Origin of the sequence: Kitasatospora sp. NPDC088779, assembly GCF_040685395.1 — a bacterium.
Classification (GTDB): domain Bacteria; phylum Actinomycetota; class Actinomycetes; order Streptomycetales; family Streptomycetaceae; genus Kitasatospora.
Window position 1 is genome coordinate 1 of the sequence record NZ_JBFBHW010000061.1, and the last position, 49830, is coordinate 49830.

The 49830-nt window shown below is 74.7% G+C and carries 45 protein-coding genes and 1 pseudogene; 29 read left to right on the forward strand and 17 right to left on the reverse strand.

All coding sequences use genetic code 11. The features are described 5' to 3' along the window. Window positions 1–122: 122 nt before the first annotated feature. Window positions 123–767, reverse strand: a complete 645-nt coding sequence (locus AB0P03_RS35405) for a transglycosylase family protein (protein ID WP_363579886.1) — start codon at window positions 765–767, stop codon at window positions 123–125. Between the two features lie 243 nt (window positions 768–1010). Between AB0P03_RS35405 and AB0P03_RS35410 the strand changes: the two genes are divergently transcribed. Beyond that, window positions 1011–1862 carry an S-methyl-5'-thioadenosine phosphorylase gene (locus tag AB0P03_RS35410; RefSeq protein WP_363632689.1) on the forward strand — a complete coding sequence of 284 codons (852 nt, stop codon included), beginning with the start codon at window positions 1011–1013 and terminating at the stop codon, window positions 1860–1862. Here AB0P03_RS35410 and AB0P03_RS35415 read toward each other — a convergent pair. Together AB0P03_RS35415 and AB0P03_RS35420 are read right to left on the reverse strand one after the other, a co-directional pair. After that, on the reverse strand, window positions 1837–2259 hold the full coding sequence (locus AB0P03_RS35415) for a hypothetical protein (RefSeq protein ID WP_363579888.1): 423 nt from the start codon (window positions 2257–2259) through the stop codon (window positions 1837–1839). The two genes, AB0P03_RS35410 and AB0P03_RS35415, sit on opposite strands and share 26 nt — an antisense overlap. Continuing rightward, on the reverse strand, window positions 2259–3362 hold the full coding sequence (locus AB0P03_RS35420) for a molybdopterin-dependent oxidoreductase (RefSeq protein ID WP_363579889.1): 1104 nt from the start codon (window positions 3360–3362) through the stop codon (window positions 2259–2261). The genes AB0P03_RS35415 and AB0P03_RS35420 overlap by 1 nt, the downstream gene beginning before the upstream one ends. A gap of 113 nt (window positions 3363–3475) precedes the next feature. On the opposite strand from AB0P03_RS35420, the gene AB0P03_RS35425 reads away from it, so the two are divergent. Beyond that, a complete protein-coding gene (locus tag AB0P03_RS35425) occupies window positions 3476–4891 on the forward strand; it encodes a glycosyltransferase 87 family protein (protein WP_363632691.1) in 1416 nt (471 codons plus the stop codon). Here AB0P03_RS35425 and AB0P03_RS35430 read toward each other — a convergent pair. The 3 genes from AB0P03_RS35430 to AB0P03_RS35440 all read right to left on the reverse strand — a co-directional run bounded on the left by AB0P03_RS35430 (window position 4812) and on the right by AB0P03_RS35440 (window position 9298). Continuing rightward, on the reverse strand, window positions 4812–7208 hold the full coding sequence (locus AB0P03_RS35430) for an ATP-binding domain-containing protein (protein ID WP_363632692.1): 2397 nt from the start codon (window positions 7206–7208) through the stop codon (window positions 4812–4814). The two genes, AB0P03_RS35425 and AB0P03_RS35430, sit on opposite strands and share 80 nt — an antisense overlap. Before the next feature lie 90 nt (window positions 7209–7298). Beyond that, window positions 7299–8513, reverse strand: coding sequence for a glycosyltransferase (locus AB0P03_RS35435; protein ID WP_363632694.1), 1215 nt, complete (start codon window positions 8511–8513; stop codon window positions 7299–7301). A gap of 311 nt (window positions 8514–8824) precedes the next feature. Beyond that, complete coding sequence (locus AB0P03_RS35440) at window positions 8825–9298, reverse strand: hypothetical protein (RefSeq protein WP_363579893.1); 474 nt, start codon at window positions 9296–9298, stop codon at window positions 8825–8827. Between the two features lie 290 nt (window positions 9299–9588). Between AB0P03_RS35440 and AB0P03_RS35445 the strand changes: the two genes are divergently transcribed. The 4 genes from AB0P03_RS35445 to AB0P03_RS35460 all read left to right on the forward strand — a co-directional run bounded on the left by AB0P03_RS35445 (window position 9589) and on the right by AB0P03_RS35460 (window position 12632). Next, window positions 9589–10302, forward strand: coding sequence for a molybdopterin-dependent oxidoreductase (locus AB0P03_RS35445; protein WP_363632695.1), 714 nt, complete (start codon window positions 9589–9591; stop codon window positions 10300–10302). Continuing rightward, a complete protein-coding gene (locus tag AB0P03_RS35450) occupies window positions 10286–10894 on the forward strand; it encodes a cytochrome b/b6 domain-containing protein (protein ID WP_363579895.1) in 609 nt (202 codons plus the stop codon). Before AB0P03_RS35445 ends, AB0P03_RS35450 begins: the two co-directional genes overlap by 17 nt. A 323-nt stretch (window positions 10895–11217) precedes the next feature. Then, window positions 11218–11379, forward strand: coding sequence for a hypothetical protein (locus tag AB0P03_RS35455; RefSeq protein WP_363579896.1), 162 nt, complete (start codon window positions 11218–11220; stop codon window positions 11377–11379). Beyond that, window positions 11376–12632: an MFS transporter gene (locus AB0P03_RS35460; protein WP_363632697.1), complete on the forward strand. Its 1257-nt coding sequence runs from the start codon at window positions 11376–11378 to the stop codon at window positions 12630–12632. Before AB0P03_RS35455 ends, AB0P03_RS35460 begins: the two co-directional genes overlap by 4 nt. 116 nt (window positions 12633–12748) lie before the next feature. Here AB0P03_RS35460 and AB0P03_RS35465 read toward each other — a convergent pair whose 3' ends face one another. The 3 genes and pseudogenes from AB0P03_RS35465 to AB0P03_RS35475 all read right to left on the reverse strand — a co-directional run. Then, entirely contained in the window at window positions 12749–13405 is a 657-nt protein-coding gene (locus tag AB0P03_RS35465; protein WP_363579898.1) for a class I SAM-dependent methyltransferase, read from the reverse strand. Then, window positions 13402–14091, reverse strand: a complete 690-nt coding sequence (locus tag AB0P03_RS35470; RefSeq protein ID WP_363632732.1) for a DUF2064 domain-containing protein — start codon at window positions 14089–14091, stop codon at window positions 13402–13404. The genes AB0P03_RS35465 and AB0P03_RS35470 overlap by 4 nt, the downstream gene beginning before the upstream one ends. Beyond that, window positions 14065–14742 (reverse strand): annotated as a pseudogene (locus tag AB0P03_RS35475) (glycosyltransferase family 2 protein); the annotation flags it as partial. The gene AB0P03_RS35470 and the pseudogene AB0P03_RS35475, both read right to left, overlap by 27 nt. A 260-nt stretch (window positions 14743–15002) precedes the next feature. Here AB0P03_RS35475 and AB0P03_RS35480 point away from each other — a divergent pair. After that, window positions 15003–15785 (forward strand): response regulator transcription factor, encoded by a 783-nt coding sequence (locus AB0P03_RS35480; RefSeq protein ID WP_363632734.1) that lies wholly within the window; start codon window positions 15003–15005, stop codon window positions 15783–15785. Then, window positions 15782–16954, forward strand: coding sequence for a HAMP domain-containing sensor histidine kinase (locus AB0P03_RS35485; RefSeq protein WP_363618462.1), 1173 nt, complete (start codon window positions 15782–15784; stop codon window positions 16952–16954). Before AB0P03_RS35480 ends, AB0P03_RS35485 begins: the two co-directional genes overlap by 4 nt. A 57-nt stretch (window positions 16955–17011) precedes the next feature. On the opposite strand, the gene AB0P03_RS35490 is transcribed toward AB0P03_RS35485, so the two are convergent. Both AB0P03_RS35490 and AB0P03_RS35495 read right to left on the reverse strand, forming a co-directional pair. Further along, a complete protein-coding gene (locus tag AB0P03_RS35490; RefSeq protein ID WP_363632699.1) occupies window positions 17012–18553 on the reverse strand; it encodes an AMP-binding protein in 1542 nt (513 codons plus the stop codon). A 39-nt stretch (window positions 18554–18592) separates the two neighbouring features. Further along, window positions 18593–19711 (reverse strand): NAD-dependent epimerase/dehydratase family protein, encoded by a 1119-nt coding sequence (locus tag AB0P03_RS35495; RefSeq protein WP_363632701.1) that lies wholly within the window; start codon window positions 19709–19711, stop codon window positions 18593–18595. Window positions 19712–19964: 253 nt separating this feature from the next. Here AB0P03_RS35495 and AB0P03_RS35500 point away from each other — a divergent pair, with 253 nt between their 5' ends. The 4 genes from AB0P03_RS35500 (at window position 19965) to AB0P03_RS35515 (ending at window position 23624) form a co-directional block, all read left to right on the forward strand. Further along, window positions 19965–21587, forward strand: coding sequence for a metallophosphoesterase family protein (locus AB0P03_RS35500; RefSeq protein ID WP_363632703.1), 1623 nt, complete (start codon window positions 19965–19967; stop codon window positions 21585–21587). A 335-nt stretch (window positions 21588–21922) separates the two neighbouring features. Continuing rightward, on the forward strand, window positions 21923–22408 hold the full coding sequence (locus AB0P03_RS35505; protein WP_363632705.1) for a hypothetical protein: 486 nt from the start codon (window positions 21923–21925) through the stop codon (window positions 22406–22408). Window positions 22409–22428: 20 nt separating this feature from the next. Then, complete coding sequence (locus tag AB0P03_RS35510) at window positions 22429–22860, forward strand: cupredoxin domain-containing protein (RefSeq protein ID WP_363632707.1); 432 nt, start codon at window positions 22429–22431, stop codon at window positions 22858–22860. Between the two features lie 134 nt (window positions 22861–22994). Then, the gene (locus tag AB0P03_RS35515) at window positions 22995–23624 is read left to right on the forward strand and encodes a hypothetical protein (RefSeq protein WP_363618474.1); all 630 of its coding nucleotides are present in this window, start codon (window positions 22995–22997) and stop codon (window positions 23622–23624) included. Between the two features lie 10 nt (window positions 23625–23634). On the opposite strand, the gene AB0P03_RS35520 is transcribed toward AB0P03_RS35515, so the two are convergent. Then, the gene (locus AB0P03_RS35520) at window positions 23635–24087 is read right to left on the reverse strand and encodes a hypothetical protein (RefSeq protein WP_363579906.1); all 453 of its coding nucleotides are present in this window, start codon (window positions 24085–24087) and stop codon (window positions 23635–23637) included. Between the two features lie 599 nt (window positions 24088–24686). Between AB0P03_RS35520 and AB0P03_RS35525 the strand changes: the two genes are divergently transcribed. Together AB0P03_RS35525 and AB0P03_RS35530 are read left to right on the forward strand one after the other, a co-directional pair. Continuing rightward, window positions 24687–25874: an alpha/beta hydrolase-fold protein gene (locus AB0P03_RS35525; RefSeq protein ID WP_363632708.1), complete on the forward strand. Its 1188-nt coding sequence runs from the start codon at window positions 24687–24689 to the stop codon at window positions 25872–25874. Between the two features lie 178 nt (window positions 25875–26052). Next, window positions 26053–27564, forward strand: a complete 1512-nt coding sequence (locus AB0P03_RS35530) for an ATP-binding cassette domain-containing protein (protein WP_363632710.1) — start codon at window positions 26053–26055, stop codon at window positions 27562–27564. A gap of 74 nt (window positions 27565–27638) precedes the next feature. On the opposite strand, the gene AB0P03_RS35535 is transcribed toward AB0P03_RS35530, so the two are convergent. Both AB0P03_RS35535 and kdpB read right to left on the reverse strand, forming a co-directional pair. Further along, window positions 27639–28127 (reverse strand): universal stress protein, encoded by a 489-nt coding sequence (locus tag AB0P03_RS35535; protein ID WP_063346559.1) that lies wholly within the window; start codon window positions 28125–28127, stop codon window positions 27639–27641. A gap of 169 nt (window positions 28128–28296) precedes the next feature. Beyond that, on the reverse strand, window positions 28297–30519 hold the full coding sequence (gene kdpB, locus AB0P03_RS35540) for a potassium-transporting ATPase subunit KdpB (protein ID WP_363632712.1): 2223 nt from the start codon (window positions 30517–30519) through the stop codon (window positions 28297–28299). A gap of 379 nt (window positions 30520–30898) precedes the next feature. On the opposite strand from kdpB, the gene AB0P03_RS35545 reads away from it, so the two are divergent. Continuing rightward, complete coding sequence (locus tag AB0P03_RS35545) at window positions 30899–31111, forward strand: hypothetical protein (RefSeq protein ID WP_363632714.1); 213 nt, start codon at window positions 30899–30901, stop codon at window positions 31109–31111. 51 nt (window positions 31112–31162) lie between these two features. Beyond that, window positions 31163–32554, forward strand: coding sequence for a diaminopimelate decarboxylase (gene lysA / locus AB0P03_RS35550; RefSeq protein WP_363579911.1), 1392 nt, complete (start codon window positions 31163–31165; stop codon window positions 32552–32554). Window positions 32555–32610: 56 nt separating this feature from the next. On the opposite strand, the gene AB0P03_RS35555 is transcribed toward lysA, so the two are convergent. Next, entirely contained in the window at window positions 32611–33372 is a 762-nt protein-coding gene (locus AB0P03_RS35555) for a maleylpyruvate isomerase family mycothiol-dependent enzyme (protein WP_363579912.1), read from the reverse strand. Between the two features lie 63 nt (window positions 33373–33435). Between AB0P03_RS35555 and AB0P03_RS35560 the strand changes: the two genes are divergently transcribed. The 9 genes from AB0P03_RS35560 (at window position 33436) to AB0P03_RS35600 (ending at window position 43552) form a co-directional block, all read left to right on the forward strand. Then, window positions 33436–34374 carry a MerR family transcriptional regulator gene (locus AB0P03_RS35560; protein WP_363632716.1) on the forward strand — a complete coding sequence of 313 codons (939 nt, stop codon included), beginning with the start codon at window positions 33436–33438 and terminating at the stop codon, window positions 34372–34374. A gap of 110 nt (window positions 34375–34484) precedes the next feature. Next, window positions 34485–35081 (forward strand): isochorismatase family protein, encoded by a 597-nt coding sequence (locus AB0P03_RS35565; protein WP_363626198.1) that lies wholly within the window; start codon window positions 34485–34487, stop codon window positions 35079–35081. Window positions 35082–35362: 281 nt separating this feature from the next. Continuing rightward, window positions 35363–36097 (forward strand): hypothetical protein, encoded by a 735-nt coding sequence (locus AB0P03_RS35570; protein ID WP_363632717.1) that lies wholly within the window; start codon window positions 35363–35365, stop codon window positions 36095–36097. Between the two features lie 20 nt (window positions 36098–36117). After that, window positions 36118–37344, forward strand: coding sequence for a radical SAM protein (locus tag AB0P03_RS35575; RefSeq protein ID WP_363579916.1), 1227 nt, complete (start codon window positions 36118–36120; stop codon window positions 37342–37344). 205 nt (window positions 37345–37549) lie between these two features. Continuing rightward, window positions 37550–38893 carry an extracellular solute-binding protein gene (locus AB0P03_RS35580; protein WP_363632719.1) on the forward strand — a complete coding sequence of 448 codons (1344 nt, stop codon included), beginning with the start codon at window positions 37550–37552 and terminating at the stop codon, window positions 38891–38893. Next, window positions 38890–39810, forward strand: a complete 921-nt coding sequence (locus tag AB0P03_RS35585; protein ID WP_363579918.1) for a sugar ABC transporter permease — start codon at window positions 38890–38892, stop codon at window positions 39808–39810. Before AB0P03_RS35580 ends, AB0P03_RS35585 begins: the two co-directional genes overlap by 4 nt. Before the next feature lie 86 nt (window positions 39811–39896). Further along, the gene (locus AB0P03_RS35590; protein WP_363579919.1) at window positions 39897–40727 is read left to right on the forward strand and encodes a carbohydrate ABC transporter permease; all 831 of its coding nucleotides are present in this window, start codon (window positions 39897–39899) and stop codon (window positions 40725–40727) included. Between the two features lie 2 nt (window positions 40728–40729). After that, complete coding sequence (locus AB0P03_RS35595) at window positions 40730–42442, forward strand: glycoside hydrolase family 36 protein (protein WP_363632721.1); 1713 nt, start codon at window positions 40730–40732, stop codon at window positions 42440–42442. A 57-nt stretch (window positions 42443–42499) separates the two neighbouring features. Continuing rightward, on the forward strand, window positions 42500–43552 hold the full coding sequence (locus AB0P03_RS35600; RefSeq protein WP_363632722.1) for a LacI family DNA-binding transcriptional regulator: 1053 nt from the start codon (window positions 42500–42502) through the stop codon (window positions 43550–43552). An 8-nt stretch (window positions 43553–43560) separates the two neighbouring features. Here the strand turns inward: AB0P03_RS35600 and AB0P03_RS35605 are convergent, their stop codons facing one another. Next, entirely contained in the window at window positions 43561–44385 is an 825-nt protein-coding gene (locus tag AB0P03_RS35605; RefSeq protein WP_363632724.1) for a DeoR/GlpR family DNA-binding transcription regulator, read from the reverse strand. Window positions 44386–44576: 191 nt separating this feature from the next. On the opposite strand from AB0P03_RS35605, the gene galT reads away from it, so the two are divergent. Together galT and galK are read left to right on the forward strand one after the other, a co-directional pair. Next, a complete protein-coding gene (gene galT / locus AB0P03_RS35610; protein ID WP_363632726.1) occupies window positions 44577–45677 on the forward strand; it encodes a galactose-1-phosphate uridylyltransferase in 1101 nt (366 codons plus the stop codon). A 56-nt stretch (window positions 45678–45733) separates the two neighbouring features. Next, window positions 45734–46876 carry a galactokinase gene (galK, locus tag AB0P03_RS35615; RefSeq protein ID WP_363632728.1) on the forward strand — a complete coding sequence of 381 codons (1143 nt, stop codon included), beginning with the start codon at window positions 45734–45736 and terminating at the stop codon, window positions 46874–46876. A gap of 43 nt (window positions 46877–46919) precedes the next feature. Here galK and AB0P03_RS35620 read toward each other — a convergent pair whose 3' ends face one another. Further along, window positions 46920–47633 (reverse strand): NAD(P)-binding domain-containing protein, encoded by a 714-nt coding sequence (locus AB0P03_RS35620; RefSeq protein ID WP_363579925.1) that lies wholly within the window; start codon window positions 47631–47633, stop codon window positions 46920–46922. A gap of 99 nt (window positions 47634–47732) precedes the next feature. Between AB0P03_RS35620 and AB0P03_RS35625 the strand changes: the two genes are divergently transcribed. Then, window positions 47733–48551, forward strand: a complete 819-nt coding sequence (locus tag AB0P03_RS35625) for a glucose 1-dehydrogenase (protein WP_363632729.1) — start codon at window positions 47733–47735, stop codon at window positions 48549–48551. 159 nt (window positions 48552–48710) lie between these two features. Continuing rightward, a complete protein-coding gene (locus tag AB0P03_RS35630; protein WP_363632730.1) occupies window positions 48711–49556 on the forward strand; it encodes a helix-turn-helix transcriptional regulator in 846 nt (281 codons plus the stop codon). Window positions 49557–49830 lie beyond the last annotated feature (274 nt).

The window sequence follows — 49830 nt, forward strand, 5'->3', positions numbered from 1 at the left end:
GGCCCACCCCCCCCCCGCCCGCCCCCCGGGGGCCCCGGCGGGCGCCGGCCCCGGCGCCCGCGGCCGCCGGCCCGCCCGGTCCTGTGCGACCGGGCGGGCCGACTGCTGTGCGGGAGCCGGGTTCAGGACGGCAGGCGCAGCGCGGTGCCCGGCTGGATGAGGTCGGGGTCGTCGCCGATGGCGGCGCGGTTGAGCGCGTAGAGGGCCGGCCAGCCGCCGGGCACGCGCAGGGTTTCGGCGATGTCGCCCAGGGTGTCGCCCTCGCGGACCGTCCACCCGCCGTCGCCGGCCTCGGCGCCGGCGCCGGCGCCGTCAGCGGCAGGCGCGGGCGCGGGTGCGGGTGCGGGCGGCGGGGGAAGGGCGGCGTCGCGCTCGCGGTCGTGGCCGCGGGTGGCGCGGGCGCCGCAGGCGGGCCAGGGGGAGAGGCCGCGCCGCCCGGCGAGGTGCTGGGCCACCGCGATCTGCTCCTCGCGGCTGGCGAGGTCGGCGCGCGGTGCGTAGGCGAGGCCGCCGTTGTCGCGCCAGGTGGGGGTGTCGAACTGGAGGCCGCCGAAGTAGCCGTTGCCGCTGTTGACGTGCCAGTTGCCGCTGCTCTCGCAGGCCGCCACGCTCTCCCAGTCGTACCTCCCTCCGTCGTACCCCCGGCCGGGGTCGGTGCCCGGGCCGCGGCCCGGGGGAGCGGCCTGGGCCGCGGGAGCGGTGAGGGCCACGGCGAGCACGCACAGGGCGGCGGGGACGAGGCGGCGAAGACGAACGGTGGGAGGCATCGGCGGCTCTCAGCTTCGGGAACAGGGCGTGCACCGCCCGGAGGCGGCGCACACCCACCGACGCACGCCGGGTGGGGCGCGTCGCCGCCGACACGTCCGGCAGGTCACCCGCTCGGCCGCCCCGGACCACCCCGTCGGCCCGCGGCCATCCGGCCCCGCCCGCCGTCCCGGAACCGTAAGGACCCGTGCCGCCGCGTGGACCCTAGAGTGGCCGGGACGCCTCCCCGAGGAAGGGTACGAACGATGACGATCGATCAGGGAACCGGTGCTCCGCGCGCCGAACTGGGCGTGATCGGCGGCTCAGGGCTCTACGCGCTGCTCGACGACGTGACCGAACTGCGCGTCGACACGCCGTACGGGCCGCCCAGCGACGCGCTGTTCCTGGGCGAGGTGGCCGGCCGCCGGGTCGCCTTCCTCCCCCGGCACGGGCGCGGCCACGGCCTGCCGCCGCACCGGATCGACTACCGGGCCAACCTGTGGGCGCTGCACTCCCTGGGCGTGCGCCAGGTGCTCGCACCGTGCGCCGTCGGCGGGCTGCGCCCGGAGTACGGGCCCGGCACGCTGCTGGTGCCCGACCAGTTCGTCGACCGCACCTCCGGCCGGGTGCAGACCTACTACGACGGCCTGCCGCTGCCCGGCGGGGCGGTGCCCGAGGTGGTGCACGTCTCGATGGCCGACCCGTACTGCCCGGACGGGCGGTGCGCCGCCCTGGACGCCGCCCGGGACGCGGCCTGGGAGCCGGTGGACGGCGGCACCCTGGTGGTGATCGAGGGCCCGCGCTTCTCCACCCGCGCCGAGTCCCGCTGGTTCACCGCGAACGGCTGGTCGGTGGTCGGCATGACCGGTCACCCGGAGGCCGTCCTCGCTCGCGAACTCGGCCTCTGCTACACCTCGTTGGCGCTGGTCACCGACCTCGACGCGGGCGTGGAGAGCGGCGAGGGCGTCACCCATGCCGAGGTGCTGGAGGTCTTCGCCGGAAACGTCGACCGGCTGCGCACGGTGCTGTTCAAGGCGCTGGAGAGCCTGCCCGCCGTCCGGGACTGCGTCTGCTCGCACGCGCTGGACGGGCTCACGACGGGTCTGCCGGGCGTCTGACCCGCGGGCGACGCCGCCACCACCGGACGAGTGCGAACAGCAGCACCGGCCCGGCGGTGGCGGCCAGCACCAGCAGCCAGTTGCGCAGGTACGGCAGCGGCAGGAGGGAGGAGTTGCCGTGGTTCTCGCCGTCCCGCAGCACCGCCGGCAGCCCGATCGCGCTCACCGCCGCCGCGACGACCAGCCAGCCGCGCAACGCCCAGTCGCGCGCCAGTCGCGCGCCGACCAGGCAGAGCAGCGGCACCCACAGCCCGTCGTGCAGCAGCACCCCGCCCACCGCCCAGACCAGCACGTCGAGCGGGGCGGTGATGTAGGAGTCGGTGAGCAGGCCCGACAGGCCGAAGCCGATCAGGGCGAGGCCGCCGAGCAGCAGTACCGCGCGCAGCCACCGGGGCATCAGATCACCTCCAGGCGCGCGACCCACTTGGTCTGCAGCACCCCCGGCCGGTTGGGCGCGATGATCCGCGCCGGGAATCCGTGGTCCGCCGTCAGCACCTCGCCGTTGATCCGCAGGGCGAGCAGGGTGAGCGGGTCGACGGCGTACTCGGCGGGCATCCGCATCTCGCGGTACGGGCCGTCCGCCTCCAGCGAGGTGATCAGCAGGCCCGAGCCGGCCGGGGCCCCCGCCCGGACCAGCAGATCGGCCACCCGCACCCCGGTCCAGCGCGCCGAGAAGCTCCACCCCTCCACGCAGGAGATCGGCAAGTGCACGTCGTACTGGGGGAGTTGGTTCAGCTCGGCGAGGGAGAGCCGGTACGGCTGCGGGCCGTCCACCCGGAGCCGCCAGTCGGCCGGCACGGTGACCGTCCCGGCCTGCGCGGCGGTCCGGTTGACCGGCAGCCCCTGCGGGCCCAGGTCGGGGCGGCGCGGGGCCAGCAGGACCAGCCGGCGCAGGAAGGGGACGGTCTGCCCGGCCGTGGTGAGCGTGACCACACCCACCGCGGCCGTCACGGCGGCGAGGAACGCCCGCCGCTGCGGCAGCCCGGCCGCCGGGCGGCGCCAGTGCCGCGCGATCACCGGGCCCTTGGCCGCGAGGTGGACGAACAGGCCGCCGGTGGCCAGCCAGGCCAGCCAGAAGTGCGTCTGGCGGAACGGGAACGGCCACGGATACCACTGCAGGGTGTCGAACAGCCCGGTGAACAGCTCCAGCAGCATCGCCGCGACCAGCACGAAGATCCCCAGCCGCTCCAGCGCGTGCGCCGCGCCGCGCACCGGCGGCCACGCGAACAACTGCGGGTAGACCGTCCACAGCTTCGCCCCCAGCAACGGGACGGCCGCCAGGCCGCTGATCACGTGCAGCCCCTGGGTCACCCGGTAGCCGTTCACCGGGCGGCTCAACAGATACGGCGTCAGCCAGCCGGGCGGGTCCTGGAGGGCGTGGCTGACCAGCCCGGTCAGGAAGCACACCAGCAGCGCGGAGCCCAGCCAGCGGCCGAGCACCACGGCGGTGCGCGGCTCGTGCAGCGCCGAGCGGAATCGCGGAAGGAGGTTCGGAGTCACCCGTCCATAGAACCGCCGGGCCCCGGTTTCGCGGCGGTACGACGTGCTTACGGAATCCGAACGGCGCCACGCCGCTGCGGTCGCGCGCCGCCGCCCGGTGGCAGGGTGGGCGGGTGCCCACCCGCCTCCCGCTCACCCGCCTCCGGCCCGCCCGCGTGCTGCCCTGCCTGCTCGCGCTGGCCGCCCTGACCGCCGCGCTCGCCCTCACCGTCACCGGCGGCGGCACGCTCGGCCACCGCGCACCGCTGTACGCCTGGTACGCCGTCGACGCCGCCCTGTACGCGCTCGCCCTGCTGGCGCTGCGCCGGGTGGGCGGCCGTCAGATCGTGCCCCTGGTCCTGGCCGGGAGCGTCGCCGTCGCCGCCGTCGGCCTGCTCGCCCCGCCGCGCACCAGCGACGACGCCTACCGCTACGTCTGGGACGGCCGCGTCCAGGCCGCCGGCACCTCCCCGTACGCGCACACCCCGGACGACCCGGCGCTGGCCCGGCTGCGCACCTCCGACCTGTGGCCGGCCGGCGGCGCCTGCGACGGCTGGGACGAGCGGCGCACCGCCGCCGGTGACTGCACCCGCATCAACCGGCCCGCCGTGCACACCATCTACCCGCCGGTCGCGGAGGCCTGGTTCCTCGCCCTGCACCCCTTCGGGGGAGGGGTGCGCGGGATGCAGGCCGCCGGCGCCCTGCTCGCGGTGGCGACCACGGGGGCGCTGCTCGTGATCGGACGGGGCAGCCGGCGGGCCGCGCTGTGGGGGTGGTGCCCCGGCGTGGCGGTGTGGTCGGTCAACGACGCGCACGTGGACACCCTCGGGGCGCTGCTGCTGGTCGTGGGCCTCGGGTACGCGGCCCGGCGGAAGGCGACGCGGGCCGGCGCGCTGCTCGGCGCGGCCGTGGCGGTCAAGCTGATCCCCGCACTGGCCCTGCCGGGCGCACTGGCCCGCCGACGCCCGCGCGAGAGCGCCCTGCTCCTGGGCGCCTCGCTCGGCGCGTTCGCCCTGGCCTACCTGCCCTACCTCGCCGCCTCCGGCACCGGCGTGCTCGGCTACCTGCCCGGTTACCTGAAGGAGGAGGGGTACGAGCAGGGGCACCTCGACCGCTTCGGCCTGCTCGCCCTCCTCCTGCCGGACGCCCTGCTGCCGTGGGCCGCCGGGGCGGTCCTGGCCGCCGTCGCCCTGTGGGTGCTCCGGCGCGGCGACCCCGCCCGCCCCTGGGACGGCGCCCTGTTCGTCACCGGCACGGCCCTGCTCCTCGCCGCGCCCGCCTACCCCTGGTACGGCCTGCTGGTGGTGGCCCTGGTCGGCCTCACCGGCCGCTGGGAGTGGCTCGCCGTCCCCGCCGCCGGGCAGTACCTCTATCTGACGGGCGGGGTCGAGGCCCAACAGGCCGCCTACGGCGCCGCGTTGGCGTGCGTCGCGGTCGGCGCCCGGCGGCGCGGGAGAACGGCCGCCGTCCTCAGCGGGGCTCCAGGCCCTGGAGCATCTCCGGCAGGTCCCGGCTGTGCAGCACCCCGAGGGACTTCGTCGCCCGGGTGAGGGCGACGTAGAGGTCGTTCACGCCGTGGGCGTGCGCCGCGAGGATCTCGGCGGGCTCCACGACCAGGACGGCGTCGAACTCAAGACCCTTGGACTGGGCGGCCGTCAGCAGGACGGCCGGCGAATCCAGCGCCGCCGGACCGTCGTTGACGCAAATTCCTTCCAACCCGGCGATCCCGTCGAGCAGTTCGGCCGGGGCGTCCGGGGCGTGGATGACCGCCAGCCGACCGCCGTCCAGTGCCGCGAGCTCCCGCTCGACGGCGCCGCGCAGCGCCGCCGCCCGGCCGTCCGCGGGGATCCGCAGGCTCCACGGGCGGGTTCCGCCGCTGCGCACCGCGGTGGGGGCGGCGAGCGAGGGGTCGAGCGCCCGCAGGACGCCTTCGGTGACCTGCATGATCTCGGCCGGGGTGCGGTAGTTGATGGTGAGTTCCACCGTGCGCCAGCGCCCCGCCGTGTACGTGTCGAGGGCCTGGCCCCAGGAGCTCAGCCCGGCCGGCGCGCCGGTCTGCGCCAGGTCGCCGACGATCGTCATGGAACGGCCGGGGCAGCGGCGGGCCAGCATCCGCCAGGCCATCGGGGACAGCTCCTGGGCCTCGTCCACGATCACGTGCCCGTAGCCCCAGGTCCGGTCCTCGGCCGCGCGCTCGGCCAGCGGCCGGAGCGACTCCTCGCCGCGGTACTGGCGGGCCAGCATCTTCGCGTCCATCTCGACCAGCCCCACGCCGAAGTCGTCGAGGACGATCTTGGCGAACTCCAGCTCCGCCGCCTCGGCGGCGGCCTCGGCCCGGCGGGCGACGGCGGCGCCCGGCAGCGGGCCGAGCAGTTCGGCGGCCTCGTCGAGCAGCGGTACGTCGTCGGTGGTCCAGGTGGTCGCAGCGGTCGAGGCGGCCTCGGCGGCGGACTCCCGTTCCGGGCCGGGCAGTTCGCGCAGCAGCGCGGCGCGTTCGGCCTCGGTGAAGTCCGGCATCGCGCTCGCCAGCAGCTCCGGGGAGCCGAACAGGCTCGTGAGCACCTGCTCCGGGTTCAGCAGCGGCCACAGCTTCTGGGCCACGGCCTGGAACTCGGGCTCGTCGACGAGCGCGTCGGCGAGGTTCGCCACGGCGTCCAGGTCCATCTCCCCGCCCTGGTCCCGGGCGATCCGCAGGGCCAGCTCCGAGGAGAGCCGCTCCACCAGGTCGGCCCGGGCCGCGTTGTGCGGCCTGCCGCTCCGGTGCGCGGCGGCGTGGGCCCGCTCGCAGAGCGCCCGGCCGATCCGGAGCTGAAGGTTGTAGGGCGAGGTCCGGCCCACGGTGATGGTCCACGACTCCTCGGGCAGCTGCCGCAGGCCCTCCAGCGCGGCGGCGAGGACCTGCGCCATCCGGGCGTCGCCCTTGACGGCGGCCGCCTCGGGCGTCTCGGTGCCGGTCCCCGTCACCCCCGGGTAGAGCGTGCCGATGCTGCTCAGCACGACCTCGCTCTCGCCGAGCGCGGGAAGCACCTCGTCGATGTAGCGCAGGAACGTCGTGTTCGGCCCGATGACCAGCACGCCGTGCTTGGCCAGCCGGTCGCGGTGGGTGTAGAGCAGGTACGCGGCGCGGTGCAGGGCGACGACGGTCTTGCCGGTGCCCGGGCCGCCCTGCACGACCAGGACGCCGCCGAGCGCGTCGCGGATGACGCGGTCCTGCTCGGCCTGGATGGTGGAGACGATGTCGCCCATCCGCCCCGTCCGGGCCGCCGTCAGCGAGGCGAGCAGGGCGCCCTCCCCGCTGAGCTCGGCGTTGTCGCGGCCCGCGTGGGCGCCCACGCCGAAGGCGTCGTCGTCGAAGTCGACGACGGTCCGGCCCTTGGTCCGCAGGTGCCGTCGCGCCACCACACCGCCCGGTGCGGCGGGCGTCGCCCGGTAGAACGGCTCCGCTGCCGCCGCCCGCCAGTCGGTGAGCAGCGGCTCGTGGTCGTCGTCCGACAGGGCGATCCGGCCGATGTACTGCCGCTCGCCGTCGGCGTCGTCGATCCGGCCGAAGCACAGCCCGTACTCGGCGGCGTGCAGCGCAGCCAGCCGGCGGGTGTGGTGGATCTCCATGGTGTCGCGCTCCAGGAGGGCCTGGATCGTCCCGCCCTTGTCTTGGAGGTGGACCTCGCGCAGTCGGCCGGCCGCGAGCGCGCGCTGGGCTTCGAGCCGCTCGTACAGCCTGCCGACGTACGCGTTCTCCGCCCGCAGTTCGCCGGACCGCCAGTCGTCGGCGGGTGAATTCGGTTCGGGCGAGGAGGATTCGGGCGAGCGGGATTCGGGCGAGGAGGATTCGAATGAGGAGGATGAGGAGGACGAGATGGGGGACAAACCTGGCTCCAGGTGTTCTGAGCTTTTCGATTCCGCGGGCGGTCGGCCGAGGAATCGGGGGTGGCGGCGGGTGGAATTATCCGGCACGCCTCAGCGGCCGGCCGCGTCGAGCAGCAGTTGTGCGGCCAGCGCCGCGCCGTCGGTGCGGATCATGGTGGCCACGGCGGTCGCCCACACCCGGGTCTCGGGGGCGAGGGCCGTCCTGAGCGCGGCCGACAGGGACTCGGTGGTCGGGGTCGGCCCGTCGAGTGCCACGCCGATGCCCAGCCGGGCCACCCGGCCGGCCCAGTACGGCTGGTCCGCGGTCTGCGGGACGACGACCTGGGGCGCGCCGGCCCGGGTGGCCGTCGTCGTGGTGCCCGCCCCGCCGTGGTGCACGACGGCGGCCACCCGGCCGAACAGCGCCTGCTGGTTGACCTCGCCGACGACGAAGCAGTCGCCCCGGTCGTCGATCGGGGCCAGACCGGCCCAGCCGCGGGCCACGACCGCGCGGCGGCCCTGCGCGCGGACCGCCTCGACGGCCACCTGGGCGGCGTCCTGGGAGGCGAGCATCGGCATGCTGCCGAAGCCCACGTACACCGGCGGTGCGCCGGCGGCCAGGAAGGCCTTCAACCCGGCCGGCAGCGGGCGCCGGTCCGGCAGGATCCACGCGCCGGTCTGCACGACGTCCAGGTCGGCGGGCTGCTGCCACGGGTCCAGGACCGGGTCGGTCGCCAGCCACGGCCGGTCGCCGATGACGTAGTCGCGGACGTCGTCCACCGGCGGCAGGCCGATCGACGCCCGGTTGGTGTTGAGCGCCGCGCCGAACAGCGCGTTGATGCTCTCGGCGTCCAGGCCCCACAGCACCCGGTTGTCGGTCACCTCCGGCGGGAACGGCCGGCCCGGGTACGCCAGCGGCGGGCGGCCCGGCGAGGGCAGGGTGAGCTGCTGGAAGGTCACCGACACGGAGCGGATGCCCAGCTTCTCGGCCACCGACAGCGCGCCCGCCGCAGCCGGCAGCATGCCGGTGGCCACCAGCACGTCGCAGCCCTCGGCCGCCGCCGTGACCGCCTCCAGCTGCCCGGCGATCACCGCGGCCGCGCGCTCCGGCAGGGACGACGGCGGCGGCGCCGCCACCGTCAGCGCCCGCGCCGACGGGCCGACCGGCACCAGCGGCACGTCGATGTGGTCCAACCGCTGCGCGAAGTCCTCGTCCGGCGGCGCACACACCCGCACCTGCGCGCCGGACTCCCGCAGCCGCGCCGCGAGCCCCACCAGCGGTTCGACATCCCCGCGGGACCCGTACGTCGACAACAGCACACGCATTTTCGCGACCCCAAATTTCCGCGGATTCCGGTTCAGGTCGACGATTGTGCGGCACGACCAGGGCCTTGCCGCAAGGCCCCCCGTACGCTATAAGTTGGAAGTGGCCGGGAGTGGTTTTTCCTCCTGTGCCTTTTTTCTCGTCCGCTGCGGGCGGACTTCTTTTCTGCTGGTGAGACGCTGTGTGCGGCGCGTGTCGCATGTGCTGCGTGTGCGGAGTGTTCGGCGCGCGATGCGGTCTTCGCCCGGAATGACGACGCGACGACGTCGGCGGGGCCCGACCGGAGTTCCGGTCGGGCCCCGCCGGGTGTGGGTCAGGCCTTGATGGTGAGCCAGGCGCCGAGGCCGTTGCAGCCGCGGGCGTCGTAGCTGGTGCTGCGGTAGCCGGCCGGGATCGGCGAGTAGGGGCAGGTCCAGATGCCGTTGCGGACCAGTTCGTGGAACCAGGCGCCGACGCCGCTGCACCCCTGGGGGTTGTAGTTGGTCAGGACGTAGCCGGAGACGATCGGCGAGCCGGAGCAGGTCCACAGGCGGTTCTGGGCGGGTGCCTGGAACCAGGCGCCGTGGTTGTTGCAGCCGCTGGAGTTGAACATGGTGATGACGTAGCCGTCCGGGACGGGCGTTCCGGGGCAGGTCCAGCCGCCCACCGAGGCGGTTGCCGCGGGGGCGGCCGGGGCGGCGGCGGTGGCGGTTCCGGCCGCCGTGCCGGTGAGGGCGGCGGCGAGGAGGGCGACGACGGCCGCCGCTCTTCCCGCGTGGGTCCACAGTCGACGGAGGATTCTGGTCACGGCGCACCGGTCCGATCGGTAGCCCCGGCGGTCGCGGCCGGCCGGGGAGGGGGGAATAGCGGGGATGCGTGGCACCGTAGTGGCGTGGCCGGAGCCGGGGGAATACGGGGTTCGAAAGATCGTCGAACTTGACTGGAAAACGATCTCCCGCCGCTCGGACGCTCGGCGTCGCTCGGTCGCTCGCCCGCTCGCCCGCTCGGCCGTGGAGCCTGCGGGCGAAGATGACGAAAGGCTGACGGACCGGTGCCGGGCCTCGCGCCGGCCGGGCTCGGGCTGGTGCAATCGGGGGCGTGGACAGAACAGGCGAAGAGGGCCGGGGCGCCCCGGTGGGGCGGCGGGTGGTGCTCGGACTGCTCGGGCTCGGGGCCGTCGGGGTGGCGGCGGGGCCGTACCTGCAACGGGCCGAGTCGGGGTTGGCCGAACGGGACCCGAGCGGGCTGAGCGGGCTGCTGCCGGGCAACAACGGATTCCGGTACTACTCGGTGGTGTCGTCCGTCCCGGAGCGGAGCGTGGCGGACTACACGCTCAGCGTCGACGGGATGGTCGAGCGGCCCGTGACGTTCCGCCTGCCGGACCTGCGGGCGATGCCGCAGCGGCGGCTCGTGCGGGACGTGCAGTGCGTGACCGGGTGGCGGGTGCCGGACACCCCGTTCGAGGGGGTGCCGCTCGCGCACCTGCTGGACGCCGCGGGCGTGCGGCCGGGGGCCGGGGCCGTCCGGTTCAGCTGCTTCGACGGCGCGTACACCGAGAGCCTGACGCTGGCGCAGGCCCGACGGGACGACGTACTGGTCGCGCTGCGGATGCAGGACGGCCCGATCTCCCACACGCACGGCGGCCCGGTGCGGCTGTACGTCGCGCCGATGTACTTCTACAAGTCCGCCAAGTGGCTCTCCGGGATCACCGTGACCGGTTCGGTGGAGCCGGGCTACTGGGAGCGCGACGGGTACGACGTCGACGCCTGGGTCGGCCGGTCGAACGGACGTGACGATGCGCCCACCGGCTGAACTCCTGCTGCGCTTCACCCGGGCCGAGCGCTGGGTGCACCGGACGACCGCCGCGCTGACCGGCGTCTGCCTGGCCACGGCGGCCTGCCTCTACCTCGCCCCGCTCGCCGAACTGGTCGGCAACCGGCGGCTGGTGGTGACGGTGCACGTGTGGTGCGGCCTCGCGCTGCCCGTGCCGCTGCTGCTCGGGCTCGCCTCGCGGGCGCTGCGCGCGGACGCCGCCCGGCTGAGCCGCTTCACCCCGGCGGACTGGGACTGGCTGCGCGCCGTCCGGCGCCGCGCCCCGCACCGGCCGGCGGGCAAGTTCAACGCCGGGCAGAAGCTCTACGCGCAGTGGACGCTCGGCTCGATGCTGGTGATCGTCGGCACCGGGCTGCTGATGTGGCTGCCCCGCCTCGCCCCGCCCTCCTGGCGGACCGGGGCGACCTTCGTCCACGACTGGCTGGCCGCCGCCATCGCCGTGGTGGTGGTCGGACACGTCCGGATGGCCTGGCGGGATCCGCAGGCGCGGCTCGGGATGCGGACCGGGCTGGTGGAGCGCCGGTGGGCCGAGCGCGAGCACCCGCAGTGGCGGCCGGTGGGCCGGGAGTAGGCGGCCGGTCGGACGTCTTGTCGTGGCCCGGGGCGTGTGGCAGGCTCGGCCGGGACGCCTCGAAGGGTGCCGCCGGGGCACCCCTGACCGTGGGGCCAAGAGGCGGTTGGGCGACAGCCGCACGCGTGGTGCACGACCGGCATCCTGCAAGGCTCCTTGGACCCCGGCGCCAATCTTCTCCTCGCCGCCCTGTCGATCGCGGGCGGCCCTTCCGGCTTCGTAGGTACCCGGCGTCCAGGTTAGGCATGCCTTGCTTTCGCTCTGACCAGCACTCTAAGGTAACTCCTCAGAGGACCTGAGAACCCGAGGACTTGAGAGTGACCGTGACAGAACTCCATGAACTGACCCTGGCCGAGGTCCGGCCGGCCGCCGCCGAGGACACCTCGCAGCCGGTGCTCGACCGGGACGCCGCGCACCAGGACACCGCACACCGGGACGCCGCGCACCGGGGCCTCGCGTTCCGGGTCGAGGGAGGAACCACGTGAAGCGCGGCCAGCTGGCCTTCCTGACCGGCACCCACGTCGTCAACGACCTCTACCAGGGCGCCGTCCCGGCACTGCTGCCCTTCCTGATGTCCGAGCGGCACTACAGCTACACCGCCGTCTCGGGGATCGCGCTGGCCGCCACCGGCCTGTCCAGCGTGGTCCAGCCGCTCTTCGGCCTGCTCGTCGACCGCCGCCACCGCGGCTGGCTCGTCCCGGCCGGCTTCCTGACCGCCGCCGGGGGCCTCGGCTGCGCCGGACTCGCCGACAGCTACCTGCTCACCTGGCTCTGCGTGGCCCTCGCCGGGATCGGCGTCGCCGCCTACCACCCGCCCGCCACCAACCAGGCCAGAGCGGCGGGCGGCCAGTCCCAGCAGGCGATGAGCCTGTTCTCCGTCGGCGGCACACTCGGTGCCTCGCTGGCGCCGGCCCTGGTGACGCTCGTGGTCGGCTCGCTCGGCCTGGCCGGCAGCTGGCTGCTCGCCGTCCCCGCAGTGGTGATGGGCGCACTGTGGGCGGCCCAGGGCCCGTGGCTGCGCCGCCGGGGCCACACCCCCGCGCCGCCGCTGGTCACGGGCGGCGCGGCCGGGAGCGGACAGCGCGACGACTGGCGGGCCTTCGGCCGGCTGGTGGTCGCCACGGTCTGCTGGTCGGTGCCCTACGTCACGGTGACCTCGATGCTCGCCCTGCACCTCCAGCGCGACCTGCACACCTCGACGGGCGCGGGGGCGGTGGCCCTCACCTCCCTCACCCTGGCCGGTGCGGCGGGCACCCTGCTCGGCGGGCGGCTGGGCGACCGGTACGGGCGGCTCCTCCCGATCCGGCTGGGCTACCTGCTGGCCGCCCCCGCCCTGGCCGGCGTGGCCTTCGCCCCCACCTTCGCGGTGGCCGAACTCGCCACCGTCGCGTTCGGGTTGGCGATGTTCCTGCCGTTCGCCGCCCAGGTGACGCTGGCCCAGGACTACCTGCCCAACCGGCCCGGCACCGCCAGCGGACTGACCCTGGGCCTGGCGATGTCGGTGGGCGGGCTGGCCGCCCCGCTGCTCGGCCGGATCGCCGACGCGTACGGGCTGCGCACCGTACTGGGATCGGTGCTCGGGGTGCTGCTGGTCGCCCTGGTCTGCGGACTGCGGCTGCGTGACCGGGTGCTGCCGACGGATGAGTCCGCCCCGCCGCCGGGCCTGGAGCAGGAGCCGGAGTCGAAGCCGGCGTCGGTGGGCGCGGCGGCGGAACGGGCAGGTGGGCGGGCCCGCTGAGGGGCTGCGGGGCCCGTCCTGATGGCAGCGGGACCGGGATGCCGTCGTTGCCGAGGACCCGCCGACACGTCAGGAGGGTGGGGTCGCGTCCGTCAAGGGCAACGGCCTTGTGCGCCTCAGCGCTTGTGCAGGGCGAGGAAGCGGCGGCCGTGCGAGGTCCAGCGCTCCGCCTCGACCAGTCCGGCGGCGGCGTGGGCCCGCCGTAGGGCGGCGGCCGTGCCGAGCCGGGCCCAGGGGAAGGCCGGCCCGAGCCGGCCGTCCGGGCCCTCGACCTGGACGGTGACCTGCTCGTCCAACTCCACGGGTTCCACCTCGACCAGCAGCAGACCGTCCGGCGCGATGAGTTCGGCGCCCCGGTGGAGCAGGGCGTCTGGGTCGCCGCCGATGCCGAGGTTGCCGTCGGCGAGGAGCGCGGCGCCCCAGCGGCCCTCGGCGGGAAGCCGGTCGAAGACCGAGCGGCAGAGCGCCGGGCCACCCAGTCCGACCGTGCGGGCGACGGCCGCCCTGGTCACGTCGACGCCGAGGGCCGGGACGCCGAGCGCGAGCAGCGCGGCGACCAGCCGCCCGGGCCCGCAGCCGAGGTCGAGGACGGGCGCGGCCCGGCGGGCGCAGCGCCGGAGCAGGCTGTGGTCGGCGCCGGCCGCCGGGGCGCACCAGCGTTCGATGTCCAGCCGGAGGCGGTGGCCGTCCTCCCGGCGCAGCCAGAGCGGGCCGCGCCCGGTGCGGACGGCTTCGGCGAACGGGTCGTCCACCCAGGCGGTGGCGGTCGTCAACTCGCCACCTCCGGCTTCAGGTCGACCGTTCCCAGCTGGGCGGCGAAACGGCTGTCCGGGGCCTCGGCGGCGACGCGGCGGGCGTCCTCGGCGGTGTCCACGTCGGTGAGCAGCGGAAGGTGACGAATCGTCAAGTCGGCTTCGGCGAGGCGTTCCAGGAGTGCCGCGCCGGTCCTCGGGGTGGACATCGGCACTCCGTGCAGCAGGCGCGCGGCCAGTTCGGCGGTCGGCCGGGCCAGGCCCAGCGCCCAGAAGCCGCCGTCGGCCGCCGGGCCGTACCAGGCGTCCGTGCCCGCCCGCCGTGCGGCCGACAGCGGCTCGGCCAGCGCGGCGGCGCTCAGCTGCGGGGTGTCCATCCCGACCAGCAGCGCCGGGGCGTGCGGGGCCACCCGGGCCGCGTGCGCGAAGGCGGCGGCCAGCCGTTCGTCCAGCCCGCCGCCGGTCTGCGCGACGACCTCCCAGCCGGGCGGCAGCCAGTCGCCCGGTTCGCCGTCCAGGACGAGCACGCGCCGCCCGGCCGGCATCGTGCCCAGGGTGTGCAGGGTGTCGGCGAGGGCGGCCGAGGCCAGGGCGGCGGCCTGTTCGGGGGTGTACGGCGGGGTGAGCCGGGTCTTCACCCGGCCGGGGGCGGGCGACTTGGCGATCACCAGCAGGGTCGGCGGGGGCGCGGCCAGCACGGCCCGCATGTCGCGGACGGCCTGGCGGGTGCCGCGCAGGGTGCCGGTGACCTTGGAGCGGCCCGCGCGCGGCAGGTAGTCGACGGGGGTCTCGGCGATCCGCAGCCCGGCGGCCGAGGCGGCGAGCACCATCTCCAGCGGGTAGCCGGACCGGCGGTCGCCGAGCCCCAGGGCCAGCAGCTGTTCCCGGCGGGCGGCCCGCATCGGGCCGAGGTCGTGCAGCGGCGCGCCGGTGCGGGCGCGCAGCCGTCGGGCCAGGACGGTGTTGGCCAGGCGGGCGTGCAGCGGCCACGCCCCGGCCGTGGCCGGGCGGCGGCGGCCCAGCACCAGGTCGGCGGAGCCGGCCAGCACCGGACCGGCGACCAGGGGGAGCTGGGCGGGATCGAGGGAGCCGTCGCAGTCCAGGAAGCAGACCAGGTCGGCGGTGGCGGCGCGCAGCCCGGCGTGGCAGGCGGCGCCGAACCCGCGCCGGGGCTCCTCGACCACCGTCGCGCCGAGCGAGCGGGCGAGGTCGGCGGAGCCGTCCCGGGAGCCATTGTCGACGACGACGGCCCGCCAGCCGTCCGGGATCCGCCCCAGCACCCAGGGCAGCGCGGCGGCCTCGTCGAGGCAGGGCAGCACGACGTCGACGGGGGAGACGAGGGAGGTGGGTGAGGTCACCCGGCCACGCTAAGTGCGGGACGGCGGGGTGCGGCGGCGGCGCAGCCTTACGGAAGTCGGACGCCCCGGCGGCTGACCCGTCCGGCGGATCGGGCCGGGCCGCATCGGGCTGGGCTGGGCTGGGTCGCATCGGGTTGGGCTGGTCCGGGTCGGGCGAGGGTGCGGGCGGCGGATCTTACGGAACGCGAACGCGGGCCCGCTTCCGCCCGCGCCCGCCGCCGAGGCCTCCTATCCTCGGCGAGGTGAACGACACCTCGCACATCCTGGTGATCGACGACGACCCGACCGTGGCCGAGGTCGTCGCCGGCTACCTCACCCGCGCCGGGCACCATGTGGACCGGGCCGCCGACGGTGCGCTGGGCCTGGACCTCGCCGAGCGCACCCGCCCCGACCTGCTGGTGCTGGACCTCATGCTGCCCGGCCTCGACGGGCTGGAGGTGCTGCGCCGGCTGCGGGCCTCCGCCGGGGGCGCCGCGCTGCCGGTGGTGCTGCTCACCGCCAAGGGCGACGAGGCGGACCGCATCCTCGGCCTGGAGCTGGGCGCGGACGACTACGTCACCAAGCCGTTCAGCCCGCGCGAACTGGTGCTGCGGGTGCAGTCGGTGCTGCGCCGCGCCCGGGCGGGGAGCGGGGCCGCCGAGGGGACGGGCGGCGGGCCGGCCGGCGGGCCGGGCGACGGGGTGCTGCGCTCGGGGGACGTCACGCTCGACCCGAAGGCCCGCCGCGCCCACCGGGGTGCGCGTGAACTCGCCCTCACCCTGCGGGAGTTCGACCTGCTGGCGTTCCTGCTCCGGCACCCCGGCACGGTGTTCTCCCGGCAGAGCCTGATGCGGCGGGTGTGGGGCTGGGACTTCGGCGACCTCTCCACCGTCACCGTCCACGTCCGGCGGCTGCGCGAGAAGATCGAGGACGACCCGGCCGCGCCCGCCCTGATCAGCACCGTCTGGGGCGTCGGCTACCGCTACGACCCGGCGCCCCACGGCCCGGCTCCCCATGACCCGGCTCACGACATGCCGCACCACCCGCAGGGCGGTGCGGCGTGAAGGACCTGCTGCTGATCGCCCTGTTCGCCGCCCTCGGCGCGGGCGGGGCCGGCCTGCTCGGCTGGGCGGCGATCCGGCTGCTGCGCCGCCGCTCCGTCGCCCTGTCCCTGTTCTGCGTGGCGGTGGTGACCGTCCTCGCGGTGACGTCCGGGACGTTCGCCGTGGCGCAGGCGATGTTCCTGTCCACCCACGACCTCGGCGTGGTCATCACGGTGCTCGGCATGGCCGCCGTCGTCTCGCTGCTCACCGCCGCGCTGCTCGGCCGTCAGGTGGTGGCCGGTAGCCGGGCGCTGACCGAGGCCGTCCGGACGGTCGGCAGTGACGCCGGGTTCACCGCGCCCGCGCACCCGCTCGGCGCGGAACTCGCCGCGCTGAGCGAGGAGTTGGCTGCCACCAGCGCCCGGCTGGCGGAGTCCCGGGCGCGCGAGCAGGCCTTGGAGCACTCCCGCCGGGAGCTGGTCGCGTGGATCTCGCACGACCTGCGCACCCCGCTGGCCGGCCTGCGGGCGATGGCCGAGGCGCTGGAGGACGGCGTCGCCGAGGACCCCGACCGCTACCTGGTGCGGATCGGCACCGAGGTCGAACGGCTCACCGGCATGGTGGACGACCTGTTCGAGCTCTCCCGGATCCAGGCGGGCGCGCTCGCCCTCTCGCTCACCCGGGTCTCGGTGTACGACCTGGTGGACGACGCGCTCGCCGGGGCGTACCCGCTGGCCCGGCGGCGCGGCGTCCGGCTGGAGGGGCGGCAGGTGGCCGACGAGCCGGCGGCGGCCGAGCCGGTCGAGGTGGACAGCGGGGAGATCACCCGGGTGCTCGGCAACCTGCTGGTCAACGCGATCCGCTCGACCCCCGCGGACGGCGTGGTGGCCGTCGCCGCCCGGCGGGAGGCCGACGAGGTGGTGCTGTCGGTGACCGACGGCTGCGGCGGCATCCCGGAACAGGACCTGCCCCGGGTGTTCGAGACGGGCTGGCGCGGCGGCTCCGCCCGCACGCCCCGCCGCGACGACGGCCGGGCCGCCGGCGAGCCCGGCGAGAGCGGTGCCGGGCTCGGGCTCGCCATCGTGCGCGGCATCGTCGAGGCGCACGCCGGGCGCGCGGAGGTGCGCAACGTCGCCGGGGGCTGCTGCTTCGAGATCGCCCTGCCCGCGCCGCGCGCCCGGCGGGAATGACGAGGCAGGTCCCTGGGGTCCGCCCTTCGGACGCGCGGCGCGCTCGGCCCGCTCGGCCTACTCGGCCACGGCCTCGCGCAGCCGCTTCTTGTCCGGCTTGCCGACCGACGTCAGCGGGATCTCGTCCACGAGGTGCAGGGCCTCCGGCGCGTAGATCCGCCCCTTGCGGGCCGTGACGAACGCCTGGACGTCCGCCAACTCGGGCTGCTGCCCCGGAGCGGGAACGACGGCGACGTGGACGTGCTCCGCCTCCTGCGCGTCGCGCACGCCGAAGACCGCGCAGCGGGCGATCGCCGGGTGGGTGAGGAGGAGGTCCTCCACCTCGGACGGGTAGACGTGCCCGCCGACCACGATAATCAGGTCCTTGACCCGGTCGGCCAGGTAGAGGCAGCCGTCCGCGTCGAAGTAGCCGACGTCGCCGGTGTTCAGCCAGCCGTCGCGCAGCACCTCGGCGGTCAGGTCGGGCCGCTTCCAGTACCCGGCCATGAGTCCGGCCGATCGGACGTGGACCTCGCCCTGCTCCCCCGTGGGCAGCTCGGTGCCGTCGGCGGACCGGATCACCACCTCGACGCCCGGGAGAGGGCGGCCGACCGAGACCTGGCCGCCCTGCGCGATCCGGTCGTGCCCCTCCGGGGTGAGGAAGGAGATCAGCTGCGCCTCGGACATCCCGTAGACGCCCACCAGGACCGGCCCGAACACCTTGAGCGCCTCGCGGATCCGGGTCGGCGAGGCGGCGCAGCCCCCGTACGTGATCTGCCGCAGGCTGGACAGGTCGGTGCGGCCGATCGCCGGGTGGTCGAGCAGCTGGTAGAGCAGCGGCGGCAGCACCCAGAGGCTGGTGATGCGCTCGCGCTCGACGGCGGCCAGTACCTCGCCGGGGTCGAAGGTGCGCTGGAGGACCACCGTGCCGCCGTGGTGGAGCGTCAGGTCGGAGAAGATCCCGGCGAGGTGGGCGAGCGAGGTGGCGGCGAGGAAGCGGGGCGCCTCGCCGGCCGTGCCGGCGGAGCCGAACGAGGTGTCGAAGACGCCGCGGTAGGGGCCGTGCAGGCTGAGGATGCCCTTCGGGACCCCGGTGGTGCCGCCGGTGTGGCGGATGCCGAGGTCGTCGTCCGGGCCGATCCGGACGGCGGGCGGCTCGGCGGGGCGGTTGGCGGAGGCGGCGATCACGTCCTCGCCGATCGCATCCGGTCCGGGGCCGAGGCGGAGGACCGTCGGCACGGCGATCAGGGGCAGCAACTCGGCGGCCTCCGCGTACCGTTCGGCGTCCACGAGGAGGACGGCGGTGTCGACGCTCGCCGCGATCTCGGCCAGGACGGGGGTGCTCATGCCGTCGTACAGGGTGACCACCCGCGCACCTGCGAGGCCCGCGGCGTAGCGGGCGCCGAGCGCCTCGGCGGTGTTGCCGGTGAGCAGGGTGACGGTGTCCCCGCGGGTGACGCCCCGGGCGATGAGCTCGTGGGCGAGGCGGTAGGTGGCGGTGGCGAAGTCGCCGGCGGTGATCTCGACGCCGTCGGCGGTGACGATGGCCCGCCGCTCCGGATCGGCGGAGAGGGACCGGAGGATCAGGGCGGGTGCGCTGACGAATTCCTGGTCGTTCATGGCCACTTCTTCCTTGTAGTTTGCAACCATGTTGCAAGGCTAGCCCCATCCTCCGCTCTTCACCGGTGAGTTCCGGCCGATATCGGACGGACCGTCAGGTGTGGCGCCGGACCGCGGTGCCGCCGCGAACTCGGCCATCCCGGCGGGGAACGGCACCTGCGGGCGCCAGCCGAGTTCGGCGCGCAGCCGGGAGGAGTCGGCGGTGATGTGCCGGACGTCGCCCAGGCGGTACTCGCCGGTCACCAGCGGTGCCGGGCCGCCGTACGCCGCCGCCAGCGCCCCGGCCATCTCGCCGATCGTGCGGACCTCGCCGCTGCCCACGTTGTAGGCGCGGGAGCTACCCGGCGCGCGGGCGGCAAGGGCCTCCAGCGCGGCGAGGTTGGCCGCGGCGACGTCCTCGACGTGGACGAAGTCCCGGCGCTGGCCGCCGTCCTCGAACACCCGGGGGGCCTCGCCCCGGGCCAGCGCCGAGCGGAACAGCGAGGCGACCCCCGCGTACGGGGTGTCGCGCGGCATGCCCGGGCCGTACACGTTGTGGTAGCGGAGCGTCAGGACGGCGCCCTGGCAGGCCCGGGCCCACACGGAGGCCAGGTGCTCCTGGGCGAGCTTGGTGGCCGCGTACACGCTGCGCGGGTCGGCCGGGGCGTCCTCGGCGACCAGGCCGGGGCTCAGGGCGCGGCCGCAGACCGGGCAGGGCGGCTCGAAGCGCCCGGCCTCCAGGTCGGCCGGGCGGCGCGGGCCCGGGGCCACGTCGCCGTGCGCGGGGCAGCGGTAGCGGCCCTCCCCGTACACCACCATCGAGCCGGCCAGGACGAGCCGGCGGACACCGGCGCGGGCCATCGCGGCGAGCAGGACGGCCGTGCCGAGGTCGTTGCAGCCCGCGTAGGCGGGGGCGTCGTCGAGGTCCAGCCCGAGGCCGACCATCGCCGCCTGGTGGCAGACCGCGTCCACCCCGGCCAGCGCCCGCTGCACGGCGGCGGCGTCCCGGACGTCCCCCTGCTCGAAGGCCACGCCCCCGGGCAGTTCGGGGGCCCGCCCCGAGCGGTGGACGGCGGGCAGCAGCGCGTCCAGCACCCGCACCCCGTGCCCGGCCGCGACCAGTGCGCGGACCACGGCCGACCCGATGAACCCGGCTCCGCCGGTGACCAGAATCTCCATGCCGCCGACGCTAGCCGCGCGGTGCGGCGGATCGGGCGTGGACGGACCGGCCGTCAGGGATCGGTAATCCTCCCGGCGTAACCGGCGTAACCGGCGTAACCGGCGTGACCGGCGTGACCGGTGTCACGGTCGATCGCCGCCCGATCCGATCCGGCGTTCAACTGGCGTTCGCCGGAAGAACCTTCCCCGGTGGCCCGGGCGCCCGGTTCGGCTGGGACTCTCCAGGGCGTTTCCCGGAGCCTTGGAGGCGGCAGTGTCACATCCCTCGCGCAGAACGGTCCTTCGGACGGGTACCGCGGCCGGTGCGCTGGCTGCGCTGCCCGCGTCCGCCCTCCTCTGGACGCAGCCGGCCCTGGCGGGCACCCCCGGACCGGAGCAGATCCACCTCCAGTGGGGCAACGAGCCGTCCCGCGAGATGACCGTCTCCTGGGCGACGGCCGCCAGCGTGCGCCGCCCCCGGGTGCGGATCGGCACCCCCCGCGGCGGCGCCGGCCACACCGTGGACGCCGAGACCCGCACCTACGTCGACGGGCTCAACAAGGTCGAGACGTACACCCACCACGTCCGCCTGGACGGCCTGCGGCCCGACACCACGTACGTCTACGAGGTGCTGCACGACGGCTCCGGCCCGGTGCGCGGCACCTTCCGCACGGCGCCCGCGCGTGGCCGGGCCGCGTTCCGCTTCACCAGCTTCGGCGATCTCGGCACCGGCGACGACGTGTTCAGCAAGTCCTCGATCCACGGCGCCGCCGCCGTCCGCCAGGTCGAGCAGTTCGCGCCGCTGTTCCACCTGCTCAACGGCGACCTCGCGTACGCCAACAACAACCCGCAGCGCCAGCCGCAGTGCTGGAACGCGTTCATGAACAACCTCGCCAAGTCGGCCGCCAGTCGGCCCTGGATGCCCGCGCCCGGCAACCACGAGGTCGAGGCCGGCGGCGGGGACCTCGGCTACGCCTCCTACCTGACGCGCTTCGAACTGCCCGACAACGGCACCCGCGACTACTGCGGCAACTGGTACAGCTTCCAGGTCGGTTCGGTGCTGTTCGTCAGCCTCGACGGCAACGAGATCGCCGTCGAGGACGACGCCAGCCTCGACCCGTCCACCGGCCTGTCCATCTACATCAGCGACTACAGCGAGGGCGCCCAACTCCGCTGGCTGGAACGCACCCTGGCGCGCGCCCGGCGCGGCCGCGCGGTGGACTGGGTCGTCGTCAACCTGCACCAGTTCGCGATGTCCTCCTCGGCCGCCAGCCACGGCGGTGACATGGGCATCCGCGAGAAGCTGCTGCCGCTGCTCGACCGCTACGGCGTCGACCTCGTCCTGGCCGGGCACGACCACGACTACGAGCGCACCCACCCCGTCCGCGGCACCGAGCCGGGCGGCCTGCTCACCCCGGCCGTCGCCGACGACGACCTGCGCCGGATCGACACCTCGCAGGGCACCGTCCACCTGATCCTCGGTGGCGGCGGCACCGCCGGCCACGACGACGTCTACCTGCCCGCCGACGCGGACGGCGTCCGCCAGGCCTCCGTGCGCACCCAGCGGCTCACCTTCAAGGCCGACCCGGACGCCAAGGAGAAGGCCCACTGGTCCGCGGTCACCGACCCGGACACCGCCTTCCCCTACGGCGTCGCGGTCTTCGACGTCGACCCCGGGCCGCTGCCGGGCGGCCGCACCACCATCACCGTCAGCTACTACCACTCCCCGTCCGCCACCGCGGCCAACCCGTTCCCGACGCCGGTGCTCTTCGACCGCTTCACCCTGTACCGCGACCGCAGCGACGGCTGGGGCGACCGGGACCGGAGCGACGACCGGAACGACGAGCAGGGCGAGGACGAGAACACCGGCTCCGAGGTCGGCGCCGGGCGCCGGTAACGCCTCGCGTCCCTGAGGGGCCCGTCGCGCGTACCGCGCGGCGGGCCCCTCGTCCGTTCAGACGGTTCCGGGGACGGCGGCCGAGCGGGCGCCGGTCCATGCGGGGTGAGTGGTGACGGAGGGTCGTCGCGGCGGCCCGGCCCGGTGGTGACGGTCGGTCGGCGGCGGGTTGGGCCGGTGGTGATGCCGGGTCACCGCCGCGCTGGGCCGTTGGTGACGGCGGGTCGCCGCCGTGGCTGGGCTGTCCGTGCGACGGGTCCCCGCCTCGGCGCGCGGGCCACTGGCGGGGCGGTTAGCGTCGGCCGCAACACGGTTTCAGTTATGGGAGGTTGGCAGTGCAGCGGTGGATCATTGTGACGGCCCTCACCACGGCCCTCGGCGGGCTCACGGCACCCGCCCTGGCCGCCGACCCGGCGCCGGCCGCGGCTTCGGTGGCCGCCCCGGCCCGGGTGCGGGACGGGGACGCGGCCCCCACGGGCGTCACTCTCGGTGAGGCCCGGATCGACCCGAAGGTGCCCGGCCGGGTCCGGGTCGACGTCGAGTACGTCTGCGGGGTCGCGGAGGAGGCCCGGTCGCTCACCGTCTCGGTCGAGCAGCGGGACCCGGAGGACACCTCCTCGATGGCCTTCGGCTCCAGCCGGACGGCCGAGGCGGACGTGATCTGCGACGGCACGGCGCGGCAGCGGCAGCTCGTCGTCCAGTCCAAGACGGTCAACTGGATCCCGGGCGCGGACGCCGTCCTGATCGCCACGGTCTCCGACCTCGGCGCCACCCCGCCCGCGTCCTCCGACGCCCGGCGGGTCCCGCTCTTCGGCTCCTGATGCGTCCGCGGGCCCGGGCCGTGGCCGCCGTGCTCCTCGGCGCCGCCCTCGCCGCCTGCTCCGTCCGCGTGGGCGGCCCGGACTCAGGCCCGGACTCGGGCTCGACCTCAGTCGCGACCTCGGGCGTGACCTCGGGCCCGGGGCCGACCGGGTCCGTTTCGGCGACCCCGGCCGCCTCGCCGTCCTCGGCCACCGCTCCCGCCCCGGGGGTGGTGGCCATCAGGGACTTCGCGTTCGAGCCGGCCGACTTCACCATCCGCCCGGGCGCCGTCGTCACGGTCCGCAACGCCGACACCGTCGACCACACCCTCACCGCCCAGGACCGCAGTTTCGACACCGGCACCATTGCCCCGGGCGCGTCCGCGACCTTCACCGCGCCGGCCCGGCCGGGCGCCTCCTCGTACCTGTGCACCCTGCACCACTTCATGCGGGGGATCCTGACGGTGTCCTGAGCCGACCGGTCCGTCGGCCGCGCGGGTGCCGGCCGCTCCTGAATCGCAAGCCCACAGGTGAACGGGGCTGCTGCTATCCGCCGCCATGTTCTACAGTTCTGTAGAACTAGGAGAACAGTGAACGGGGGCACGGCATGGACAGGCCGCTTCGACTGCCGCAGCAGGATCGGGCCGACTTCGAGACGGAACTGGGGAGGGCGCTGGCCGGGTCGCAGGTGCGGGCGGCCCTGCGGGCGGTGGGGGACGAGGGGCCGGGGGTGGAGCGGTTGCGGCGGAGCGCCCGGGAGAACGCGGAGTTCGTGCTGGCGGCGGCGGCGCCCGAGTACGAGCGGTACGCGGCGCTGCGGGCGGACCAGGACGCGGTGGCGCGGCTGCCGGTGGACGAGCCGGGGCGGCAGCGGGTGTCCGGGTGGTGGGGGGTGCTGGGGGTGATCGTGCCGATCGTCGCCGGGGTGGCCGCCGCGATCTTCCTGCTGCTCGGGTACGCGCTGGGGCTGGCGGACGACGCCGAGGTGCTGGGGCACGCGCTGGTCGGCGCCGGGTGGGTGGCGGCCGGGGTGGCCGCGCTGAGCCTGCTGGTGGGCGGACTGGGACTGCTGGGCGCGGCCTCGCGGTCGAGGTCGGCGGAGTCCGGCGGGGAGACCGGCGTGCTGGGGGAGCTGGGGCTGGCGCGGGACGCCTGGCGGTCGGCGCTGGCGGAGCGCGGCCTGGTGCCGTTCCTGCTGGCGCAGGCGGGCGCGGGGGCGCCCGGCCGGCGCCGCTGACGCCGTCGGCTCAGTCGTGGCGGGTGCGGGCGGCGTCGACGAGGAGGTGGGCGGCGTCGAGCGGGATGCCGAGTCGGCGGGCGATCCACGGGGCCGGGCGGCCGGCCCGGGCGAGCATCCAGGCGGAGTACAACTGGCCCAGCTGCGGGGCCTGGTGGGCGAGGAGGAGTGGGCGCACGGCGTCCATCGGGAAGTCTTCGAGGGCGCGGGCGCTGTACTCGCGGCCGTTGGGGCCGGGCGGGGGTAACGGGAGTGGGCGGCGGGTGTCGAGCCAGCGTCCGAGCAGCACCGCGCCGACCGCCAGGAGGCCGGAGCCGGAGGCGCCGATCAGGACGGCGTTGATGACCGGGCGGTCCTCCTCCTCGGCCAGGCCGAGGGCGAGTTCCTCGGCGACGAGCAGGGCGAGGACGGTGAGCAGCACCGCGGCTTCGGCGGGGCGCGGGTAGGGCCGGGACGTCGTCATGGGATACCTCTCCTCGGCGGGGGAGACCGGGGCGGGCGAAGGGGCCGCGGACGGCGGTGGCGGCAGGGCCGACGTGTGGGACGTGGCGCCAAGAAGACTTGACGTTGCGTCAGGAAGTCCGGGCGACGGGCGTGTTCACCGTCTCGACCGTGCTCACCGTCTGCCGGAGGCGGACCGGGGTATGCGGGGGTGGGGGTGGGTGGTGCGGCCCGCACTGCTGCTGTCCATGCGTCTCGCCTCCTTCCGGTCGGGCGCGCCATGCTGGTGCGTTCGTCGACGGGGCAAGGGGGGGTCATCCTCGGACTTCGGGACAGCATAGCCCGGGCCTCACGCCAACTTCGACACCCTTGTCGAAGTTGGCGCCGGTGGGAGAGCCCGCCGTTGGACGATCGACCAGGTGGGGCCGGGTGCGGCTGATGTGCGGGCCCACTCGCGCCCGGCCGGTCGCCGCCGCTTCAATCGCCGTACCGAAGGAACGGGACCGGCCGGGGGCGATGGAGCGACATGGATCTGAACACGGTGGCCGACCGGAGGGAGTGACGTTCGGTCCCGCCCTGGTTACCCTGGGTCGCGCCGTCGGACGCGCCCAGGGAGGCCGGATGGGACTCACCAGTCACAAGCTGCTGGCGCTGGCGGCGCTGTTCGCGGTGTGCACGGTGCTCGGCACGCTCTGGGTCTGGCCCCGGCTGGCCGTCCGCAGCTGGCCCGCGGTGTTCCTGCGGCTCGGGACGATCGCCGTCACCCAGTTCGCGCTGCTGGCCACCCTCGGGCTCGCCGTCAACGACGACTTCGTGTTCTACAGCAGTTGGTCCGACCTGTTCGGGCGCGACCGCGGGGCGGGCGTCATCCAGGCGGGCGGCCCGTCTGCCAGCCCGACCGTCGTTCCGTCCGGAGGGCCTGGCGGCACCCCCGGCGGCACCCCGGCCGAGGTGCCCGCCGGGGTGCAGGTGCTCGGCACCGCCGAGATCACCGGCGCGGACGGGGCCGACCGCGGCCCGGCCACCATCGGGCGGCTCGACCGGGTGCGGCTGCCCGGCGGCACCACCGGGCTCAGCACCGACGGGTACGTCTACCTGCCGCCGCAGTACTTCCGGCCCGGCGCCGAGACCCGGCACTTCCCGGCCGTGCTGGTGATGACCGGCTTCCCGGGGGACGCCGCCAACCTGGTCACCAAGCTGCGCTACCCGGCGTACGAACTCGACCTGCTGCGCCGGGGGGCGATGAAGCCGACCGTCCTGGTGCTGGTGCGCCCCTCGCCGTCGATGCCGCGCGACAGCGAGTGCGAGGACGTCCCGAACGGCCCGCAGGCCCAGCGCTACTTCACCACCGACGTGCCGGCCGACCTGCGGGCCTCCTACCGGGTGCTCGACGGCACCGGCAGCCTCGGCGTGATCGGCGACTCCACCGGGGGCTACTGCGCCGTCAAGCTCGGCATGGTCCACCCGGAGACCTTCCCGGTGGCGGTCTCGCTGTCCGGCTACTTCAAGGCCGCCGAGGACGTGACCACCGGCGACCTCTTCGGCGGCAGCCGGCAGCGGCGCGACGAGGCCGACCTGAACTGGCGCCTGGCCCACCTGCCGATGCCCGCCCTGGCCGTGCTCCTCGCCGACAGCAAGGAGGACGGCCACGGCTACGCCGACTCCGTGGCCTTCGCCGCGGCCGCCCGCCCGCCGCTGGTGGTCGCCCAGGCCACCGTGGAGACCGGCGGGCACAACTTCACCACCTGGACCAGGCTGCTCCCGCCGTCGCTGACCTGGTTGAGCGACCACCTGCACGACCCGCAGTGACACCAGCCGCGCGGCGGGCACGCGCCGGGCACGTTCTGGTGCCGACGGCCGGACGGCGGCCGAGAACGTCGGCGGGGTGGTCACTCCTGAGCCATTGTGTGGCAGGAGGGTTGCCGGGGGCTCAACTTCAGGATAGGCAAACCTAAGTGCTTTCGGTTCGGGGGTGAGGACGCGCGGAATGACTGTGACCGAGAACCCGACCGCCCGGGTCGACCGGCTCGCCATCGCCCTCGCGGATGGCACCCCGCTGCTCGCCCCGGTCAGCCTCGATCTGCGCCCCGGACGCGTGCACGCCGTCACCGGCCCCTCGGGCGCGGGCAAGACCACCCTGCTGCACGCCCTCGCCGGAGCCCTGCCCCCGGGCGCCCGGGCCACCGGGCTGGTCACCGTCCTCGGCCAGGACGTCCTCTCCCTCGCTCCCGAAGCGCTGCGCCGGTTGCGCCGTCACCGGCTCGCCTTCCTCGGCCAGGACCAGGGTTCGGGCCTCAACCCCCGGCCGCGGGTCGCCGGACTGCCCGCCGGGGCCGCCGCCGACCGCGGCCCCGAAGCCGTGGGCGACCTGCTCGCCCGGGTCCGACTGCCCGCCGACCAGCGGCTCGAACGCCGCCTCCCCGGCGCCCTCGCCCTCCCAGGTGCCCCCTCCGGCGGTCAGCAGCGCCGCGTCGCCCTCACCCGGGCCCTCGCCCGCCGCCCCGACCTGCTGCTCCTCGACGAACCCGGCGCCGGCCTGGACTCCGCCCTGCGGGACGAGATCGCCGACCTGTTGCGCGAACTCGCCCGCCGGCACGGCATCGCCGTCGCGCTCGCCAGCCACGACGCCGCCTTCGTCGCCCGCTGCGCCGACGAGGTGCTCGTCCTCGCCCCGGCCCGCCCCGGGGCGGGCGGCGGCGCCATCCGGACCGGGGCCGGCCGTACGTCCGGACCGGTCGCGGCGCGCACCGCCGTCGGGCTGGCCGCGCTCGGCGTCGAAGCCCACGTCGGGTACGGGCGCGGGCGGCGCCGGATCCTCACCGGGGTCGACCTGCACCTCGCGCCCGGCAGCTGCACCGGCATCATCGGCCCCTCCGGCGCGGGCAAGACCACCCTCGTCCGGGTCCTCGCCGGGCTCCACCCGCCCACCGGCGGCACCCTCACCCTGGACGGCGCCCCGCTGGCCGGCTCGCACCACGCCCGCACCCGCGAGCAGCGCCGCCGCGTCCAACTCGTCCCGCAGAACCCGCTCGGCGCGCTCAACCCGGCCCGGACGGTCGGCGCCACCCTCACCCGTCCGCTGAGGCTGCACCACACCACCCCGCACGAGCAGTGCCCCGGCCGGGTCGCCGAACTGCTGGCCGCCGTCGGCCTTCCCGCCGACCTGGCCGCCCGGCACCCGCCCGAGCTGTCCGGCGGCCAGCGTCAACGCGTCGCCATCGCCCGGGCGTTGGCGGCCGAGCCGGACGTCCTGCTGTGCGACGAGGTGACCTCCGGGCTGGACGCCGACACGGCCGCGGGCATCGTGACCCTGCTGGGCCGGCTGCGCGCCGAGCGCGGGGTGGCGCTGGCGCTGATCAGCCACGACCTACCGCTGGTGCGCGAACACGCGGACGCGGTGGTGCAGTTGGGGGAGGTGCCGGGGCGGGCCCGGACCAGGGGCCCTGGACCGGCGGGCCCGGGCGCGATGGCGCCCGCCGGCTCGGCGTGGGTGAGGTGACGCGTCGAGCCGGCGGGCGGGTTCGGGGGAGCTGCTCAGGGCCTGTCCGGCGAGATCCGGGGGACACGCCCCAGCTAGGCGCGCCCCAGCAGCGGGAGCGGTGCCCCGGTGCGGGCGGGGAGTTCGAGCCGGGTCAGCAGCGCGGAGGGCGACACCTCGACCACCCGGCAGCCCGCGCGGTGGCGGCAGTGCCGGGCCACCGAGCCGTGCCGCAGCCGGTCGAACCGTCGGCGGGTGGCGGCGCCGAGGACCAGCAGGTCCTCCGGCCCGGTGACGGCGCCGACCAGGGCCGGCCCGGGCTCGGCCTTGACCACCAGCGGGTGGATGACCAGCCCGGCCGGGTAGCCGCCGTAGGCCTGCTCGAAGGCGATGTCCAGCCGCCGCCGGGCGGCGTGCTCCAGTTCGGACAGCGGGCGCAGGCCGTCGCGTTCGCCCGCGTTCCACGCGGCCACCGGCACCAGCACGGCCTCGCTGCGGGCCGCCTCGCCGACGGCGTGGTAGAGGGCGGCCAGACTGCTCAGTGATCCGCTCAGGCCGACGATCACTCGGGTGGTCCCGGTCATGGCCGTTCGCCTCCGTTTCTCCGGTCGGGTACTCCCGGTTCCGTACTCCTTGGTTCGGATGATTCCAGTGAACCCCGGAACCGGTCCGTCCGTACCGCCGCTGATGGCTCCATGACGCCGGTCGCACACTTCTTGACGGCCTTCTGACAGCTCCGGCGCGCCGTGCGGCTCAGCCGAGGCCCGGCACGAACTGGATCAGCAGGTCGATCGCCTTGATGCCGAGGAACGGCAGGATCAGCCCGCCCAGCCCGTACACCCGCAGGTTGCGGCGGAGCAGGTCGGTGGCGGAGGCGGGCTGGTAGCGGACGCCGCGCAGGGCCAGCGGGATCAGGGCGACGATGATCAGCGCGTTGAAGATGATCGCGGAGGCGATCGCCGAGGTCGGGCTGTGCAGTTCCATGATGTTGAGGTGGTGCAGCCCGGGGTAGGCGTTCGCGAACATCGCGGGGATGATCGCGAAGAACTTGGCCACGTCGTTGGTGATCGAGAAGGTGGTCAACGCACCGCGGGTGATGAGGAGTTGCTTGCCGACCCGGATGATGTCGATCAGCTTCGCCGGGTTGGAGTCGAGGTCGACCATGTTGCCGGCCTCCTTGGCGGCCGGGGTGCCGGAGTTCATCGCGACCCCGACGTCGGCCTGGGCGAGCGCGGGGGCGTCGTTGGTGCCGTCGCCGGTCATCGCGACCATGTTCCCGGCGGCCTGCTCGCGGCGCAGGTGGGCGAGCTTGTCCTCGGGGGTGGCCTCGGCGAGGAAGTCGTCCACCCCGGCCTCGGCGGCGATGGCGCGGGCGGTGAGCGGGTTGTCGCCGGTGACCATGACGGTGCGGATGCCCATCCTGCGCAGCTCGGCGAAGCGCTCGGCGATGCCCTCCTTCACCACGTCCTTGAGTTCGACCACGCCCAGCGCGCGGGCGCCGTGCCGGTCGTGGACGGCGACCAGCAGCGGGGTGCCGCCGGCCTCGGCGATCCGGTCCACCAGCGGCTTGGCCTCCATCGGCATCCGCCCGCCGGACTCCACCACCCAGCGGGCGACGGTGCCGGCGGCGCCCTTGCGGATCAGGCAGTTCGTCCCGTCGGGCCAGGTCAGGTCGACGCCGCTCATCCGGCTGTGTGCGGTGAACGGGACGGGCCGCTGCTCGCCGAGTTCGCCGGGGGCGCGGGGCGGCACCCAGTACTGACGGTTCGTCAGTTCGACGAGCGAGCGCCCCTCGGGGGTCTCGTCCGCGACGGAGGCCAACTGGGCGGCCTCGGCGAGCTGTTCGGTGCTCGCGCCGGGCAGCGGGTGCAGTGCGACAGCCCGGCGGTTGCCGTGGGTGATGGTGCCGGTCTTGTCGAGCAGCAGCACGTCGACGTCCCCGGCGGCCTCGACGGCCCGGCCGGAGAGGGCGACGACGTTGCGCTGGACCAGCCGGTCCATCCCGGCGATGCCGATCGCGGACAGCAGCGCGCCGATGGTGGTCGGGATGAGCGCGACCATCAGGGCGACCAGCACCACGGTGGTCTGCGGCGCGTGCGCGTAGATCGCCATCGGCTGGAGCGAGACCACCGAGAGCAGGAAGACGATGGTGAGCGAGGCGAGCAGGATGTTGAGCGCGATCTCGTTCGGGGTCTTCTGCCGGTTGGCGCCCTCCACCAGGGCGATCATGCGGTCGACGAAGCTCTGCCCGGGCCGGGAGGTGACCCGGACGACCAGGTGGTCGGAAAGCACCCTGGTGCCGCCGGTGACGCCGGTGCGGTCACCGCCGGACTCGCGGATCACCGGCGCGGACTCCCCGGTGATCGCCGACTCGTCGACGGAGGCCACCCCCTCGACCACCTCGCCGTCCTGCGGCACGACCTCGCCGGCCGGCACCAGCACCACGTCGTGCAGCATCAACTGCTCGGCGGGGATCACCTCGTGGCGGTGGTCGCGGGTGCCGACCCGCCAGTGCAGCAGCCGCCGGGCGGTGGTCCCGGCCTGGGTGCGGCGCAGCGACTCGGCCTGAGCCTTGCCCCGGCTCTCGGCGACGGCCTCGGCGAGGTTGGCGAACAGCACGGTCAGCCAGAGCCAGAAGCCGATCACCCAGGCGAACACGCTCGGGTGGATCACCGCGCTGAGCGTGGTGAGCGCGGAGCCGGTCTCCACCACGAGCATCACCGGGTTGCGCATCATGGTGCGCGGGTGGAGCTTGCGGACGGCGGCGGGCAGGGCCTCGGTGAGCTGGCGGCGGGTGATGAGCCGGCGGCGGCCGCCGTCCGGGCCGGTCGGCCGGTGGCTCGGGTGGTGCTGCGGTTGGTGCGGCCGGTCGTCCGGTCGGTCGTGCGGGGGTCGCTCGCGGACGCCGTCCGGGCGGCGGAACCAGTCGGTTCGGGGCGTGGTGGTGTCCGGGGGAGTGAGGGCCGAACGGCGCATCGTCTCGGAAGACCTTCCGGGCCGCCCCGGGCTGCGGGGCAACGGGGCGGCGGACTCGGTGGCGGCGGGGACGGCGGCCAGCCCACCACCGGATCCGCGCCCGCCACGCGCCTCTTGACGCGGGCTTGGCGTGCGGGCGGCCGTCCTTGACGGCTCCCTGACATCCGGACCGGGTGGGCGTTCGGGTGGGCGTACGGACGTTCGGGGGCGGGTGCGGCCGTACGGGTGATGGCCGGGGCGGCGGATGTCAGGAAGGCGTCAAGGACGCACGGCGGAGCGTAGGCCACGCGTCAAGGCCCGGTGCGATCGGCGTTCGGTGGGCATCCACTGGAACCGAGGGCCGCACCACGGCGGCCCGCCCGAGCCCGAGGAGCCACCCGTGAGCAGCACGATCGTCACCGCCGTCGACCAGTCGCCGCGCCGCCTGGTCCGCCTGGTGCCCGCCGGTGTCCGGCAGGACCGGCAGGAGCGGCAGGAGCGGCAGGAGCTTCAGGACAGCCCCGAGCCGCCCGAACCGGCGCCCTCGTCCACGGTCGGCCACGACCGCGGCCGCCCGGCGCACTGCCGGATCGCGATGCAGTTCGAGGACTGACCCCCGCCCACCGCGTGCCGCACCCCCGCCCCGCCCCGTAGGAGTACCGCCATGACGCAGCTGACCGCCCCGTCCGTCCCCTCCGCCGTCCCCGCCCCCTCCACCGGCACCTCCACCGCCCGCCCCGACGCCCCGGCCGTCGACGCGCTCGGCGGCCCCTGGCCGGCCTCGGCGCGGCCCGGCCCCGGCGGCGACGTGCTGGTCGGCGGGGTGGGGCTGGCGGAGGCGGCCGAGCGGTTCGGCACCCCGCTGTACGTCCTGGACGAGGCCGAGGTGCGCAACCGCGCCCGGGCGTACCGGCGGGCGCTGCCGCACGCCGAGGTGCTGTACGCCGCCAAGGCGTTCCTGTGCAGCGCGATGGCCGACTGGGTGGCCGAGGAGGGCCTGGGCCTGGACGTCTGCTCCTCCGGCGAGCTGTGGCTGGCCGCCTCGGCAGGCTTCCCGGCGCAGCGGATCCTGCTGCACGGCAACGCCAAGTCCCCGGAGGAACTGCGGCTGGCCCGGCGGCTGCGGGTCGGGCGGATCGTGATCGACGGACCGGCGGAGATCGCCCGGCTGGCCGCCCTGGTGGCCGCCGACACCCCGCAGCGGGTACTCGTCCGGGTCGTCCCGGGGATCGCCGCCGGGCACCACACGGCGGTCCAGACGGGAGTGGGCGGGCAGAAGTTCGGCTTCCCGATCGAGGGCGGCGACGCGGCCGACGCGATCGCCCGGGTGCTCGACCAGCCCGGGCTCGAACTGGCCGGCCTGCACTGCCACCTGGGCTCGCAGATCACCGAGGTCGAGCCCTACCTCCAGGCGGTGGACGCGCTGGTGCGGCTGCTCGCGGAGATCCGGGAGCAGCACGGCGTGGAACTGCCCGAACTGGACCTCGGCGGCGGTCACGGCATCCGCTACCTGCCGGGGGACGCCGAGTTCGACGTCGCCGACTTCGCCGTCCGGGTGACCGACCGGCTGGCGGTGCGCTGCGCCGAGGCGGGCCTGGAGGTGCCGCGGCTGATCGTCGAGCCCGGCCGCGCGCTGGCCGGCCCGGCCGCCGTCGCCGTGTACCGGGTGCTGTCGGTGAAGCACACCGCGGACGGCCACTGCTTCGCCGCCGTGGACGGCGGGATGAGCGACAACCCGCGCCCGGCGCTGTACGGATCGCCGTACAGCGTCCGCCTGGTGGGCCGCCGTTCGGAGGCGGGCGCGGCCCGGGTGGACGTGGTGGGCCGGCACTGCGAGGCCGGCGACGTGCTGGTCCGTGACGCCGTGCTGCCCGCCGACCTGCGTGCGGGGGACCTGCTGGCCGTCCCGGCGGCCGGGGCGTACCAGTTGTCGATGGCCTCCGGCTACAACCTGGTCGGCCGCCCGGCGGTGGCCGCCGTCAAGGACGGCCGGGCCCGCCTGCTGATCCGCCGGGAGACGGTCGAGGACTTCCGCCTCCGCGAGGTCGGCCGGTAGCCGAATACCGTTGCGCGAGAAGTCGGCCCCGCCGACTTCTCACGCAGCTCTGGTAGCTAGAAGGCCGTGTGGATCAGCCAGTGGTCCAGCAAAGCGCGGTCGCCCGTCACCGTCACCCGGTCGTCCTGCGGTGGGAGGCGGCGGGAGAGCACCAGCATGAGGTCCGCCACCGCGCCCGACACCACCACGTCGGCCTCGACCCGCCCGCGCTCCCACCGCAGCGCCTCGGGCGCCCTGGTGACCACCCAGCCCTCCGTGGACCTCGGCCGGAACCCGACCCGCTCGCCCCGGCCGCGCAGCTCGGCGACCGCAGGCCTGACCGACTCGAAGGCCGGCGTGCACAGCAGGTCGAGGTTCTCGCTGATCACGTCGGCCGCGAGGTCGTCGGCGATCTCGAACGCGGTGCCCGTCGCCGACGCCGCGTCGTAGTGATGGACGCAGGTGTCGCTCAGCTGCCTGCGGAGCCAGAATGCCGCCGGCCGTGGCCCGAAGAACGTGGGCAACTCGGTGTCCGCGCCGGTCTCCTGGACCGCGCGGACCAGGTCCTCCGCGCCCTCGCGCAGCCACCGAGCCCACCCGTCCGGGGCGCCGGGATCGGCCTGCCACGGGTCGGGGGCGGGCAACTGCTCGCGCGTGCGCACGAGTTCGGCCGCCCACCGGTGCTCCTGGCCGACGTGCCCGACGAGGGTGCGCAGCGGCCACTGCGGGCAGGTGGGCACCGGGGTGTCCGGGTCCCTTCCGGCGACCGCGCGGCCTGTCCTCGCGCTCTGCTCCCGCAGGCCCTCCACGAGCCGTGCGGTGTCCAGTGTTGATGTCATGACGGCGCTCCTCTCTCGGGGTTACCTGGGTACGGTAGGAACTCCAGTCCGGTGGAGGTTCAAGTGCCTTTGCTCGATGAGACGTTGGGGATCGGCGAGCTGGCCCGGCTGACCGGCGTGCCGGTGCGGACCATCCGCTTCTACTGCGACGAGGGCATCGTCGACTCGGTGCGCAGCACGGGCGGGCACCGCAGGTTCGACCACGTGGCCGTGGAGCGGCTGGGCCTGGTCAGACGGCTGCGCAGGCTCGGGCTCGGGCTGCCCTCGGTCAGGCAGGTGCTCGCCGGAGAACGTTCCGTGGCCGAGGTCGTCGCGGCCGAGCGGGCCGCGCTCGACGTGCGGCTCGCGGACCTGGCCTGGCGGCGGGCCTCGCTGCGCGCTGTCGAGGAGGCCGGACCGGCCGACCGGGCCGCCAGGCTGGAGCTGCTGGCCGCGATGGAGGGCGGGGGAGCCGCCCGTGACGCGCTGATCGGCTTCTGGAGGCGCGCGATGGCCGCCCCGGTGTCGGAGGCGATGCTCACCGCGTTCGTGGCGATCGCCGTACCCGAGCCGCCCGCCGACCCGACCCCGCCGCAGGTGGTCGCGTTCGCCGAACTGTTCGCCCTGGCCGGTGACCGGGAACTGAGCCGCGGCCTGCTGGCCAGGGCGCGGGCCGGCGCCACGCTGATCGCCGACGAGGACGAGTTGGTGAGCGGGATCGGCGAGGCGTGCGCGCTGGCCCAGCCCCTGGTGCGGGCGGGTGAGCAGCCCCGGGCGGGCCCCGCGCTCGACCGGTTCGTCGCGGCCCACGCCGCCGTCCGCGGCGACCGCGACACCCCGAAGTTCAGGGGCCGCCTGCTGGCTTACGTGGCCGTCGACCGGGACCCGCGGATGCGCCGCTACTGGCGGCTCGTGGCCGAGGCGAGCGGGGATTCGGTCACGGTCGGCCTGTCCTACCTGTGGCTGACCGACTCCCTCGAACGCTCCGCTGCGGGCCTTGGCGGCGCCGCCGGGGTGTGCTGATCGCCGCGCCAGGCCCGTCCGGGTGAACGGCAGCCCGGGTTGCTTCGTCCACGCACCTCGAAGGCGTCAAGCTGGCCGCGAAATCCGTACCCCCGAGGAAAGGCCGGTCGATGGCTCGCGCGCTGATCGTGGTGGATGTGCAGAAGGACTTCTGCGAGGGAGGGAGCGTCCCGGTCGGCGGGGGCGCCGACCGGGCCCGGGCGATCGCCGAGCTGGTCCAGGGCCCGGAGCGGGAGGGCTGGGCGCGGGTGGTCGCGACCCGGGACCACCACATCGACCCGGGCCCGCACTTCTCCGCGCGGCCGGACTTCCGGGAGTCCTTCCCGGTGCACTGCGTGGTCGGCAGCGAGGGCGGCGAGTTCCACCCGTCCTTCGCGCCCGCCGTCGACGCGGGCGCGGTGGACGAGGTGTTCTTCAAGGGCGCGCACTCGGCGTCCAAGAGCGGGTTCGAGGGCTTCGCGGCGGACGGCACCCGGCTCGCCGACTGGCTGCGCGGCCAGGGCGTGGACGCGGTGGACGTGGTCGGGATCGCCACCGACCACTGCGTGAAGGCGACGGCGCTGGACGCCGTGAAGGCTGGGTTCGCGACCAGGGTGCTGCTGGACTACACGGCGGGCGTGGCCACCGACACCACGGTCACCGCCCTCGGCGAACTCCGGCAGGCGGGCGTGGACCTGACGGGCACGCCGGTCGTGCTGGCCGGATGAGGTTTGCGCGAGAAGTCGGCCCGGCCGACTTCTCGCGCAGGTGTGGTTCAGATGTCTCGATGCCCACCCGATCCACGTGTCGCGGGCGGCACTTGAGTGACTGGTTGAGACCGCTTGTGTCGGTCCGTCAGCTGTGGTGTGTGAGATATGTGGTGCAAACACGACCATTTGTGGCGGGTCGCTGTTAGGGTGCCCATCTGAACGCCAACTCTCCATGATGTGAGCGGCATTGGAAGAGAGGGCGTCGACTCCACCTCCGTAGCCGACACCCGAGGAAGCGCGTGAGAGCCGAAGACGTCCCCCTGCTGTTCCAGGAGCTGGCCCGCGAGTTCGCGGACGTGACCGACATGTCAGTGGCGGCGACCGGCTCGTTGGCCCGAGGCGAGCACCGCACCGGGCCCGCCGGCGACATCGTCTCCAACCTCGACCTGATCCACGTCGTGGCCGACGGGGCCGACGTGCCGGAGGTCCGGGCCGTGCTGGGGCGGACGATGCGGCGGATCTCCGACACGTTCCGGATCGAGACGACGTCCGTCATAGCCATGCTCCCGGCGTTCCGGCTGGCCGGTCACGCCCACTACCGGATCAGCATGCGGCCCGAGTGGTTCTGCGACGGCCTCGGGCTCGGGTCGGAGGCCTTCGACCACTCCGGCCACGACGAGGACGACCCGGGCGAGGCGCTGGCCTGGATGATGCAGCCCGTCCCCTACTACCTGGCCAAGGCGACCATCCTGGACCCGACGACCAACCTCGCCAAGGCCCGCAGGGCGGCGATGCGGCTGGCCGACCGGTTCGACCTGGAGGACATCCGCGAGGGCCTCGACGACCTGCCGGGCTCGCTGCGCACCTTGATCGCCAAGCACGACATCACCCCGCTCGAATCCACCGCCCGCTACCTCGCCGCCCCCACCCACCCCGCCATCGCGCAGCTCGTCCGCGACGCGGTCTTCGTCGAGGGCATGGGCCTGTCGTCCGCCGACTCGATGGTCGTCATGCTGCCGTCCGCCCCGAACTGACCCGTACCGGAGAACACCGAATGCCCACCCGGCAGCACGTGGAGATCCTGCCCCCGCACCCGTTGCGGGCCGGCTACGACCGGGCCCTGGCGCGCGGGTCGATAGCCGATGCGTTCCAAAGGCGCCTGGAACCCGCCAACTTCACCCCCGGCTACCTCGGCGCCCTGACCGAGCGGGTCGAACAGGCCCTGGGCCAGGACCCGGGGGACGAGGCCATGCGGTGGCGCCTGGCCTTCCTCCTGCTCCAGAACAACGCCACCGCGGCCGGCGTCGAACGGGCCGGGGAACTGCTCGCCGGCTCCACCCTCCCGCAGGCCGTCCGCCTGGCCCGGCTGGTGGCCGGGATCCGCAGCAGGGCCGACCAGCCGCGTACCGGCCGCCGCGTCCGGCGGGTCAACTGGTCGATCAACAACCGCTGTCCGATGTCCTGCCAGGGCTGCTACAACCCGTTCGCGGCGGAGCAGATCGACCTCGACCAGGCCAGGCGGATCGTCGGGAAGCTGGCCGCGCACGGGACCACCGACCTGGTCCTGGCCGGAGGTGACCCGCTGCTGTGGCCGCCGGTCTTCGACGTGGTTGACCACGCCATCGCCAGTGGTCTCAAGGTCGGCCTCGACACCACCGGCTACACGCTCACCGCCGAGAAGCTCTCCCGGCTCCACGGCCTGTCCTCGCTGCGGCTGCCACTGGACGCCGTCACGCCGGAGGTGCAGCGCGCCTTCCGCCGGAGCCCGGACGACAGGCTCCTCGACGCGCTGCTGGAGTCCCTGGCCCTGTGCGACGCCGAGGGCTTCGACCGGGTGCGGGTGCACACCGTGGCGAGTGCCGAGAACCTCCACCAGCTGCCGGAGCTCGCCGCGGAGGTGCTGTCCCACCCGTCGGTCGCCCAGTGGGTGATCTTCCAGTGGTGGGGCCGGCGGGCCTCGCCGGCCACGGTGCGCAGGCTCGGCGTGGCGGTGGAGGAGGTCCGCGCGGTCGTCGACGGGATCCGGCGCGACCACCCCGGCCGGGAGATCCACCTCGCGGAGAGCAGCGAGCGGGAGCTGCTGAACTGGATGATCCAGTCGAGCGGGCAGGTGGTCACCTTCGGGTCGGGCGCGGAGGAGGAGTTCATCCTGGGCAACCTCCTGACCGACGAGGTCGAGGAGATCCTGACCCATCCGATCCTGGACTTCGAGGCCATGGCGCGGGGGATCCCGGTCACCCCGGGAACCGTGTTCGGCGCTCCGGACGCGGTCCTGGGATAACAGAACGGTTTCGGAGCCCACCCTCTCCGCGCCCAGGTCTTGACGGCGCGGGGAGGGTGGGCGTTTGCTGTGACCCGCTCGTTCGAACCTGTTTGGTTCTGGTTTGTTTTGTGTATTTGAACGTTCAAAACCCTTCAAGCTCCCTCCCCCTGCCTCGCCCTTCCTGCCTCAAACCCTTCCTCGCCACCCCTCAGAGAGGAATGCAATGTCACACCTTTCCCGTCGTGATCTGCTCCGAGCCTCAGGAGCGGGCCTGCTGGCCCTGACCGCCGGCGGCACGCTCGCAGCCTGCGGCGACTCCGGCTCCGGGGGCGCCTCGGGCGGGGACGCCGACACCGGCAACATCACCGTCTGGTCCTGGGCCACGGCAGCCGAAGCCCTGCGCGGGATCGTCCCGGCCTTCGAGAAGGACAACCCGGGGATCACGGTCGACGTCCAGGACATCGGCGAACCGGCCATCTGGGACAAGATCACCGTCGGCCTGGCGGCCGGCGGCCAAGGCCTCGGCGACGTGCTGCACATCGGCTGCGACTACCTGCCCGGATACCAGGAGAAGTTCCCCGGCGGCCTGGCCGACCTCTCCGCGCTCGGCGCCGACGCGCACAAGGACAAGTTCGCCAAGGGCCTGTGGCCCGTCGTCAGCGGCAAGGACGGCCACGCCTACGCACTGCCCTGGGAGGTCAACCCGCTCGGCTTCTTCTACCGCAAGGACTACTTCGACAAGGCGGGCATCGACCCCGAGTCCTTCGCCACCTGGGACGACCTGCTCGCCGTGGCCGACCGTTTCAAGGCCGCCAACCCCGGCGTCGCCCTGATCGGCATCAACAGGGCCGCCAACCCCACCCCCGACCTGGACTTCGTCCAGGCCCTGATGCAGCTCCAGGGCGCCTTCTACTTCGACCTCCAGGGCAAGATCACCGTCGGCTCGGAGGCGGCCGTGCGCGCCCTGACCATCGTCAAGCGGCTGGACGAGGCCGGGCTGATCGGCGACACCCCCGGCGTCCAGAGCTGGCCGCCCGTGATGAAGGCCGGCAAGCTCGCGGTGGCCGCGATGCCCGCCTGGGTCGCGCACTACCTGGAGAAGAAGATCCCCGACCAGAGCGGCAACTGGCGTCTCACCAAGCCCCCGGCGGTCACCCCCGGCGGCAAGCGCACCGCCCTGGTCAACTCCACCCACCTGGCCGTCGCCGCCTCCAGCCCGCGCCGCCGCGCCGCCTGGAAGTTCGTCGAGTACACGGTCACCCGCCCGGCCTCGGTGAACGCCATGTTCAACGCGGGCGGCGTCTTCCCGGCCCTCACCGAGGCCTACACCGACCCGCTGTACGCCGCGCCGAGCGCCTACTACGGCGGGCAGCCGGTGCTCAGGACCTTCGCCGACCTCGCCACCGAGGGCGGCTACCCCACCAACTACTCCGGTGACTACGCCCGCGCCCTCAAGCTCGTCAGCGACGCCCAGGTCAAGGTCCTCCTCAAGGGCGCCGACCCGGCCGCCGTCCTCCAGGACGCCGCCAAGCAGCTCGCCCAGCAGACCGGGCGCGGTATCGCATGAGTGCCGCCAGCCCGCCCGCCGCCCTCTCCAGGAGGTCCGCAGCGCGGCGCCGGTCCCGCCGGCGGCGCGCCGCCGTACCGTACCTGCTGCTCGCGCCCGCCCTGCTGACCTTCGGCGTGTTCAAGGCCTACCCGGTCGTCGAGTCGCTGCTGCTCTCCTTCACCACCGGCTCCGGCGCCGCCACCCGCGACGCAGGCCTCGCCAACTACCGGCGCCTGCTGGACGACCCGCTGTTCTGGACGGCCCTGTCCAACACCGGCGAGATCCTCGTCATGCAGGTCCCGCTGATGCTCGGACTGGCCCTGCTGATGGCCGTCGGCATCAACTCCGCGGTGGTGCGCTGGCGCACGGTGTGGCGCCTCGGCGTCTTCATGCCCTCGGTCACCGGCCTGGTCGCCACCGGCGTGATCTTCGCCTACCTGCTCAAGACCGACGACGGTGCGGTCAACTGGGTGCTGAACGCCGTCGGCCTGCCCTCCGTCGACTGGCTGGGCCAGCCCGTCTGGGCCCGGGCGGCCGTCGTCGTGGTGCTCACCTGGCACTACACCGGATACAACGCCGTCATCTACCTCGCCGGACTCCAGTCCATTCCACGGGAGTTGTACGAGGCCGCGATGGTCGACGGCGCCGGACCGATCCGCCGCTTCACCTCCGTCACCGTCCCCGCGCTGCGCCCGGTGCTGCTGTTCACGGTCGTGCTCTCGACCATCGGAACGCTCCAGCTCTTCGACGAGCCGTACGTACTGACCGGCGGCGGGCCGGACAACGCCACCCTGACCGTCTCCATGTACCTGTACCAGAACGGCTTCCGGTACTACGACTTCGGCTACGCCTCCGCCGTCGCCTACGCGCTCACCCTGCTCGTGACGGTGCTCGGCGCCGTCCAGATGCGCCTGATGGGAGAGCGCGACAAGTGACCTCCCAAAGCGATACCTCCCAAAGCGATACCTCCCAAAGCGATACCTCCAAGAGCGATACCCCCCAGAGCGAGGCCTCCGAGCGCGTGAACCCCCTCAAGAAGCTGCGCGGCTGGCCGCTGACCTTCCTCCTCGCCGGCATCACCGGGCTGTCGATCGCCCCCTTCTACTGGCTGGTGGTCTCCGCCACCCGCAAGGACACCGAGGTCTTCGACTGGCCGCCCAAGCTGCTGCCCGGCGGGAGCCTCGGCGAGAACCTGAGCCACCTGGAGCAGAAGATCGGCCTGCTCAGGGTCGTCGGGAACTCCCTGCTGGTGGCGGGGGTCCAGACGCTGGGCGCCCTCGTGGTGGCGCTGCTCGCGGGCTACGCCTTCGCCAAGTTCCGCTTCCGCGGCCGGACCCTGCTGTTCGCCCTGCTGTTCTCCACCCTCGTGGTGCCCGAACAGGTCATGCTGGTACCGCTGTTCAAGATGATGACGAACTTCGGCCTGCTGGACACCTACCAGGCGCTGATCCTGCCCGGCCTGTGCGTGCCCTTCGCCATCTTCCTGATGCGGCAGTCGCTGAGCAGCCTGCCGGACGAACTCCTGGACGCCGCCCGGGTCGACGGCGCGGGCGAGTTCCGGGTGCTGTTCAGCGTGGTGGTACCGGTCATGAGGCCCGTGCTGGCAGCCCTCTCGATCTTCCTCTTCCTCGGCTCCTGGAACCAGTTCGTCTGGCCGCTGATCGCTCTGCGCAGCCCCGGGATGCACACCCTGCCGGTCGCCCTCGCGACCCTGCACGGCAACAAGAGCAACACCGACTACGGCGCGATCCTCTCCGGCACCGCGCTGTCCACCCTGCCGATGATGGTCCTCTTCCTGGTCCTCCAGCGGCAGTTCATCTCCGGCCTGCTGGCCGGCGCCACGAAGGGCTGAACATGACCGAGATCTGGGAACCGCACGCCCCCGCCGTCGCCGGCGGCCTGCGTTCGCTCTACGTAGAGGGCCTGGACCTGCGGGTCAGCGGGAACGCGAGCGCCCGCGGGGCGGGTGACGGAATCGTCGAGGTGACCGCCGAAGGGACGGGCGACGTCCGGATCGAGTGGCGGGTGCCGTGCGTGGACGCCACCGCGTTCTGGACGCCCGAGCCGCGCGGCACCGGCTGGCTGCCCGCCGCGTGGAGCGCTCCGCGCCGCACCAGCCTGGCCAACGGCGCCCCGATCGCCGCCCTGATCGGCACCGGCGACCTCGCGATCTGCGCCTTCGCGGCCGAGCGCGCCGACGTTCTGGCCGGCGCCGGAGTGCTGGAGGAGACCGGGGAGTTCCGGTTCTGGGCGCAGGCCGCCGGCCGGCTGACCGTCCGCATCGACACATCCCGCCGGCACTTCGCCCGCTGCCTGGCCGGCCTCGCCGCCTGGTGGTGGACCGACCGCGAGGCCGACATCCCCGAGGCCGCGCGCCGCCCCGCGTACTCCACCTGGTACTCGATGCACCAGGACGTCACGCCCAAGGGCGTCGAGACCCAGGCCGCGCTCGGCAAGGAGCTCGGCATGGACGTCATCATCGTCGACGACGGCTGGATGACCGCCGACCGCACCCGCGGCTACGCGCACTGCGGGGACTGGGAGCCGGTCTCGCTGCCCGACACCGCCGCCCACGTCCAGCGCGTCCACGACCTCGGCGTGCAGTACCTGCTCTGGTACGCGCTGCCGTTCATCGGCAAGGACAGCGCAGCCTTCGAGGCGATCGGCCGCTACGCGCTCGCCGACGCCGCCCACATGGGCGCGGTCGTCGCCGACCCGCGCTACCCCGAGGTCCGCGAGTTCCTGACCGGCCGGCTCGCCCGCGCCGTCGAGGAGTGGGGCATGGACGGACTGAAGGTCGACTTCGTCGACTGGTTCGCCCGCGCCGACGCGCCGGAGGCCGGGCCCGAGGCCGACTGCGCCACCGTGGACGAGGGCGTCGAGCGGCTGCTCGCCGCCATCCGCCGCCGGATCACCGCGGTCAAGCCGGGGGCGATGATCGAGCACCGCCAGCCGTACGTCAGCCCCGGCCTGTGGCCGTACGTCACCATGGTCCGCGCCACCGACTGCCCGCTCAGCCCGCAGGAGAACCGGCAGCGCACCATCGACGTGCGGCTCGCCGCCGGGCCCGTCCCGGTCCACGCCGACATGCTGATGTGGCACCCGGCCGAGCCGCCCGAGCAGATCGCCTGCCACCTGATCAACGTGCTGTTCTCGGTGCCGCAGGTCTCCGTCGACCTCGCGGCGCAGAGCCCCGGGCAGCGCGAGGCGATCGCCTTCTGGCTCGGCGTCTTCCGCGAGCACGTCGCCACCCTGCAGCTCGGCGAGCTGCGCCCGGCCCGGCCGGACCTCGGCTACCCGATGGTCACCGCCGTCGGCGGCGGCACCGTCGCGGTGGCCCGCTACGCCGCGCTGCCGGTGGACGTCTCCGGCGCGGACTGGCGCACCCTGCTGGTCGCCAACGCCGACGCCGACCCGGACGTCCGGCTCACCGGCGGCGGCGGGACGGCCGAGGCCACCGTGCAGGACGCCCGAGGGCGTATCGTCCGGCAGGGCGAGGTCGAGCTCGACCGGGCGGGCGGCATCACCGTGCCGCGCGGTGGGCTGCTGACCCTGCGCCGTCCGTAGAACCGAGCAGTGGAACCGAGCACCCGTCAGACCCGAGCAGCCGTCCTGGAGCCTCCGATGCCCGAGGGAACACCCCGACCGCGCCGCGGCGCCACCACCATCGAGGAGGTGGCCCGCGCGGCCGGGGTGTCCCGGCAGACCGTCTCCAACGCGCTCAACGCCCCCCAGCGGGTCCGCCCGGACACGCTGGCCCGGGTGACCGCGGCGATCCGCGAACTCGGCTACCAGCCCGACCAGTCGGCGCGTTCGCTGCGCAGCGGCGCCCGGCGCACCCTCGGCTACCTCGCCCCGGTGGACGACCCGTTCGACCCCAACCCGCTGATGGCCGGCTTCCTGGAGGCGCTGGTCGACGCGGCGGGGGCGCAGGGGCAGCGGGTGCTGCTGTTCCGTCCGGGGCAGGGTGCGGCCGAGAGCGGGGTCCAGCGGGCGGCCGGCCCGCTGGCGGCCATCGACGAACTGGTGGCGGCCCGTCAGGTCGACGGGCTGGTGCTGGCGGACGTGCTGGGCGATGACCCCCGGATCGGGCACGTCGTCCGGGCCGGCCTCCCGTTCGTCGCCTTCGGACGGACGGGCCCGGGGCAGCCCCAGCACTGGGTCGACATCGCCAACGACACGGCGATGGCCGTGGTGGTGCGGCATCTGGCGGGGCTCGGCCACCGCCGGATCGGGTACGTCGGCCGCGCCGAGGACCTGCCGTGGATGGCCGCCCGGCGGGCGGGCTTCCTCGCCGAGGCGGCCCGGCTGGGCCTGTCCGCGGTGACGGCGGCGCGGCCGGACGTCGCGGCCGTGCGGGAGCTGCTGCGCGGGCCCGAGCGGCCGACGGCCTTCGCGGCGGGCAGCGACCTGCTGGCGCTGGACGTCTACGAGGCGGTCCGGGCGGAGGGATCGGCGGTCGGGCCGGCGGGGGTGGCGGTCACCGGTTTCCACGACACGCCGCTCTGCCGCCACCTGCACCCCGCGCTGACCTCGGTGCGGCTCCCGCTGCGGGCGATCGCCGCCGCCCTGGTGGAGCGGCTGCTCGGCCAGGTGCGCGGGGAGGCGCCGCCGGCGGGCGGTCTTGAGCTGGCCGCCGAGCTGGTGGTGCGGGCGAGTTCCCGGACGGGTCCGTAGGGGGCCCGTCAGGCCTGGGGGCCCTGCTCCCCGGTCGGCGCGACGATCAGCTCGCCCACCAACTGGGCGGCCGACGAACGGTGTTCGGCCGCCAGTGCGTCGTCGGTGACCAGCACGTCCAGTTGCTCCAGTGCGGCGAAGGAGGCCAGGCCGACCGCGTTCCACTTGGTGTGGTCGGCCACCACGACGACCCGGCGGGCGGACTGGAGGAAGGTCCGGTTGGTCTCCGCCTCGGCCAGGTTCGGGGTGGTCAGCCCGGTCTCGGCCGAGAGGCCGTGGCAGCCCATGACCAGCACGTTGACGTGCAGCGAGCGGATCGCCTGGTCGGCGACCGGCCCGACCAGCGCGTCGGAGGGCGTGCGGACGCCGCCGGTGCGGATCACCGTCGCGGTGGCGGGGGTGCCGTCCTCGTCGGGTTCCTCCAGCAGTTCCGCGATCCGCAGCGAGTTGGTGACGACGGTGAGGCCCTCGACGGCGCGCAGCTGCCGGGCGACCGCGAAGGTGGTCGTCCCGGCGGCCAGCCCGACCGCCGAGCCGGGCGGCACCAGGGCGGCGGCGGCCCGGGCGATGGCCTCCTTGGCGGGGAGCTGCCAGTTGGCCTTGGTCTCGAACCCGGGCTCGCCGCTGGCCGCCGCCTCCGTCCGCACCGCCCCGCCGTGCACCTTGTGCACCAGGCCGCGGCGGGCCAGCGCGTCCAGGTCGCGGCGGATGGTCATGTCGGACACCCCGAGGTCCCGGACCAGTTCGGTCACCCGGACGCCGCCGCGCGCGCGGACCCGCTCCAGGATCAGCACGCGGCGCTGTCCGGCGAGCGGTTGGGCGCTGTCAGCCATCGGGGGGCTCCTCGGGTCGGTGTGGTCGGCGTGACCGTTCGGCCGGCCGTCCGTCCAGCCGTCCGTTCGACTGGCCGCCCGGCGGGCCACGGTCACCGCCATCATGGCAGGCGCGGGCCTCTTCCGGACAGCCGGGCTTGATGGATAATGTTGGATATTGTTGTTTCGTGTCGGATAGAGGGAAGAAGGCCATGGCCGGGACCCTGACCCAGCCCACCGCCAAGACCGCGACCACACTCGCGGACGGGCGACAGCTGATCTACTACGACAGCGGCGAGGCCGTCCCCCGGGACGCCGTCGACCGGCGCCCGCTCGACCCGCCCGCCCACGGCTCCGAGGTCCGGCTCGACCCGGCCACCGGAGCCTGGGTCACCGTCGCCGCGCACCGCCAGGCCCGCACCTACCAGCCCCCCGCCGAGGAGTGCCCGCTCTGCCCCTCCCGGGACGGCCGGCACAGCGAGATCCCCGCCGACGACTACCAGGTGGCCGTCTTCGAGAACCGCTTCCCCTCGCTGGCCGGCCCCCCGGCGGCGCTGGAAGGCGTCGACGGACTGCGGGTCAGCGGCCCCGGCGCCGGGCGCTGCGAGGTGGTCTGCTTCACCGCCGACCACGACGCCTCCTTCGCCGACCTCGACGAGCGGCGCGCCCGCCTCGTCCTCGACGCCTGGACCGACCGCACTGCCGAACTCGCCACCCTCCCCGGCGTCCGGCAGGTCTACTGCTTCGAGAACCGGGGCGCCGAGATCGGCGTCACCCTCGCCCACCCGCACGGCCAGATCTACGCCTTCCCCTTCACCACCCCGCGCACCGCCCGGATGGCCGCGCGCGCGGCCGAACACCGCGCCGCCACCGGCCGCAGCCTCTTCGACGACCTGCTCGCCGCCGAACGCGCCGACGGCGCCCGGGTGGTGCTCGCCGGAGAGCACTGGACGGCCTTCGTCCCCTTCGCCGCCCGCTGGCCGTACGAGGTGCACCTCTACCCGCACCGCCGGGTCGCCGACCTGACCGGCCTGGACGAGCCGCAGCGCGCCGAATTCCCGCGCCTCTATCTGGAGTTGCTGCGCCGCTTCGACCGCCTCTTCGGCGCCGGCCGGACCCCGTACATCTCCGCCTGGCACCAGGCGCCCGCCGGCCAGGAGGACGAACTCGCCCTCCACCTGGAGCTGTTCACCATCCGGCGCGCGGCCGACAAGCTCAAGTTCCTGGCCGGGGTGGAATCCGGCATGGACGCCTTCGTCAACGACGTCACCCCCGAGGACGCGGCCCGCCGGCTGCGGGAGGTAGCCCTGTGACCACGCCCCTAAGTACGCCCGTGACGACGCCCGTGACCACGCCCGTGGAGACTCCTGTGAACACCCCCGCGGCCTCCTTCGAAGAGCTCCACGGCCACGCCCCCGAGGGGGAGTGGGCCGCCCCCGGCCGGGTCAACCTGATCGGCGAACACACCGACTACAACCTCGGGTTCGTGCTGCCGATCGCCCTCCCGCAGGCCGTCCGCGCCCAGGCCCGGCGCCGCGACGACGGCCGGCTGCGGCTCTGGTCCGCCCAGGGCGACGGGGTGGTCGCCGACCTGGCCGTCGCGGACCTGGCCCCGGGCTCGGTGCCCGGCTGGGCGGCCTTCCCGGCCGCCGTGGTGTGGGCGCTGCGCGAGGCCGGGCACCCCGTCGGCGGTGCCGAGTTCCGACTGGAGAGCGACGTGCCCGGTGGTGCCGGGCTGTCCTCCTCGGCCGCCCTGGAATGCGTCGTCGCGATCGCGTACAACGACCTGTACGGGCTGGGCCTGTCCGCACCCGACCTCGCCCTGATCGCACAGCGGGCCGAGAACGACTTCGTCGGCGTCCCCTGCGGGATCATGGACCAGATGGCCTCGATGTGCTGCCGCCCGGGCGCCGCCCTGCACCTCGACAGCCGGGACCTGGCGATGCGGCAGGTGCCGCTGGACCTCGCCGGTTCCGGCCTCGCCCTGCTGGTCCTCGACACCCGGGTCAAGCACGACCTCGGCGACGGTGCCTACGCCGCCCTGCGGGCCGGCTGCGAGCGGGCGGCCGCGCTGCTCGGACTGCCCGCGCTGCGCGAGCTGACGCCCGCCGCCCTGCCGGCCGCCCTGCCCCGACTTCCGGAGGAGCTGAGGCCGTTGGTGCGCCACGTGGTCACCGAGAACGAGCGCGTCACGGCCGCCGTCGCCCATCTGGACGCCGGTCGGCCCGCCGCGCTCGGCCCGATCCTCACCGCCGGCCACGCCTCGCTGCGCGACGACTACCGGGTCTCCTGCCCCGAGACCGACCTCGCCGTCGAGGCCGCCCTCGCCGCCGGCGCCCACGGCGCGCGGATGACCGGCGGCGGCTTCGGCGGCTCGGTGATCGCCCTCGTCGACGCACCGGCCGCCGACACCGTCGCCGCCGCCGTCACCACCGCGTTCCGCGCGGCCGGCTACGCCGCCCCGCGCACCCTCACGGCCGTCCCGGCCGAGGGGGCCCGCCGCACGGGCTGACCGGGCCCGTCGGGGTCGGCGCGGGGAGCACGCCTTCCCGGGGTCACGCCTTGTGGTCCGCCGGGCGCTCCGGAGACGCCTCCGCGAGCGCCCGGGTGACCGCCTCCACCCCGGCGCGCAGCCCGTACACCGGCGTGCCCGGCTGCTGGCGCCAGGACTCGTCGATCCCGCCCGCGTCCACCGTGTCGAAGCCCAACTCGTCGATCAGCGCCCGCACCACGCGCTTGGCCGCCTCGTCGTCCGCCGCCACCGGCAGGGCGATCCGCTCCGGGTCGCCCTCCGGCCGCGGCCGCTCCAGCAGGTCCTGCGCGTAGGTGCCGTTGAACGCCTTCACCACGGGGTGGCCGAGGTGCCGCTCCGTCCACCGGCTCTCGGTCAGCCCGTCGTCCTCGATCTCGTCGATCCGGCCGTCGCGCTGCTGCGGGTAGTAGTTGCCGGTGTCGATCACCGCCGCGCCCTCGGCCGCGCCGTCCAGCAGCCCGGCCGGCAGGTCCGGCACGTTCTTCAGCGGCACCGTCACCACCACGACCTGCGCTCCGCGCGCCGCCTCGGTGGCAGGCACGGCCGTCGCGCCCGTCTCCTCGGCCAGGGCGGCCAGCGACTGGGGACCGCGCGAGTTGGCCACCGAGACGTCGTGCCCGAGCGCCGTCAGCCGTCGGGTCAGGTTGCCGCCGATGTTGCCCGCACCGATGATGCCGATCTTCATGTCAGACCCCTGTTCGCGAGTGTCACACGCTTGTCGTCCTGCCCCAACCACCCGGTGGCGCCGTCGATTCCCGGTGCAGGGTGGTTCTTCCGGACCCAGGGTCGGGCCGGGCCTGGCCCCGGCTCCACGGCCGTCGGGAGAGTGGGTGCCATGACCGACAACGCCCCGTCCGACAACGCCATGACCCGGGATCCCGCCGACCCCCGGGAATTCGCCGACCGCACCGTCCTGATCACCGGCGGCACCAGCGGCATGGGCCTCGCCACCGCCCGCCGCCTCCTCGCCGCCGGCGCCCGGGTGGTCATCACCGGCCGTGACGACGCCCGGCTCGCCCGCGCCGCCGAACGGCTCGACGGCGGCGACCGGCTGCTCGCCGTCCGCGCCGACGTCGCCGCCCGGGCCGACCTCGCCCGGCTCGCCGCCACCGTCCGGGAGCGCCACGGCGCGCTCGACGGCGTCTTCGCCAACGCGGGCGTCGGCGTCTTCCAGCCCGCCGCCGACGTCACCGAGGACGACTTCGACCACACCGTCGACGTCAACTTCAAGGGCGTGTTCTTCACCGTCCAGCACGCCCTGCCCCTGCTGGAGGCGGCCGGCGGCGGCTCCATCGTGCTCAACGCCTCCTGGACCCCGCACCGCGGCCTGCCCGACGCCCCCGTCTACGCCGCGACCAAGGCGGCCGTCCTCAGCCTCGCCCGCACCCTCGGCAGCGGCCTCGCCGCGCGCGGCATCCGGGTCAACTCCGTCAGCCCCGGCTACATCGCCACCGAGATGTTCCACGCGGTGATCCCCGACCCGGCCGCTCACGAGCCGATCCGCGCGCGCATCCCGCTCGGCCGCCTGGGCCGGGCCGAGGACGTCGCCGAAACCATCGCCTTCCTGCTCTCCGACCGGTCCTCCTACATCACGTCCCAGGACATCGTCATCGACGGCGGCCTGGTGCCCGCCGTCCAGGCCGTCGCGGGCTGACGTCCGGTTGATCCCCGGCTGCCCCCGGCCGCGCCCCGCTACCGCCTGCCCCCGGCCGCGCCCCGCTACCGCCTGCCCTCGGCCGCGCCCCGGTGCCGGCCGTGCCTGGTCCTGGCAGGGCCAGGCACGGCCGGCCGCCTCCGGGTGAGAATCATCCCCATGAACCCGACCAGTGCCCTGAGCGAGTTCCTCCGCACCCGCCGCGCCCAGCTGCGGCCCGAGGACGTCGACCTGCCCGACTACGGCGGACGCCGCCGGGTCGCGGGGCTGCGCCGCGAGGAGCTCGCCCACCTCGCCGGGGTCAGCGTCGACTACTACACCCGCCTCGAACAGGGCCGCGTCGGCAACCCCTCCGAAGCCGTCCTCGACGCCGTCGCCCGCGCCCTGCAACTCGCCCCCGACGAGTCCGGCCACCTCCACCGCCTCGCCCGCCCCACCCGCCGCGCGCCCCGCCGCCGCACCGCCCCGCAGCAGCCCCGCCCCTCCCTGCTGCGCCTGCTCGACCAGCTCGACCACGTCCCGGCGCTGGTGATGGGCCACCGGATGGACGTCCTGGCCTGGAACCGTGCGGCCGTCGCGCTGTTCGGCGACTACGGCGCCCTGCCGGTCGAGGACCGCAACATCGCCCGCGGCACCTTCCTCGATCCGGCCTCGCGCGAGCTCTATGGCGACTGGACGGCCTGCGCCCGCGAGAACGTCGCCTTCCTCCACCTGGAGGCGGGCCGCCGCCCCCACGACCCCCTCCTCGCCGAACTCGTCGGCCAACTCTGCGTCCACAGCGAGGAGTTCCGTCACCTCTGGGCCGAACACCCGGTCGCCGACAAGACCTCCGGCCGCAAGCTCTTCCACCACCCCATCGCCGGCCCCCTCGACCTCGCCTACGACACGCTCCGCCCCGCCGACGACCCCGACCAGGCCCTCGTCACCTACACCGCCGACCCGCACACCCCGTCGGACGACGCCCTGCGCCTCCTGCTCTCCTGGTCGGCGTCGGCGGCCCGCTGAGCGGCCCGCTCCAACGGCCGTCTGGCCGAACGGCACGAGATCCTGGGCACAAAAAGGCCGGTCGTAGGCCCTCGCGGGGGTCGAGGGCCTACGACCGGGGTTCAGGGGGGCGTTAGTCGAGGTCGTCGCCGAAGTCGGGGCGGATGCCCTTGGCGAACTGGATCTCGTCGTTGCTGGTACCGGCCGCGACCATCGGCCAGACCATGGCGTCCTGGTGGACGATGAAGTCGATGACGACCGGGCGGTCGTTGATCTCCATGGCCTGCTTGATGAC

What these genes read in the sequence shown, in the direction of transcription:
- AB0P03_RS35405 (WP_363579886.1), bottom strand. Translation starts at nt 767, where the DNA reads ATGCCTCCCACCGTTCGTCTTCGCCGCCTCGTCCCCGCCGCCCTGTGC.
- AB0P03_RS35410 (WP_363632689.1), top strand. Translation starts at nt 1,011, where the DNA reads ATGACGATCGATCAGGGAACCGGTGCTCCGCGCGCCGAACTGGGCGTG.
- AB0P03_RS35415 (WP_363579888.1), bottom strand. Translation starts at nt 2,259, where the DNA reads ATGCCCCGGTGGCTGCGCGCGGTACTGCTGCTCGGCGGCCTCGCCCTG.
- AB0P03_RS35435 (WP_363632694.1), bottom strand. Translation starts at nt 8,513, where the DNA reads ATGCGTGTGCTGTTGTCGACGTACGGGTCCCGCGGGGATGTCGAACCG.
- AB0P03_RS35450 (WP_363579895.1), top strand. Translation starts at nt 10,286, where the DNA reads ATGCGCCCACCGGCTGAACTCCTGCTGCGCTTCACCCGGGCCGAGCGC.
- AB0P03_RS35470 (WP_363632732.1), bottom strand. Translation starts at nt 14,091, where the DNA reads ATGCGGGCCGTGCTGGCCGCGCCCCCGCCGACCCTGCTGGTGATCGCC.
- AB0P03_RS35490 (WP_363632699.1), bottom strand. Translation starts at nt 18,553, where the DNA reads ATGAACGACCAGGAATTCGTCAGCGCACCCGCCCTGATCCTCCGGTCC.
- AB0P03_RS35495 (WP_363632701.1), bottom strand. Translation starts at nt 19,711, where the DNA reads ATGGAGATTCTGGTCACCGGCGGAGCCGGGTTCATCGGGTCGGCCGTG.
- AB0P03_RS35515 (WP_363618474.1), top strand. Translation starts at nt 22,995, where the DNA reads ATGGACAGGCCGCTTCGACTGCCGCAGCAGGATCGGGCCGACTTCGAG.
- AB0P03_RS35520 (WP_363579906.1), bottom strand. Translation starts at nt 24,087, where the DNA reads ATGACGACGTCCCGGCCCTACCCGCGCCCCGCCGAAGCCGCGGTGCTG.
- AB0P03_RS35525 (WP_363632708.1), top strand. Translation starts at nt 24,687, where the DNA reads ATGGGACTCACCAGTCACAAGCTGCTGGCGCTGGCGGCGCTGTTCGCG.
- AB0P03_RS35530 (WP_363632710.1), top strand. Translation starts at nt 26,053, where the DNA reads ATGACTGTGACCGAGAACCCGACCGCCCGGGTCGACCGGCTCGCCATC.
- AB0P03_RS35535 (WP_063346559.1), bottom strand. Translation starts at nt 28,127, where the DNA reads ATGACCGGGACCACCCGAGTGATCGTCGGCCTGAGCGGATCACTGAGC.
- kdpB (WP_363632712.1), bottom strand. Translation starts at nt 30,519, where the DNA reads ATGCGCCGTTCGGCCCTCACTCCCCCGGACACCACCACGCCCCGAACC.
- lysA (WP_363579911.1), top strand. Translation starts at nt 31,163, where the DNA reads ATGACGCAGCTGACCGCCCCGTCCGTCCCCTCCGCCGTCCCCGCCCCC.
- AB0P03_RS35555 (WP_363579912.1), bottom strand. Translation starts at nt 33,372, where the DNA reads ATGACATCAACACTGGACACCGCACGGCTCGTGGAGGGCCTGCGGGAG.
- AB0P03_RS35565 (WP_363626198.1), top strand. Translation starts at nt 34,485, where the DNA reads ATGGCTCGCGCGCTGATCGTGGTGGATGTGCAGAAGGACTTCTGCGAG.
- AB0P03_RS35575 (WP_363579916.1), top strand. Translation starts at nt 36,118, where the DNA reads ATGCCCACCCGGCAGCACGTGGAGATCCTGCCCCCGCACCCGTTGCGG.
- AB0P03_RS35580 (WP_363632719.1), top strand. Translation starts at nt 37,550, where the DNA reads ATGTCACACCTTTCCCGTCGTGATCTGCTCCGAGCCTCAGGAGCGGGC.
- AB0P03_RS35585 (WP_363579918.1), top strand. Translation starts at nt 38,890, where the DNA reads ATGAGTGCCGCCAGCCCGCCCGCCGCCCTCTCCAGGAGGTCCGCAGCG.
- AB0P03_RS35595 (WP_363632721.1), top strand. Translation starts at nt 40,730, where the DNA reads ATGACCGAGATCTGGGAACCGCACGCCCCCGCCGTCGCCGGCGGCCTG.
- AB0P03_RS35600 (WP_363632722.1), top strand. Translation starts at nt 42,500, where the DNA reads ATGCCCGAGGGAACACCCCGACCGCGCCGCGGCGCCACCACCATCGAG.
- AB0P03_RS35605 (WP_363632724.1), bottom strand. Translation starts at nt 44,385, where the DNA reads ATGGCTGACAGCGCCCAACCGCTCGCCGGACAGCGCCGCGTGCTGATC.
- galT (WP_363632726.1), top strand. Translation starts at nt 44,577, where the DNA reads ATGGCCGGGACCCTGACCCAGCCCACCGCCAAGACCGCGACCACACTC.
- AB0P03_RS35625 (WP_363632729.1), top strand. Translation starts at nt 47,733, where the DNA reads ATGACCGACAACGCCCCGTCCGACAACGCCATGACCCGGGATCCCGCC.
- AB0P03_RS35630 (WP_363632730.1), top strand. Translation starts at nt 48,711, where the DNA reads ATGAACCCGACCAGTGCCCTGAGCGAGTTCCTCCGCACCCGCCGCGCC.